The sequence below is a fragment of the Winogradskyella sp. ABM4_392 genome, from assembly GCF_056160445.1.
This window is the reverse complement of sequence record NZ_JBSWXE010000006.1, coordinates 1-57,671: the sequence shown is the minus strand read 5'-3', so window position 1 is coordinate 57,671 and position 57,671 is coordinate 1. Positions and strand designations below refer to the sequence as shown.

Annotated in this window: 48 protein-coding genes and 2 tRNA genes (1 of these 50 running past the window's edge); 17 read left to right on the top strand and 33 right to left on the bottom strand. The window is 33.6% G+C overall.

The features are described from left to right. Positions 1–1,006, bottom strand: partial view of a T9SS type A sorting domain-containing protein gene (locus tag ACXAFS_RS12730; RefSeq protein ID WP_475307386.1) — the 5' portion only. The gene continues 950 nt to the left of window position 1, outside the view; only the first 1,006 of its 1,956 coding nucleotides appear in the window; it begins with the start codon at positions 1,004–1,006; its stop codon lies beyond the left edge, outside the window. 622 nt (positions 1,007–1,628) lie between these two features. On the opposite strand from ACXAFS_RS12730, the gene ACXAFS_RS12725 reads away from it, so the two are divergent. Further along, positions 1,629–1,781, top strand: coding sequence for an SsrA-binding protein (locus ACXAFS_RS12725; RefSeq protein ID WP_475307385.1), 153 nt, complete (start codon positions 1,629–1,631; stop codon positions 1,779–1,781). 77 nt (positions 1,782–1,858) lie between these two features. Here ACXAFS_RS12725 and ACXAFS_RS12720 read toward each other — a convergent pair whose 3' ends face one another. Further along, on the bottom strand, positions 1,859–2,761 hold the full coding sequence (locus ACXAFS_RS12720; RefSeq protein WP_475307383.1) for an anti-sigma factor: 903 nt from the start codon (positions 2,759–2,761) through the stop codon (positions 1,859–1,861). 160 nt (positions 2,762–2,921) lie between these two features. Here ACXAFS_RS12720 and ACXAFS_RS12715 point away from each other — a divergent pair, with 160 nt between their 5' ends. After that, on the top strand, positions 2,922–3,374 hold the full coding sequence (locus ACXAFS_RS12715) for a pyridoxamine 5'-phosphate oxidase family protein (RefSeq protein ID WP_475307381.1): 453 nt from the start codon (positions 2,922–2,924) through the stop codon (positions 3,372–3,374). A gap of 137 nt (positions 3,375–3,511) precedes the next feature. Here ACXAFS_RS12715 and ACXAFS_RS12710 read toward each other — a convergent pair whose 3' ends face one another. From ACXAFS_RS12710 to ACXAFS_RS12640, 15 genes are all read right to left on the bottom strand, one after another. Continuing rightward, entirely contained in the window at positions 3,512–4,888 is a 1,377-nt protein-coding gene (locus ACXAFS_RS12710) for a sugar porter family MFS transporter (RefSeq protein WP_475307379.1), read from the bottom strand. Positions 4,889–4,898: 10 nt separating this feature from the next. After that, complete coding sequence (locus ACXAFS_RS12705) at positions 4,899–5,729, bottom strand: endonuclease/exonuclease/phosphatase family protein (protein ID WP_475307377.1); 831 nt, start codon at positions 5,727–5,729, stop codon at positions 4,899–4,901. A gap of 2 nt (positions 5,730–5,731) precedes the next feature. Then, complete coding sequence (locus ACXAFS_RS12700) at positions 5,732–7,585, bottom strand: family 43 glycosylhydrolase (protein ID WP_475307376.1); 1,854 nt, start codon at positions 7,583–7,585, stop codon at positions 5,732–5,734. 1 nt (position 7,586) lies between these two features. Beyond that, complete coding sequence (locus ACXAFS_RS12695) at positions 7,587–9,311, bottom strand: sulfatase family protein (protein WP_475307375.1); 1,725 nt, start codon at positions 9,309–9,311, stop codon at positions 7,587–7,589. Further along, a complete protein-coding gene (locus tag ACXAFS_RS12690; protein ID WP_475307373.1) occupies positions 9,311–10,198 on the bottom strand; it encodes an alpha/beta hydrolase in 888 nt (295 codons plus the stop codon). Before ACXAFS_RS12690 ends, ACXAFS_RS12695 begins: the two co-directional genes overlap by 1 nt. A 74-nt stretch (positions 10,199–10,272) precedes the next feature. Then, positions 10,273–12,873 carry a glycoside hydrolase family 2 TIM barrel-domain containing protein gene (locus tag ACXAFS_RS12685; protein ID WP_475307371.1) on the bottom strand — a complete coding sequence of 867 codons (2,601 nt, stop codon included), beginning with the start codon at positions 12,871–12,873 and terminating at the stop codon, positions 10,273–10,275. A 9-nt stretch (positions 12,874–12,882) separates the two neighbouring features. Beyond that, positions 12,883–15,234 (bottom strand): beta-glucosidase BglX, encoded by a 2,352-nt coding sequence (gene bglX, locus ACXAFS_RS12680; protein ID WP_475307370.1) that lies wholly within the window; start codon positions 15,232–15,234, stop codon positions 12,883–12,885. A gap of 1 nt (position 15,235) precedes the next feature. Beyond that, complete coding sequence (locus tag ACXAFS_RS12675) at positions 15,236–16,021, bottom strand: carboxylesterase family protein (protein WP_475307368.1); 786 nt, start codon at positions 16,019–16,021, stop codon at positions 15,236–15,238. A 9-nt stretch (positions 16,022–16,030) separates the two neighbouring features. Next, complete coding sequence (locus ACXAFS_RS12670) at positions 16,031–17,377, bottom strand: glucoamylase family protein (protein ID WP_475307367.1); 1,347 nt, start codon at positions 17,375–17,377, stop codon at positions 16,031–16,033. 11 nt (positions 17,378–17,388) lie between these two features. Continuing rightward, complete coding sequence (locus tag ACXAFS_RS12665) at positions 17,389–18,762, bottom strand: glucoamylase family protein (RefSeq protein ID WP_475307366.1); 1,374 nt, start codon at positions 18,760–18,762, stop codon at positions 17,389–17,391. A gap of 108 nt (positions 18,763–18,870) precedes the next feature. After that, positions 18,871–20,580: a LamG-like jellyroll fold domain-containing protein gene (locus tag ACXAFS_RS12660; RefSeq protein WP_475307364.1), complete on the bottom strand. Its 1,710-nt coding sequence runs from the start codon at positions 20,578–20,580 to the stop codon at positions 18,871–18,873. Positions 20,581–20,589: 9 nt separating this feature from the next. Then, complete coding sequence (locus tag ACXAFS_RS12655; protein ID WP_475307363.1) at positions 20,590–22,122, bottom strand: RagB/SusD family nutrient uptake outer membrane protein; 1,533 nt, start codon at positions 22,120–22,122, stop codon at positions 20,590–20,592. A gap of 11 nt (positions 22,123–22,133) precedes the next feature. Next, positions 22,134–25,160 carry a SusC/RagA family TonB-linked outer membrane protein gene (locus ACXAFS_RS12650; RefSeq protein ID WP_475307362.1) on the bottom strand — a complete coding sequence of 1,009 codons (3,027 nt, stop codon included), beginning with the start codon at positions 25,158–25,160 and terminating at the stop codon, positions 22,134–22,136. A 249-nt stretch (positions 25,161–25,409) separates the two neighbouring features. Beyond that, on the bottom strand, positions 25,410–28,205 hold the full coding sequence (locus ACXAFS_RS12645) for a helix-turn-helix and ligand-binding sensor domain-containing protein (protein WP_475307360.1): 2,796 nt from the start codon (positions 28,203–28,205) through the stop codon (positions 25,410–25,412). Positions 28,206–28,407: 202 nt separating this feature from the next. Further along, positions 28,408–28,481 (bottom strand) — tRNA-Arg (locus ACXAFS_RS12640). A gap of 84 nt (positions 28,482–28,565) precedes the next feature. Between ACXAFS_RS12640 and ACXAFS_RS12635 the strand changes: the two genes are divergently transcribed. From ACXAFS_RS12635 to ACXAFS_RS12610, 6 genes are all read left to right on the top strand, one after another. Next, positions 28,566–29,201 (top strand): Crp/Fnr family transcriptional regulator, encoded by a 636-nt coding sequence (locus ACXAFS_RS12635; protein ID WP_475307359.1) that lies wholly within the window; start codon positions 28,566–28,568, stop codon positions 29,199–29,201. Positions 29,202–29,250: 49 nt separating this feature from the next. Further along, a complete protein-coding gene (locus ACXAFS_RS12630; protein ID WP_475307358.1) occupies positions 29,251–29,808 on the top strand; it encodes a YeeE/YedE family protein in 558 nt (185 codons plus the stop codon). Between the two features lies 1 nt (position 29,809). Next, complete coding sequence (locus ACXAFS_RS12625) at positions 29,810–30,226, top strand: DUF6691 family protein (protein WP_475307356.1); 417 nt, start codon at positions 29,810–29,812, stop codon at positions 30,224–30,226. A gap of 121 nt (positions 30,227–30,347) precedes the next feature. Then, positions 30,348–31,754, top strand: a complete 1,407-nt coding sequence (locus ACXAFS_RS12620; RefSeq protein ID WP_475307355.1) for an MBL fold metallo-hydrolase — start codon at positions 30,348–30,350, stop codon at positions 31,752–31,754. 12 nt (positions 31,755–31,766) lie between these two features. Beyond that, entirely contained in the window at positions 31,767–31,970 is a 204-nt protein-coding gene (locus ACXAFS_RS12615) for a YgaP family membrane protein (RefSeq protein WP_243471187.1), read from the top strand. Positions 31,971–31,977: 7 nt separating this feature from the next. Beyond that, complete coding sequence (locus tag ACXAFS_RS12610; protein WP_475307354.1) at positions 31,978–32,250, top strand: heavy-metal-associated domain-containing protein; 273 nt, start codon at positions 31,978–31,980, stop codon at positions 32,248–32,250. Between the two features lie 27 nt (positions 32,251–32,277). Here the strand turns inward: ACXAFS_RS12610 and ACXAFS_RS12605 are convergent, their stop codons facing one another. From ACXAFS_RS12605 to ACXAFS_RS12560, 10 genes are all read right to left on the bottom strand, one after another. Further along, positions 32,278–32,550, bottom strand: a complete 273-nt coding sequence (locus ACXAFS_RS12605) for an ATP-dependent Clp protease adaptor ClpS (RefSeq protein ID WP_475307352.1) — start codon at positions 32,548–32,550, stop codon at positions 32,278–32,280. 37 nt (positions 32,551–32,587) lie between these two features. Beyond that, complete coding sequence (gene prmA, locus ACXAFS_RS12600) at positions 32,588–33,424, bottom strand: 50S ribosomal protein L11 methyltransferase (RefSeq protein WP_475307351.1); 837 nt, start codon at positions 33,422–33,424, stop codon at positions 32,588–32,590. Positions 33,425–33,461: 37 nt separating this feature from the next. Continuing rightward, positions 33,462–34,097 (bottom strand): response regulator, encoded by a 636-nt coding sequence (locus ACXAFS_RS12595; protein ID WP_475307349.1) that lies wholly within the window; start codon positions 34,095–34,097, stop codon positions 33,462–33,464. Next, positions 34,087–35,994 (bottom strand): tetratricopeptide repeat-containing sensor histidine kinase, encoded by a 1,908-nt coding sequence (locus ACXAFS_RS12590; RefSeq protein ID WP_475307347.1) that lies wholly within the window; start codon positions 35,992–35,994, stop codon positions 34,087–34,089. The genes ACXAFS_RS12595 and ACXAFS_RS12590 overlap by 11 nt, the downstream gene beginning before the upstream one ends. A gap of 30 nt (positions 35,995–36,024) precedes the next feature. Beyond that, positions 36,025–38,433, bottom strand: a complete 2,409-nt coding sequence (locus ACXAFS_RS12585; RefSeq protein ID WP_475307345.1) for a tail fiber domain-containing protein — start codon at positions 38,431–38,433, stop codon at positions 36,025–36,027. Between the two features lie 179 nt (positions 38,434–38,612). After that, positions 38,613–39,074 (bottom strand): hypothetical protein, encoded by a 462-nt coding sequence (locus ACXAFS_RS12580; protein ID WP_475307344.1) that lies wholly within the window; start codon positions 39,072–39,074, stop codon positions 38,613–38,615. A gap of 100 nt (positions 39,075–39,174) precedes the next feature. Continuing rightward, a complete protein-coding gene (gene tpiA / locus ACXAFS_RS12575) occupies positions 39,175–39,924 on the bottom strand; it encodes a triose-phosphate isomerase (RefSeq protein ID WP_475307343.1) in 750 nt (249 codons plus the stop codon). 88 nt (positions 39,925–40,012) lie between these two features. Beyond that, positions 40,013–41,089, bottom strand: coding sequence for an ABC transporter permease (locus ACXAFS_RS12570; protein ID WP_475307341.1), 1,077 nt, complete (start codon positions 41,087–41,089; stop codon positions 40,013–40,015). 1 nt (position 41,090) lies between these two features. After that, on the bottom strand, positions 41,091–42,251 hold the full coding sequence (locus tag ACXAFS_RS12565; protein WP_475307340.1) for a BT_3928 family protein: 1,161 nt from the start codon (positions 42,249–42,251) through the stop codon (positions 41,091–41,093). 82 nt (positions 42,252–42,333) lie between these two features. After that, a complete protein-coding gene (locus ACXAFS_RS12560; protein ID WP_475307338.1) occupies positions 42,334–42,876 on the bottom strand; it encodes a DUF1599 domain-containing protein in 543 nt (180 codons plus the stop codon). Between the two features lie 96 nt (positions 42,877–42,972). Here ACXAFS_RS12560 and folP point away from each other — a divergent pair, with 96 nt between their 5' ends. Genes folP through ACXAFS_RS12535 form a run of 5 tightly spaced genes read left to right on the top strand, consistent with a single transcriptional unit; the run spans position 42,973 to position 46,937 of the window. After that, entirely contained in the window at positions 42,973–43,800 is an 828-nt protein-coding gene (gene folP / locus ACXAFS_RS12555) for a dihydropteroate synthase (protein WP_475307337.1), read from the top strand. Next, on the top strand, positions 43,797–44,492 hold the full coding sequence (locus ACXAFS_RS12550) for a hypothetical protein (protein WP_475307336.1): 696 nt from the start codon (positions 43,797–43,799) through the stop codon (positions 44,490–44,492). The genes folP and ACXAFS_RS12550 overlap by 4 nt, the downstream gene beginning before the upstream one ends. Before the next feature lie 33 nt (positions 44,493–44,525). Next, positions 44,526–45,308: a diadenylate cyclase CdaA gene (cdaA, locus tag ACXAFS_RS12545; protein WP_475307334.1), complete on the top strand. Its 783-nt coding sequence runs from the start codon at positions 44,526–44,528 to the stop codon at positions 45,306–45,308. Between the two features lie 2 nt (positions 45,309–45,310). Beyond that, positions 45,311–46,108 carry a DUF3667 domain-containing protein gene (locus tag ACXAFS_RS12540; protein WP_475307333.1) on the top strand — a complete coding sequence of 266 codons (798 nt, stop codon included), beginning with the start codon at positions 45,311–45,313 and terminating at the stop codon, positions 46,106–46,108. A gap of 1 nt (position 46,109) precedes the next feature. Then, complete coding sequence (locus tag ACXAFS_RS12535) at positions 46,110–46,937, top strand: DUF3667 domain-containing protein (protein WP_475307331.1); 828 nt, start codon at positions 46,110–46,112, stop codon at positions 46,935–46,937. Here the strand turns inward: ACXAFS_RS12535 and ACXAFS_RS12530 are convergent. Beyond that, entirely contained in the window at positions 46,934–48,706 is a 1,773-nt protein-coding gene (locus tag ACXAFS_RS12530) for an ABC transporter ATP-binding protein (protein WP_475307330.1), read from the bottom strand. The two genes, ACXAFS_RS12535 and ACXAFS_RS12530, sit on opposite strands and share 4 nt — an antisense overlap. 31 nt (positions 48,707–48,737) lie before the next feature. After that, the gene (gene truA, locus ACXAFS_RS12525) at positions 48,738–49,481 is read right to left on the bottom strand and encodes a tRNA pseudouridine(38-40) synthase TruA (protein ID WP_475307328.1); all 744 of its coding nucleotides are present in this window, start codon (positions 49,479–49,481) and stop codon (positions 48,738–48,740) included. Between the two features lie 74 nt (positions 49,482–49,555). Between truA and ACXAFS_RS12520 the strand changes: the two genes are divergently transcribed. Beyond that, positions 49,556–50,047, top strand: a complete 492-nt coding sequence (locus ACXAFS_RS12520) for a metallophosphoesterase family protein (RefSeq protein ID WP_475307327.1) — start codon at positions 49,556–49,558, stop codon at positions 50,045–50,047. 63 nt (positions 50,048–50,110) lie between these two features. On the opposite strand, the gene ACXAFS_RS12515 is transcribed toward ACXAFS_RS12520, so the two are convergent. Continuing rightward, positions 50,111–50,521, bottom strand: coding sequence for a DUF4293 domain-containing protein (locus tag ACXAFS_RS12515; protein WP_243471174.1), 411 nt, complete (start codon positions 50,519–50,521; stop codon positions 50,111–50,113). Positions 50,522–50,737: 216 nt separating this feature from the next. On the opposite strand from ACXAFS_RS12515, the gene rho reads away from it, so the two are divergent. Next, positions 50,738–52,363, top strand: coding sequence for a transcription termination factor Rho (gene rho / locus ACXAFS_RS12510; protein WP_475307325.1), 1,626 nt, complete (start codon positions 50,738–50,740; stop codon positions 52,361–52,363). 154 nt (positions 52,364–52,517) lie between these two features. Here the strand turns inward: rho and rpsT are convergent, their stop codons facing one another. The 3 genes from rpsT to proS all read right to left on the bottom strand — a co-directional run bounded on the left by rpsT (position 52,518) and on the right by proS (position 54,453). Continuing rightward, complete coding sequence (rpsT, locus tag ACXAFS_RS12505) at positions 52,518–52,769, bottom strand: 30S ribosomal protein S20 (RefSeq protein WP_475307323.1); 252 nt, start codon at positions 52,767–52,769, stop codon at positions 52,518–52,520. A gap of 24 nt (positions 52,770–52,793) precedes the next feature. Then, positions 52,794–52,865, bottom strand: a tRNA-Glu gene (locus tag ACXAFS_RS12500). A gap of 109 nt (positions 52,866–52,974) precedes the next feature. Then, on the bottom strand, positions 52,975–54,453 hold the full coding sequence (gene proS, locus ACXAFS_RS12495) for a proline--tRNA ligase (RefSeq protein ID WP_475307322.1): 1,479 nt from the start codon (positions 54,451–54,453) through the stop codon (positions 52,975–52,977). 100 nt (positions 54,454–54,553) lie between these two features. Between proS and ACXAFS_RS12490 the strand changes: the two genes are divergently transcribed. Then, positions 54,554–55,636, top strand: a complete 1,083-nt coding sequence (locus tag ACXAFS_RS12490) for a hypothetical protein (protein WP_475307321.1) — start codon at positions 54,554–54,556, stop codon at positions 55,634–55,636. A 27-nt stretch (positions 55,637–55,663) separates the two neighbouring features. Further along, positions 55,664–57,199, top strand: coding sequence for an OmpP1/FadL family transporter (locus tag ACXAFS_RS12485; protein ID WP_475307319.1), 1,536 nt, complete (start codon positions 55,664–55,666; stop codon positions 57,197–57,199). Positions 57,200–57,671 lie beyond the last annotated feature (472 nt).

Below are 57,671 nucleotides of genomic sequence, written 5' to 3'. Positions count from 1 at the left end.
TATCATAGTAACCATTTGGTTGTGTACTCTGTACTATTCCCGTTGTTGGGTTTGTAGGTGTTCCCCAAGCCGCAACCGTAAAGTCGTTATCCACTACTCTAACTTCTACAAAGTTATTACCAGGAACTATTGGCTCTTCTAAATCTAAAAACCGAATTCTCATAACCTCGTCACCTTCATCATCAGAGTCATCTGTTAATGTTATAGTTGTGGATGTTGAATTGGTTCCACTTAAAATTGTCAGGTTTGTATTACCCGAAAAATCTGAAGTATTAAAACCAAAATTATTAAGGCTAATTGTAAAGTTTAAATCTGAAGTAACGATTACTTCCGAAGTAAATGTGATATCAAAAGATGAACCTTCATCATATTGTGTTTCAGTAACAGAAATCTGAATAGGATTTATAGCTGTACCAGAACCATCATTTTCGCGTCTTGGTGTTGGCGTTGCAGCCGAATAGGATTCTACTCCCACACCATCCACAAAGCGCTGTATAGATCTTTCTGTTGCATTAGTACCATTATCATTATACTGAACAGTTTCACCCAACAAACCCATAAGCACTGTATCATCCGCATCGTTTGTACCATATACCATAGCATCTATAAGATTCGTTTGAGTGGCTAAAGTACCTTCTGGAAAATCATTAACAGAAGCCTGATAAATTCCAACAGCATCAGCTCCATTCTGGATAACATTTTCTGATATTAATAACTGAGGAAATGGGTATACACCTGCACTCCCAATTACTAATAATCCATTATTATCAGTTTGATAACCATTTAAATCAATTACCATATAACTAGAATCTGCACCACTGGAGGATCCATTAAAAAACACCAAAATATATCCATCGGTAGAAAAATTTGGTGTCTGTGACTTTACCTCAATAAATTCTGCTGTATCTGTACTCGGTGAATCTGGGTCAAGCTCATTGATAACTAAAACCTGACTCCATGTGTTTAAACAAATAAACAATACGAAAATTGTTATTAACTGTTTCATCTATAATTTTTTTCAAAGATAAGAGTAAAAAAGACTATAGATGTTAATTAAAAATTATTTACAAAAACCAACTGAAGAATACTATGATAATTATCAGTAATGAAGAACACTAAAAAGATGAAAACTTAAAAATTGAGCGTTTTTAAGATGAAATGCCTCTACGATTTATAAAACGGATTCAAAAACCCTCTACAAACATGTAATTTTGAAAGGTTAATTAGCGCTTATAGTTTCATTTAATAACTCAATTGAAGATAAGTCACATTTTTTAGTAATATATTTCATTTTTTTAGTTATAAATTTAAATGCAAATTCGTCGATTTTTATAAAAACATTTGGAAGAATATTTGTTGCCGATATATATTGAAAACTCAATCAAGAATTTAAAACAAATAATTAACCTCTAAACCAAAAAATTATGATGACTTTAGCAAAACTGATTATCGATATAATATTTTCGATATTCTAAACCCAACCAATCTATACATCACTGCATTAGCTATGGTGTTCTAAGACAACCAATCTAAAAACATGTAAAACTTAGTTCTAGAATAAGTTTTACTATTTTTATCACTCATTTAACATACAAAAGAGATTTTCACCCTTTTGTAAATCAATAAAAATGAGGACAAATATCTTTAAGGTAATTGCAAAAATTAATAAAGCGATATTTCCAAGTTACTCTAAGAAACAATTAGACCTAAGTAGAGCGAGTAAATTACAACTTGCTATTATAGGTTGGCGTGCATATGTTACCAAAAACGCATTAGACTAAAAAAGACTGCCAATAGGCAGCCTTTTAAAAAACTCAATATAATCTATCGCTCTAGCGGTAAATTCTCTTTTTCAATTTTAGTTTCTTGTTACGGAACCCATAAGGGATTCTACAGGGCCATCTCCCATGTCAATAACGGTATGATCCATTGCGTTTGCTGGCACCATATGAGCCAATGGTTTTAAAGTAAATGGTGCAACACTATTATCTGGGAAAGGTTCTACGGAAATAACTACAGTTCTCCCTTTTAAATCTGTTGGAAATGTTAATCCAACTGGTGCATTTTGTAAATAATCCTCACCTGGATAACCTGGACCATTTCCTGCATCTCCTTTAAATAAAGATGTTGCTGCATTATCATCAGCTGCTTCTGCACTCGTAAAAGTCCCTGTACTTATTGGTGTACCATCAAAAACAACCCAACCTTCATATTTCCAGCCATCAGCCAAAGTTGGTAAACTTAAACCAGCTTCAAGATTTGGCGCATTAGTATTATCCAAAAACCAAACACCACTAGATTCGTTAGTATCATCCATATCTGTAGGAGTTGCAAGAATATACTTTCCGGTTGAAGCTCCTAACGAAGATATAGTACTTCCTGAACCTACAACTATATTGTCAGAGTTTACATTTGCAACATTACCAGAAAAATCTCCAGCTAACAACTTAGTGGCTGCTGGTGCAGGATCTGGGTCCACTGCTGGTTCAATAGACAATACAAATGTTGTTGCATTATCTAATTGTTCAGTATTTACAGGAAATGTTTGTGGGAAAGTAACACTAGTAAAAGTACCTGTACTTACTGGTTGTCCGTTTACAATTATCCAGCCTTCGTAAACATAATCACTTCCTAAAGCTTCTAATCCTTGTAAATTTAGAGTTAAATCTGATGTTGTAGACGTATTATTATCGTCGTCACTACTGCAGGATACTGCAAAAAAACTCAATGCCAGTAATCCTAAAAATGTTTTTTTAATCATCGCTTATTGTTTTTTAAAATATTACAAAGCAAAACTAGAACTCATCTAGGAACTAAAATGTTAGGTAGCTAACAGTTATATTATTTTTATTCATAAACCTGACTAAAGTCATTAAAAGGCAACAACTTAGTTAGTAACTTATAAGGCAAATATTAAAGTCATGATTAAAAGTTTAGAACAAAAACGTTGCTCCGAGATTTTGAGCAATAATTACATAGGCTATTTATCCTACATTAGTGGCAATAGGCCTTATACCGTTCCTATTACTTATTATTACAACGAAGAAGAAGACTATATTATCTGTTATTCTGGTAATGGACATAAAGTAAAGTCCATGCGCAAGCATACACCCATCTCTTTAACTGTTGCGGAAATTTATGGCAACAACAAATGGCAATCTGTAATGGCACATGGTCAATATGCGGAAATTGACGGTGGTACGGCTAAACTTTACCTTCATGAATTTTCTCTTGGCATTAAAAATCTTGTTCTAAAAAAAGAACACAAAGATTTAGATTATATAAGTCAGTTTTCAAGTAAAATTTACAATATGGAAACACCTATTGTATTTCTAATTAAAATTGATGATATGACTGGCAAGATGAAATCTTAATTGTATTAGTAGATACATGACATCACTACCGTATTCTATACTTAAACGTTTTAAAATGAGAAAAAACAAACCTACTGAATAACGTCATTTATTTAAGTATTAAAGTTAATACTATTAACTATTACAGCTTTCTTAATTTACTCCCAAAAAGCCTCAATCTCTTCTAGAGATTTTCCTTTTGTTTCTGGAATAAACTTGTATGTCAAAAAGATGATTACTAAAATGAATGCTATGAATATAAAATATGGCATTGAGCCATTCCAAGGTGCACTGTTGTTGGCTTCACTTTCCATAACCATTGGGAATGTTTGCGACACCAAATAGTTGGCTGCCCATTGTGCTGCAACGGCTACTGACATTGCTACACTTCGTATTTTATTAGGAAACATTTCTGATAATATAACCCAAACTACTGGTCCCATTGACAAGGCAAACGAACCAATAAATATTAAAACACCAATTAAGGACACTAAGCCGACTGCATCTTGTTGTAACGAAACACCTAGTAACAAGAACCCTAATATCATACCAACAGAACCAACATACAATAGTGGTTTTCTTCCATATTTATCGACAGTGTACATGGCTACGAATGTAAATACAAGATTTACAAACGCTAATAGAATTTGTTGAGCCAATACATCTTCTTTACCAAAACCTAAGGCTTTTTCAAAAATATCTGCTCCGTAGTATAATACTGCGTTAATACCTGTAAACTGCTGTAACACTGATAAGGCTGTCCCAATGATAATAATAGCCAAAATAGCTTTTGAGAAATAATTGACCTTTACTTTAGGTTCATCTGATTTAAGTGAAGACTTAATTTCTACTAATTCTTTTTGAGCTTTTTCTTCACCATGTACTTTGCTTAATATATCTAATGCTTGGCTATCTTCGCCTTTAATCGCCAACCATCTTGGGCTTTTTGGAACAAAGAATAACAATGCCAAAAACAATAAACTTGGTACGAGTTCTGACCAAAACATTCGCCTCCATCCAAATTGTAAGTTCTCTGCTTCGGTTAGGCTATTTCCAATAAAATAGGTTGCCAAAAACACCACAAAGAATCCAACTACAATAGCCAATTGATAATAGGTAACCATTTTACCTCTAATGTTGTTTGGTGCAATTTCGGCAATGTACATTGGAGCGTTCATTGAAGCGATTCCGATACCTAAACCTCCAATAATTCTGAATACCACAAGCATTGTTACGGTTTCCGGAAGCATTTCTGGTAATCCTGAACCCCAAGCAGACACAGAAAACAGAACTGCTGAAATAATTAACGACCATTTTCTACCTAATTTTATGCTTAAAGGTCCAGCAATAATTGCACCAACAAAACAACCCAACAAAGCACTCCCAACGACCCAACCCTTTAAAGTTGCATCGAGTTCAAAATACTTACTTAGGTAAAATTGTGCTCCATTAATTACACCTGTATCGTAACCAAATAGCAAACCACCAAGGGCAGAAATTGCGGTAATTAGCAGTAAAAAAGTCTTTTTATTCATTGTTATATAATTAGTTAGTTAGTTTAGCTTCTATTAAAACAGGTAAATGATCTGATGGATATTGCTTATTCCAATTATCACTTAACACTGCATATTTTTTGACTTCAACGTCTTCAGAAACGAAAATATAATCGATTCTTCGTGTTACAGGCTGGTCAAAATGAAACCCATTATATGTGCCTTTAGGACCAAAGTCCAATTCTGAAATTTCTTTGGAATCTTTTAATGTTTTGGTGATTAAGGCAATACTTTCATGATTAGGCTCCATATTAAAATCACCTGTTAAAAACACCGGATAATCTTCTGTATTTAAATGTTTGATTTTACCAAGAATCAATACAGCACTTTTTGAACGCGCCTCTTTACCAACGTGATCAAAATGTGTATTAAACACCCAGAATTTCTCTTTAGTAGTTTTATGCAGAAATAAGGCATAGGTACACACACGATTACAAACTGCATCCCAACCCATACTCACCTTATCAGGTGTTTGCGACAACCAAAATGTCGAAGATTCTACAACTTCTAATTCATCTTTTTTATAAAATATTGCAGAATATTCACCTTCATCTTTACCATCATCTCTACCAACACCAATAAAACTGTAGTCCGTCAATAAACTATCTAAATCTTTCATTTGATTTGGCATAGCTTCTTGTACACCTAAAACATCTGGCTCGTAAAACTTGATTTGATTAATAAAGAAAGGCTTGCGGTTTGTCCAACTGTTTTTACCTTCTATTGGGTAATCTAATTTTATGTTGTAGCTCATTATTTTCAGGTCTTGAGATGAGACCGACAATGAGATTAAAACAACTAAAAGTGTTATAAAATTTTTCATCTTTACTCTACAAAAATAGTTTCAGTTTGTTTAGAAATACCATTTTCATTAAAAGCTTCAATGGTAAAATAATACGGTGTATCTCTATCTAAGCAGCGCATAAAATGCGAATTAGTATCATAAACTTGCCAAGATTGGTACAATTTTTCTGGCGCAATTCCCCAACGGATGTTATACCCTTGTGCGCCTTCAACTTTATCCCAAGAAAATGAAATATCTCTACGGTCTTTTTCACGATTAATGTTGAAGTTAGACACCTTGTTTGGTGCTTCACCTAAACCTAATCCAAAGACTCTAACCTCTGACATCGCGAAGTTATTTCCAGGTACTTTGATGTTATTATATCTAACGTATTTTGCTTTTACAGGTTTATCTAAAACAAGATAGGCATTTGGCACATCAATATCACTTTTACTTCTATCTACAACGGTTTTCCAATTTTTACCATCTTGTGAAGTTTCAATAGTAAATTGATGTTTTAATCCTTCAACACGTGTGTAAATTCCTGATTCGTGATCGTGATAATTTAGTTGAATAGCGTGTACGGTTCCTTCATTTAACAATTCGATTGTAATCCATTGTTTATCGTCATTAGCTTCGGCAACCCAAAATGTTTTTGGGTTTTCGTCGGTTAAGACTTTTGAAGTTATTTGTCCTTCAGCATTGGTTTCTGTTGGTATTTCTTTGACTTCAACTTCATCATCATTAGACGTAAATTTCATTATTTGTTGAAGTGAAGACGAAACAGTTACATTGCCTTTATAGGATAATAACATCCAACCGTTATGTTGTCCAGCTTTTGTTGGATGATTTGGTCCAAAACGTGGATAATCGCCGTACGATGTGTTGCTGTACATTAAACCATCTTCGTCAAAATAGGTCGGAAACATACATAAACGACGTTCCCATTGCGCGTTAGATGCCAACGCCATCGTTGCAAAATGCCAGTATTGACCGTTGGTTTGCTTTACTGTAATACCGTGTCCTGCACCATTGGTAAATCCACCAGGTTTAAAACTCATCGGGTTATTTTTCATATACGTGAAAGCTCCAAGTGGTGAATCGCCAACATACACACCATCTGCATAGACATTAAATTGTGTACCAGGTGCAGCGTATTGCAAGTAATATTTCCCGTTGTGCTTGGTCATTGAAGCACCTTCCATATAACCTTCTTTTAAAGTTGGATGAAAGTTATTTTCGCCAAAACGTTCCCAACCGTGCTTTTCTTCATCTAAATTTATTAATTCTTCTCTAACACCAGTTTCCAGAAAACGGTCGTCTTTATTCAGCATTTTCACACGAATAGGATGCACGTTAGAACTTCCCCAATATAAATACGATTTGCCGTCATCATCAATAAATAACTCAGAATCTTGTATGTTATTTGAAATAGATGCTGTTGGTGTCCATAACCCTTTTTTAGGATCGTTGGTATATAAAATACTTCCGTAACCAGCAGGATCGCCAGCAAAATAAACTAAAGAATCTTTGTAGTTGAACGCTGTTGGCGCATTGCTACCTTCAAAAAACCATTGTTGCGGTTTAATGAATTTCCAATTGACTAAATCTTTAGAATGCCAATATCCAAACGATCGCGTGACGAACATATAATATTCGCCTTTAAACTCAATAACCGCTGGATCTGCACCAGAGCGATATGATATGTTTCTACTAGAATTATAAACCATATAAGTGTAGTCTATATCTAGCGGATTGATGTAGGTTTGTGTGGTATCTATTGGTATTGTTTCAGTTTTATTATCTTCTGAAACAATAGTATTTTCTTTCTTTTGCTTACAAGATACCATTGTTATAATTACGAATGCGAGTTGTATGCTGTGTTTTAATTTCATTTCAGTGATGATGATATTTTGAACCTGTATTACCTCTTAGTTTTTCGAATTGTTTGTAAGCATTGTCTACACGTTGCTTTGGTGCTTTTTCAAATTCTTTCTCGGTAACCTTATATTGTTGTTGTAATTCGGCTAAACGTATTCTTAGTTTGGCTTCAATCTCGACGTAATTTTCGTCATCGATAAGATTAGTTAACTCTTTTGGGTCGGTTTGTAAATCGTATAATTCCCACTCATCTATATCGTCGTACACGTGAATTAATTTATAACGATTGGTACGTACACCATACATCTTTTTAACCATATGGAATGCTGGATAATCGTAATAATGGTAGTAAACAGCATCTCTAAAATCTTTGTCGTTTTCAGTGCCATCTAATAAACCTGCAAAGGATTTTCCTTGCATATCACTAGGAATATCAACATCTGCAAAATCTAAAAATGTTTCGGCAAAGTCGAGGTTTTGGGTTAAGCCTTCAACAACAGTTCCTGATTTAATTTTTTCTGGATATTGGATTAATAATGGCATTTTTAAAGATTCTTCATACATAAAACGCTTATCAAACCATCCTTTTTCACCTAGATAAAATCCTTGGTCTGATGTGTACACAACAATGGTGTTTTCGGTTAAACCGTTAGTATCTAAATAATCTAAAATCTTTCCAATACCTTCGTCTACCGAAGCTATCGTTGATAAATATTCTTGCAGATAGCGTTGTCCTTTCCATTCGGCTAGTGCTTTACCTGATAAATCAGCATCGTGAAATGCATCATTTTTTGGTTGGTAGGCTTTATCCCAAGCAGCTCGTTGCTCTGGTGTCATACGTTCAAAATCTGTTTTCCAAGGATTCCAAGCTAATTCTGGACTACCTTTTTCCTTGGTCATTTTAAGGTCGTGACCTTCGTACATATCACGATAAATGGTTTGCAATTGCTCTTTTGAAGCTGTAGAATTTTCGTGCTTTATAAAATACGTATCAGGTAACGGAAATTGCACCGAATCATACTTATTAACGTGACGTAATGCTGGCATCCAATTACGATGTGGCGCTTTGTGATGCACCATTAAAAAGAAAGGCTGGTCACTGTTTTTCTTTTCATCTATGTAATCAATTGCGTAATCTGTAATTAAGTCAGTTGCATAACCCTTAACCACAGTAGTATCTGGTAACTTGGTCGTCCAATGCGCAGTGGTATCAATATGTTTTTTGTTGATGTGAACCGTATCTTGAATCTTAATAAACTGCGGATTGTAATAGTTACCTTGGTCGTTTAAAATATTCCAGTGGTCAAAGCCTTCAGGATAACCGTGTAGGTGCCATTTTCCTACAATCGCTGTGTTGTAACCTGCTTCCTTAAGCAATTTTGGAAGCGTTTGTTGAGAGCCATCAAAACGCTCACCATTCATTCTAAATCCATTAATATGACTATGTTTTCCTGTTAAAACTACAGCACGACTTGGTCCGCAAATAGAATTGGTACAAAAATTATTTTTGAAAATCGCACCATTTTTTGCCAATCTATCAATGTTTGGTGTTGGTGCCAATTGCCCAATAGGATGACCATACGCGCTAATGGCTTGCGCTGCGTGGTCGTCTGCCATTATGTAAATGATGTTTGGTCGTTTTGAGTTTCCGGCTACATCAGTATTGACAGCTTCTGACTTGTTTTCTTTGCAAGACTGAAGCATCAATAATGAGGCTAATATGAGAGAAATGTATCGCATTACTTTTTCGTTTTTATAATTTTTGTTTGAACGATTTCATCATTAAGCACTGTACGTTCAAAAAAGTTGAACACAATATCTAATTCTTCATAAGGAATTCTAGAAATTTCGTGACGCGCTTCTTTGACAATATTGAAATAGAAAGACGTGTCAAATTCCTCTAATTTATCGGCAATAATTTTAGAACCATCTAGCATTATATAACCATCTTTTGTTGGTGCACAATAATGGTGTGGTGCATTTCCATAAGGTACCAGTTGGTCTTTTGTTCCGTGGTATAACACAGTTGGCACAGCATTTTCTGGCGTCATATAACTTGCGTCAACAATAGCACCAGCGCACGAAAAAGCACCTGCGAATTTTACATTGCTGTAATCTTCGGCATCATCCAAAAAATACTCGCGCATAAAAACCGCATTTAGAATACCCTCAGCACCAGCACTACTACCACCAGCAATGATTTTTGTGGTATCGATTTGAAGCTCATTAGCGTGCTCTACAACATATTTTGCAGCGTCCATATAATCAATAGCAGCTTGTTTAAATGTTTCTAGCTTTTCGTCTTTACTACAATCGCAACCAAAACCTGTTGTTGTGCCTTTTCTTAGCAAACGGTACGAAATAGAAATACCAATGTAATTCTGCTCTTTGGCAGCATATTTTACTAGATTTTCGTCATCTATGTAATCTCTCCTTCCTATTGCAAATCCACCACCGTGCATCCAAAGCAACACAGGTAAGGTATCTGTTTTTTTGATGTTTTCTGGTGTGTAAACATCTAGTTTTAATGTGTCTGTTCCTTTTATGGAATAAGTGTAAGTGGCTTTGCTTTGTGCCGAAATAAAAAAGCCTATCAGTAAGATTAATGATGTTAGTATGTTTTTCATATTAAATTATGTTTGTCAGGTTGAGCGCAGTCGAAATCTCTTAAAACACTTCGACTGCGCTCAGTGTGACAGTATCAGTCTAGTTTTTCTATTAAAATACCGCTAATAACTGGCAAACCTTCAATAGCGTTGAGTTTTAAAGTTAATCCTTTTTTTGTTTGAATACTTGCCTGAATAATTACACCATATTTTTCTGGATAAGCTTGGGCTAAATTCAATCGTTTTTCAATTAATGTGTCGTTAATATATACATCGAAAATGCGCTGTTTTTTAGTGCTTTCTGAAGTTTCTTCTGAAAGGTTATAAATGTTTTCAGTTGGCTTAATTTGTGGCTCTACGAAGTATAATTTTACGTTGTAATTGCCTTCAGGAACATCAAATTGGTATTCTGTACAACCTTCTAATAAGGTTTGAAATAACGGTTCTGCATCTGTGTTTTTAATATTATGTGGCAGACCTTGATTTTTATCTTTGGTCATCCCATAAGCTGAACCATCTTTATATCCAAACCAACCTTTTTTATATTCTTGGTCTGGTACAAATGTGATGTTTTGTGCTTCATCATAAAAGTTGAAATGCGCACCTAAATTAATGCCGAAACGTTTGAAGTTTTTAAAATCAAAAGCTTCAATACGATTGACTTTTATTATTTTTTCTTTGGAAATACTTTTTGTTGAAACTCTAATAGAATTATTACCATTTTTGAAAGGCATTTCTATAGATACTAAGCCATTTTCGACTTTAAAATCGCCTAAGCTTTTACCATTCAAACTGATATTGACTTCATTTTGATTGGAATAGATTTGAATAGGAAAAATTTGCTCTTTAAACAAAGTCAATTCCTTTAAATAATCTGTTGCGATATGTATGAATGGTTTTTTATCATCTAAAACCGATTTGTACCAATAGTAAATGTCTTTTGGTGTTCGGTCGTATTGCACCAGTCCTTTTTGGTTAATGTGCGGAATGGCATCTCCACGAAATTCTGAGCCAAAATCGGCAAAATTCCAAGCTGTCATTCCTGTCATAAATGGTCTTTCAGTAATCTGTTTGTAATACGATTCATGTAGTTTTGCTTGATAATTGGTAGAGAAATCGAATTTTTTAGGTCTTTTGGTAAAAATCCTAACGTCTGCACCAGGACCATATTCTGACAACAATAATGAGCGTTTTGGATAACGTTGATGCTGCTTGTCTAAGAATTTGCCTAAATCTTCAATCTGAGCATCGTACCAACCAAAGTATAGATTCCAACCAAATAACATTGGTAAATCTGCGATACCAGTGTCGTTATAGACTTCGTTTAAATGACCAGCCATAACTGTAATATGATTTGATGCCAGTTTTCGGGTTAAATCTTCTAGCTGATTGGCAAGTTTTAAAGTTGTTGTTTTTAGCGCTTCCTTTTCCTCTTCAGTAGATTTTCTATCGAATGCTAAACGCAGGAAAATTTCATTCATATAACCAAACATTACTACACTTGGATAGTTGTAATATTGCTTGATGTGCTCGTTTTGCATTGTATTTGAGACCTCAAAAAATGCTTCGGAATCTGTGACTTTATTCACTATAGGAATTTCCGTCCAAACTAAAATTCCGAGTTCGTCACAAAGTTTGTATAGTTCTCTAGAATGTGGATAATGTGCAAACCGTATCACATTTGCACCCATATTTTTAATGAGATGAATATCTTGTTTTTGCAGTTCTATTGGCACTGCATTCCCGTAATCTTTAAAGTCTTGATGACGATTAACACCAACTAATTTTATTGGTTTACCATTTAGGAAAAAGCCTTTTTCAGGATCTACAGTGGTCCAACGAAAGCCTAAATTAGATTGTTTTTGGTCTAAAACCGTTCCGTTTTTATCACTTAAGGTTAGTTGTAATTTGTACAAATACGGATGGTCTGGCGACCATAAATTAGGATTCTTTATTTCTGAATAGTTTACTGTAACAGTTTTGGTTTCATCAGCTTTTAATTTTAATCCTTGATGGTCTTCTCTAATGATATTTCCTTCAGCATCAAAAATTTTCACATCTAAATGCGCAGTGGTTTTTTTATCAAAATTATCAATCAACACGTCTACTTTTACACCAGCTTTTTCGTTGGAAACATTATAGTAATTGACATAGAATCCATCAGACGCAAAATCCTTTAAACTAAAATGTTGTTTTGGGACTTTTATCAATTCCACATCACGATAAATACCACCATAAAAGGTGAAATCTGCATCTAATGGTGGAATATTTTCATTATGTGAATTATCGACTTCAACTTCAATTAAATTATAAGTATCAAGGTTTAAAATCGACGTAATTTCAACATTAAATGCTGTATAACCACCTTTGTGATTGGTTGCTTTTTTTCCGTTAATAAAAACGGTTGCTTCTTGATTTACAGCATTAAATTTTAAATAAAAAATCTGGTCTTTATCTTCAGATGATATAAAGATTTGCTTTTTGTAATAACCCAATCCACGACGGTAACCAGACTCATCATCAAACGCATCTTTATCATTCCAAGTATGTGGAATATCTACGGTTTGCCAATGCGTTTTATCTTCAGAAAACTGCCAACCAGAGTTAATGAGTTTTGATTGGGAACGACATAAAAAAGGGAAAGCCACACACAAAACTAAGCTTAGTAAAAACATCTTATGATTGATGTGCGGCATATTTAGCTATTAATCTAAAAGGTTAAATGAATTCTTAAACTCAACATCTGAATTTGTACCAATAGCTATCTGGAATTCTCCTGGCTCTGCAACAAAATCTAAATTAGAGTTGTAGAATTTTAAATCTTCAACCGAAATCGTAAAGCTTACAGTTTTTGTTTCGCCCTTCTTTATAAATACTTTTTGAAACCCTTTAAGCTCTTTTACTGGTCTTGTGACTGTACCAACAAGATCTCTTATGTACAATTGCGCTACTTCTTTTCCGTCGTAATCTCCAGTATTTGTTATATCTACAGACACATTAATTGTATCGTTATTAGTTATTGAAGTTTTATCTAGTTTTACGTCACTGTATTCAAAAGTGGTGTAGCTTAAACCATAACCAAATGGATACAATGGCTCATTACGAACATCTAGATAGTTGGTTTTGAATTTTTCAAACTTACCTTCCTTGTTTCCTAATGGACGACCAGTGTTTTTATGGTTGTAGAATAATGGCAGCTGACCAACATTTCTTGGGAATGTTGCAGTAAGCTTACCCGAAGGATTAACATCGCCAAACAATACATCTGCAATGGATAAACCAGCTTCACTTCCTAGGAACCAAACATTAAGAATGGCAGGAACTGTTTCGTTTTCTTCAACTAAGGTTAATGGCCTTCCTGTAAATAATACTAGTACTACAGGTTTGCCTGTTTTTAATAAAGCTTGAAGTAAGTCTCTTTGCACTTGCGGAATACCCAAATCTGTACGACTGCTACTTTCTCCACTGAATTCAGAAGATTCTCCAATGGTTGCCACCACAACATCAGCTTTTTTGGCAATCGCTAAAGCTTCATCTAACATTTGTTTGTCAGTTCTGCCATCTCTCGGAATATCTTTTCCGAACATTGTAGCTCGTTTTTCTAACTCTAAATCATAATCTAGATTGCTACCTTTAGCATACAATAGATTAACATCGTTACCAACAGTTTGCTGTAACCCATCCCAAACCGAAATAGCGTTGCTATGATCTGACGATACAGACCAAGTTCCTGGCATATTGTTAGCTGCTTTTGCCAATGGTCCAATAACTGCGACTGTTCCAGATTTTTTTAAAGGCAGAACTTGGTTGTCATTTTTAAGTAGCACAGTAGATTCTGCACCAACTAGACGAGCGTAATCTCTATTTTCTTGAGTTAGTGTCTCCTTTTTTGCCCTTTCTTCACTGCAATATTTGTAAGGATCTTCAAATAAACCTAATTGATATTTTGCTGTAAGTATCCTACCTACTGCTCTATCAATATCTTCCATTGATATTTTTCCTTGGTCTAAAGCACCTTTTAAATGTTTTATATAAGCTGCATCTATATGAGGTGAATCACCAGCCATATCCATATCTAAACCTGCAATTAAAGCTAATGACGTTACGTCAAATTCACCACCCATTCCATGCTCCATCATTTCGTAAATACCTGTGTAATCAGAAACCACAAAACCGTTGAAACCCCAATCATCGCGTAACAAATCGGTTAATAACCACTTGTTTCCTGTTGCAGGAACACCATCAATTTCGTTAAATGAAGCCATTACAGATCCAACTCCTTCATCAACAGCAGCTTTGTAAGGTGGTAGATACTCGTTGTACATACGAATACGGCTCATATCAACAGTATTATAATCTCTACCTGCTTCTGCGGCTCCATATAGCGCAAAATGCTTAACACAAGACATTAATGTATTGTTTGCAGACAGATCATCTTGTTGGTAACCACGAACCATTGCACGAGCAACTTCACTACCTAAGTAAGGGTCTTCACCGCTTCCTTCAGAAATTCTTCCCCAACGAGGATCGCGAGAGATATCTACCATTGGCGAAAACGTCCAGTTAATACCATTAGCACTAGCTTCTGTTGCAGCTATTTGAGCTGTTTTTTCTATCATTTCCATATCCCAAGACGCTGATAAACCTAATGGTATTGGAAACGTGGTTTTAAAACCGTGAATAACATCCATTCCGAAAATAAGGGGAATACCTAATCGGCTTTTTTCTACTGCTATTTTCTGAACTTCATATATGTTTTTTGAATCTTTAATATTGAAAAGTCCACCAATTCTTCCGTCTTCAATCTTTTTTACAACATCAGTACTTTTTGAAGCACCTGTTGTGATTGGACCTGTGGCAGGAAGATTTAACTGACCTAATTTTTCATCTAAAGTCATTAAACCTATGATTGAATCTACCTTTTCTTGATATGGGTTATCTCCTTTTGAACTTGAAGCAGATTTATTCTCTGTATTGGTACTACAAGAGAACGCGGTAATAACTCCAAGTACAATTGCTACGGATTTTATTTTTTTAGTTAGTTTAAGTTTTGTCATTTTATTTTTTTGATTTAGAGAAAAGCCATTTTAATAATTCCGGTTCTGCAAACGTAGAATCCCAACTATTGTGATTATCGTCTGCATATAATGTAAAGTTTGGTTTTCCACCATATTTTAAAATAGCACTAACCATTTCTAAAGAAAGTTGCGGATCTACCACATCATCTTTAGCTCCGTGAAATACCCAAACATCAATTTTATCAGCATATTCTTTAGCAGACTCTGGATCGCCTCCACCACATATAGCAAAAGCTGCCGCAAACATTTCTGGTCGCCTATAAAGAATTTCAAAAGTTCCCATTCCACCCATAGATAAACCTCCTACATATATTTTTTCTTTCTTTACAAATGGTTTTTCAGAAAATTCATCCATTAAATCCAATACTAATCCCATTGATGTAGTTGGGCCAGTTTCATATTTAAAATTCAGTCCTATTGGGTTTGTTGATCTATCTACGTCCACTTTAGACCAATAATCACTTTTGGGACATTGTGGAAAGATTACAATAGCAGGAAATGCTCCTCTATTGGTTTGGTCTGCGAACATTTTACTACCGTGAACAAGTTGCTTTTTATTATCCTCTCCACGCTCTCCCGCTCCGTGAAGAAACAAAACAACAGGATATTGTTCATCTTCAGAAAAATTTTCTGGATACATTATACGATATTGTAACGTATCGTTTTCTTTAATGTGAATTTTTTCTTTGTACAAATCCTCTTGAGCATTAGCCAAAGTAATGAAAGCTAATAAGCAAAGGGTTAGTGTGTTTTTAAATAGTTTCATCTTAATATTTTAATACGTAAATCCTAAGGCGTCCAAACCATTTTGAACATCTTCATTTTGCATAAATAAATTCCATAACAATCCTGTACGATAGTTTTCTATCATAATAATTTGTGGGCCTTGGTCTATTGCCAAATAACGTTCGGTCACCCAATCGTACTGTGGACTAAACGCATCATAAAAACCTGCAGGACCCATTAAATCATTTTCATAGAAAAAGTGCATTGCTGCCAATGATTTTTCTGGTGTATATGGTATTGAGCTTACTGCTGCTGTTGGTGAAATTACTCCAGTATCATTTTCTGGGTCGTGGGCAGAATAACCTACAGAACCATCAGAATTTCTGGTATAACTCGCTGTTAATCCCCAACAATCTGGTCCATAACTCACATAATTCTCTGGATTGCTTACGCAATATTGATAATTAATATTAGTATGATTAGTATTTAAATCCCAATAATTAGCATATTGATCTGAAAGGTTTGAAGGGTCTAAACCTAAATACGAATAATGTGCCCAAAATAAAGGTCCAGTGCCTGTACCTGCGTGATCTAAAATTAAAGGAATATTATATTGAGTGGCTGTTGATACTATATTTCCATTGCTAGCCCAACCTTGTTGATACGCTTCTGTAGGTATTGCATAATCTGGCGACGCAGCACCCAGAATAAATGCAATTAGAGTTTCATTATAACCTTTTAACTCTAGGTTAATCGCAAAACCATTACTTGGACTCCAATGCCATAGTAATTTGTTTTGTCCATTAGTATACCAATTCCATTCTACTCCTTTCCAAAGCATATCTGCTTGGGCTGCCAAGGCATCTTCATCGGTTGATCCTCCTTCAAAATATTCTTTTACACAAATGAGTCCTTGTACCAAAAATGCTGTTTCAACCAAATCACCACCATTATCTAAAGTACTGAAAGGTATTACTGCTCCTGTGCCACCATTTAACCAATGCGGCCAAGCTCCGTGAAAACGATCTGCTCCTTCAAAGAAATTTAATATTTGTGTTAACCTTGCCACACCTTCTGCTCTGGTGATATATCCACGCTCAATACCAACTAAAATTGCCATTAATCCGAATCCGCTTCCACCAGCCGTTACGACATTTTGGCTATTTGACGGATCGTTTGGATGATATCTTTCTCTTGCTGCACCTGAATTAGTTTCGGCATAATCCCAGAAGTATTTGAAAGTTTCTTGTTGTGTTAAGTCCATCATCTCAGTATCTGATAACGGGATAAAAGGATCATCATCACCAGGACTATACGGTTCTTGATAACCTGGACCATTATCTTTTCCACAACTCAAGATTAATAACAATAATATGGCGAAACTAAGTTTCTTCATTTTTAATTCTTTTAATAATTGAATCCAAGCTTATCTAAGCCTGCTTGAACATCTTTGTTTTGCATAAATAATTTCCAAAACAAACCTGTTCTGTAATTTTCTATCATAACTGGTATTGGTCCTTGGTCTATAGCCAAGTATCTTGGTAAATACCAATTATATTCTAAGCTAAAAGCATCATAAGGTCCGTACTTACCTACCAAGCTATCGTGATTTCTGTATATATTTTCTAAAACATTCATACTAGCTTTTGGTGTGTAAGGAAATGATGATAATGCAGCTGTAGGCGAAACAACACTTAGGTCGTCGCCTGGTCTGTGACCAGCGTAACCTTTCATAGAATAACTTGAGGTAAAGCCCCAAAGACTATCTCCATAGCCTTTAAAATTTTTAGGGTTATCAATTGCATATTTATAATGAATCTTAGCATGATTTTGAGTTAATTTCCAATAATCCGCATATTGGTCTGATAAGCCTTTTGGGTTTAGACCTAGGTACGAATAATGTGCCCAAAATAGAGGACCAATTGGCGCATCACCATGTTCGTAATAATCTAAAACCAGCTCTTCATCATAATAAGATTTATCTGAGACAATTTCACCATCTCTTGCCCAACCTTTTTCATAAACTTCTTTTGATATTGAATGTGTAGGTGATGCAGCTGCTAACACATACATTATTAAGCATTCATTATAACCACCAACTGGAAAATTCATTTCCCATTGGTATTCTGGCGACCAGTGCCAATACAATACATCTTCACCTCCCTTAGTGTACCAATCCCATTCTACTTCTCTCCATAATTGGTCTATTTTGGCAACTAATTCTTTTTCTTGTGCGTTTCCTTCTTTAAAATACTCAGCAACGGTTAGTAGACCTTGAATCAAAAACGCTGTTTCTACTAAATCTCCTCCATTATCTTTTTTACCAAAGGGATACATTTTACCTGTTTCTCCATCTATCCAATGGGACCAAGCACCGTGAAAACGATCTGCTTTTTCAAGAAAGTTTACAATTCTCTCATATCTTTTAAAAGCTTGCTCTCTTGTAATCCAATCATGCTCTACACCAACTAAAATGGCCATTAGTCCAAAACCACTTCCACCTGTTGTTACTGTATTTTTTGGCGAAGTTGGATACACATCATCCATATGTAAACGCTCTCTTGCCAAACCTGAGTTAGGTTCTGCTCCTTCCCAAAAGTAATTGAAGGTTTGATACTGAATTGTATCTAACAATTCTTTATTAGTAAGATTGGTATAATCATTACTTTTTGTTTTAGAATTATATGCTAAATCTTGCTCTCCTTTTTGGTCATTAGATTTACAGCATACAAAAGTGCAAAGAGTGACTATCAGAAAAAGGCTTTTTTGTAAATTTTTCATTCAAACACAGTATAAGAATTAGCGGCATTTTAGAAAAATGCCGCTAAAAGATTGAAATAAGGATATTTTTAAAATTTAGACTTAAACCAATTAATTAAAATATGAAATTTAAAGCATATCCTGTATTTCTGCTTCTGTTAAAGCAACATTGTATAATCTTAATTCATCAAAAGCACTTAAATCCGATAAATGATTCCAGTAGCTAAATGTTGGTCCACCAGCACCAATCACAATTTCGTTACACCCTGTCCAATCTACACTAGTTGCAAATGTTGAAGATAATTGCTCTACTCCATTAAAATATATTTTACTCTCTGCTGCTGAAACAGTAAGTGCAATATGCACCCATTCTCCTGCAGTTACATCAATTACACCACCATCATTCCAGCTTTCACCACCACCAATTCCAACATTAACCTTTATCCGTTGTTCAGTAGCACTACCTTCCCTGAATAATCTAAATCCCTGAAACCTATCGTCTTCATCATCACCAACTGTTAAAATACCCGATCTATCTGGTGTAGAATTTACTTTATACCAAAAAGTAGCACTAAAAGAATCTGCACCGAATAATCCATCTATTGGGAATGTTAAATAAGCATCTGTTGCTCCCATATACGCATCTGAGCCTTCATAACTTTCGCCTGCAAAACTTGGCGTACCAACTTCAGTTGCCATAGATAAACTCACTAATTCAGTATAAGAACCATCAAAAGGCATATAGAAAGTCTCGCCATTATAAATAGGCTCATATGGATTAGTTACGTTAATCATATTTTGTACTTCAGCTTGAGAAAGTGTTGTGTTAAATAAACGTAATTCATCCAAGGCACTATCATCAGATAAATGGTTCCAATAATCAAATGTTGGACCACCAGAGCCTATATGGATTTCTGTACAACCTGTCCAATCGATAGCATTAGAAGGTGTGGCCATATTTACAGCAACACCATTAAGATAAATTACTGTTTGAGTTGGAGAAATCGTAAACGCTACGTGTACCCACTCGCCTGCAGCTACATCAATTAATCCGCCATCGTTCCAACTTTCTCCATCACCAGTACCTACGTTTAGTTTTATTCTCTGTTCAGCAGAATTTCCTTCTCTGAATAATCTAAATCCTTGAAATCTATCATCTGCATCATCACCAACCGTTAAAATACCTGATCTATCTGGTGATGCATTAACTTTATACCAAAATGCACCACTCATATTTGAACCAAACATTAAATCGTTGATTGGGAATGTTAAATAAGAATCTTCAGTTGCTTTAAAGGCGTTAGAACCAGCAAATGCCTCACCTGCAAAATCTGGTGTTCCAACCTCACCAGCATCTGCTATAGATAATAATTCTGTATATGTACCATCAAATGGCATATAAAAAACCTCTCCTGGAAAAATTGCTTCATAAGGTGGCGCTTTAGAGAAATTAACTGTGGCACTTGTAGAATTACCCACTAAATCTGTACCAGTGACTGTTAAAACATGATCTCCACTTGTTAAACTATCATAGGTAAACTCTTCGTCAACTATTCTGTAGTCCAAAAAAGAGTCATAAGAGGCTATTTGTACTCCATCTAGTGTTACAGTAACAGAACCAACTTCTATATCGTCTTCAACTCTAAATGAAATATCTACTGGTACTATTAGCTCAAGACCAGTAATTTCAGTTCCTTCTGTAGGATAAATAATATCTACAGTTGGAGCACCTGCATCTGGTCCTGGATCTACTTCTGTAATAGGGTCTATGCCTTCATCACATGATACTGCAAACAGTACCATGAAAATTCCTAAAATTTTTATTATTGTTTTTTTCATAACTTCATTTTATTGTTGTGATTGATAGTAATCATTAAGAATATAACTTTGGTCTAACTGAGCTTGTGGGTAAGGTAAAAAGGCTTTATCCATACTAAATGTTCTACCATCATAGCTAAGTTCACCCATTTCTCCTAGTCTAACCATATCGTAGTATCTAATTCCCCATTCCATGGCTAATTCAGCATATTTCTCATCCATAACTTGCTCGCTTGTCACTCCAGAAAGTGTTCCTAAACCTGCTCTTAATCTCACAGCATTTACAGCATTGTCTGCAGTACCTGCGGTACCAGACGCACCTCTAGTCAATGCTTCTGCATACATCAACAATACTTCTGCATATCTAATAACAGTGTAATTCTTATTTGTACCATAAGATGTTCTACCTGGGGTTAGTTGATTTGAAGGTAAATAATGCTTACCACTAGCAAAATAAGCTCTCGAGTAATCGTTAATTACATCACCATCTCTTGTAGTGTTAGAAATCCAAGCTGGTAAAGTTGCATAATCAGGATCTGTTTGTAATTCAGTTATTCCTCTGTCCGTAAACAATACACTTGTTTCTAGCCTTACAGTTTCTCCTCTATCTATCATGAATTTGATAAACTTAAAACTTGGCTCATAAAATCCCCATCCACTAGTAGCTTCAGGAACTGATGCAGACCAATTTTGAGGTCCATAAAATGCATATAAGTGGCTTACATTTTCACCTGATGACTGCCCGAAATCAGAATACTGTATTTCCCAAATATTTTCATTTGCTAACTTACCTGGAATTTTAAATAACTCGTAATAATCGTCATATAATTGAAACTTACTAGAACTAATTATTTCACCTGTAGCATCTGCTACATTTTGGTAATTTTCAACCTCTAAATTTGCAATAGCTTTTACAGCTAATGCTGTATATTTAGTTATACCACCTGGCAAATCAGATCTTAAGTTTGGCGCCTGGTCTAGTAAATTTGGGATGGCTTCATCCATTTGATCAGAGATCCACATCATGAGTTCATCTTTTGGAAGTACTTCGATTTGTGTTTGATCGGTTGTTTGAATTCTATAAACATCACCAAAAACTCTAGATAACTGCAGTGTTATAAAGCCTCTTAGCACTTTACACTCTGCTTGATACTGATCTATTAGGTCAGAATCTACACCTCCAGCTCTAAATCTTTCTAATGATTCTATCTGAGATGTTATTTGCAATATATCTTGTGCCCAATTTTCAAAAAACACATTATACATCCAATAACTATTGTCATAAATAAAGTTATCTGTATCTGCAAAACCCTGTTGATCTCCAAGTCCACCTGCATTAACATCGTCGCCTCTTACAGAAATAAGTGGAATTTGTTCCCAACCTACATTTTGAAATTTCTGATAAGCACCGACAAGCGCTCCAAATGCTTGTTCTTCACTGCTGTAATCTATCTCATCTTGTAATACTACAAGTTCTTGCTCTTCGTCTAATTTATCATTGCAATTGAATAGCAAAACTGGTAAAATTAGAACAATCAATTTTAAATTAAATATATATCTCATAGCTTATAATTTTATAATTTAACTGAAACACCTAGGCTATACACTGAAGGTATAGGATAAGTTTGCGTATCTCTTCCATCAAAACCAACTTCTGGGTTAAAACCATTGTAACTTTTAGTCCACAAAAATGGCCTATCAGCAGTAAGTGTAAAACGCATTTCTGGGAGTTTATCTTCTTTTAGGGTATAGGCTAACTGAATATTTTGAATTCTGAAAAAATCACCATCTTGTAAAAAGAATTTAGACAATCTCTGATTCCAAAGGTTTCTATAACCTTCAGATGATGGAAACTCATTGGTTGTACCCTCTCCACGCCATCTATTAATTGCTAACTCAGCATCAATATTACGACCTTGGGTTCTAATAACTTCCATCCTATTAGTATTTAATATTTTGTTTCCTCCCTGACCATAGAAAGACACATTTAGCTCTAAATTTTTATAATTAATACCAAGGCTACCGCCATAATAGTGGTTAGGTACCGGTGATCCCAAATATGTTCTATCATCAGCATCCAAAATACCGTCATTATTAAGATCTCTATATCTAAAATATCCTGGTTCTACATTTATACCTTCATTAATAGCAGATTGAGCGACAGGGTCAGCTGCAATTTCTGCATCGTTTTGATATACACCATCTATTTGATACCCATAAAATACGTTGATTGGCTGGCCTACTACTAATCTTTGACGAGCTTCGGCAGTACCAGTATTTATGTATGGTTGACCTTCTAAATCTGTTATTTCATTATCAATGGTACTAAAGTTCCCTGAAATACTGTAGCCCCAATTTTCAGAAATACTGCCTCTCCAAGTCGCTGCAAGTTCTATACCTCTATTCCTTACAGCCCCTACATTTTGAAGGCTAATCTCTGTACCTACAAGTGGCAATACAGGAATTACCAAATTATCTGTGTTCTTAACAAAATAATCTGCCTCCAAAGACAATTTGTTATCAAACATATATGCAGATAAACCAATGTTTGTTTCTTCTGTGAACTCCCAATCTATATCATCAGCAACAGTAGAGAATTGAAATCCGTTATAGAAAGTATCGTTAAATACTGTTGAAACTGTTGATGCAGAAATTGGTATACTAGGCGCCACTGCATTATTACCTAATCTTCCCCAGCCAGCTCTTAACTTAAGATAATTTATAAAATTTACGTTCTCCATAAAAGGCTCTTTAGAAACCTCCCAACCTAGACCGAAAGCTGGTAAATACACGTATTTCTGGTCATATCTATTACTACCTTCTGCCCTAAATGTAGCATATGCTAAATACTTGTCCTTGAATTTATATTGTGCTCTTCCAAAATAAGAAAAACCGTAAAATCTACTTCCACCATCATAAGAAGTTCTACTATCTTCAGCTGTATTAGATATATACCATGTTTTTTCGTTATTTCTCACAAATGCACCACTAGGATCAAAATTGCCTCGAGCACCAAAACTTCTAAAATAATCATCTCTAAACGACATACCTGCAAGAAGTGTTAGATCGTGTTCCCCAAAGACATTTGAATACGTTAAGGTATTATCCCAAATATAATTTTCAGTAACAGCATTATTTCTTGTAATAGATGACTGATCTACAGACCTCTGATAATCATCAGTAACAAAGTAAGGTAGCAATACAATACGCTCATTAGTTCCAAGATAATTGTAAGACAGACTTGATCTTAAATTTAGATGTTCTGGAATAATTTTAAAATCTGCATAAAAATTAGCTGTAGTTCTTCTACGCTCACCTCTTCTATCAGAATTATCCATTAAAGGGAATGGATTTTGCGCATCTCTATATCCAATCTCTCTAGCATCAGAATATGGTAACGGGTCTGCCATTGTAAAGTTATTATCAAAAACCGGCAAAATAGGCACCGCAAAATACGTTAATTGCCAAGCAGAACCTTCATCATCATACTTAACTGCATTACTAAATAGAACATTTCCGCCAACATTAAGCCAATCATTGGCTTTAGCATCAACTCTGGCCCTAAGGTTAAAACGCTCATAGCTGTTTTTCATATCTAAAACACCTTCTTGAAAAAAGAAATTACCACCTAGTGAATAGGAAATATTCTCAGATCCACCATTGATTTGCAAATCATAATTTTCAATTTCTGCATCTCTTAAAACCTCATCGTACCAATCTGTATTAACATCAGGTATATTTGGATTTACTCTACTCCTACCAAATCTCTGTATAGCTTGCTCAACACTTGCTATTTCAGAATCTGATCCAGATTCTAAAGCAAATGTTACAAACTGTTCGGCATTTGCCATTTTTAAAATATTTTGAGCACGCTGTATACCATAATAAGTTGAAAAGGTAATCTCAGCTTTCTTATTAAATTTCCCTCCTTTTGTTGTTATTAAAACAACACCATTAGCGGCTTTGACACCATATATGGCTGAAGCCGAGGCATCCTTTAAGATTGAAACAGATTCAATTTCACTAGAATTTAAAAAATCGATATTGTCGAAGAACATACCATCTACAACAAATAAAGGTGAAGAATCACCACTTAAAGAATTTGTACCTCGAATTAAAATCTGTGGAGTTTCACCAGGCGAACCTAAACTACTTATTTGTACACCTGCAACTTTACCTTGAAAGCCCTGAACAACTTGAGCAGCAGGTGTTTTAGCCAATTCTTGTGGCTTAATAGTTGCAATAGCACTGGTTAAATCTGCTTTTTTCTGTGTACCGTAACCTACAACCACAACTTCATTTAAAGATTCTACATCATCTTCTAAAGTTACATTAAGAACAGTCTGATTAGTTATAACAATGCTTTGGGTTTTGAAACCCACATAGCTAAAACTTAACTTTTGACCACTCTCTACACTAATGGAATATTTTCCATCAAAATCTGTAGATACTCCTCTGGAAGTACCCTCTACAATTACACTTACACCAGGTAATGGCATACCATCACTTGCTGAAGTTACAACACCACTTACCTCTATTTGCTGACTCCAAGAGATTAAGGAGAAAAATAAAAGTAATATTAAACTGAATTTAGTTTTCATACATTAACATTTAGATTGAAATAGTTAGTTTTTTCTAATCCTAAAGTTAAGGTGTTAACTTAAATTTAATATATGTACTATTTACATTTTAATTACGCCATGAAATACCAAAAGCTCTAAAAAGCCCTTGAATTCATAATTTGACGTAGTTTAAATATAAACGAAAACGTTGTAAAATCTTAAAATTTTAACTAAGTGACGTAGTAATGACGTAATTAAAAATATTAAATTAACAACTTAATGTGGCTGTTATTTAATATTTAATAAATAATCTGTCAAAGAAATGTCATTTTCTAAATTCAATTTCTTTTTCAGTCTGTATCTATGAGTCTCTACACCTCTAACAGAGATATTCATTAAAGGTGCTATTTCTTTATTTGCTAGATTCATTTTGATGTATGCACATATCTTTAAATCTTTTGGAGTTAAAATTGGGTGACGTGATTTTAGCTTGAAAAAAAACTCATCATGAACTTGATTGAAATTCTCCTCAAAAACCTCCCATTCATCTTTATGTTCTATTGAATTATTCAATTTCTTAACAAGTTTCTTATATGAATAATAATCATTAAAACTATCCTTGTTTATAGCTAATTCGCGCTTAATATCTTGGAGAACTTCATTCTTTTTAACTAATGCCATTGCATTGTTAGCTAATTGCTTGCTTTTTATTTTTAATTCATTCTGTAATGATTGGTTCTTTAGCTGCACTATATTTTTTTCATTTTCTAGGGTTTTTTCTCGCAAAAGCTTATGCTGCTCCCTTTCGTACTTTACTCTAATTAACCGTTGTTCTTTTTGAATTTTTCTATGATGTAAGTAATAGAATAAACCTATAATACCAAACAATAACACAACATATAATATTAAACCGAGCGTTCCTTTATACCAAGGTGGACTAACATCTAATTTTAGATTTTGGGTTTTTGACGTATTTCCAGAATCGTCTCTTGTTCTTAATAATATATTATATATACCGTGGTTAATATTATTTAGTTCTAAATTTCTATTATCTACTTTGAACCAATCTTTACTCAAAGAGGGTATGCTATATTCAAAATAGTGATTATTAGATTTAGAAGAAGAAAGTTCTAAATTCACACTTTCGTTATACTTCAATGTTACAACCTTATCTCCACTATCAATTGAAGATAAACTTACACCCTTACCATTAACTTGAATTGACTCTATTTTAGGTTTAAAAAGGACTGTAGAATCCATATAGGTTTCATCAATGAACATGAAACCATTATCTAAATTTAAAGCAAAAAGTGAGTTATCTATTTTAGAGACATGCTCATACCCAACTATATATCTATTTTTTATTAACTTGTTGTTTATTTTTCTCTCAACACTATCATTATTAATATACTTAAATCTTATTACACCATTCTTATCCTTAAGAACTATTGGACTCATATCTTTCTCGGATATAATATAGGAATCCGTTCCAAATTTTTCATTCAATAAATCAAAAGGTACAATAGAATCTAGTATTGGCTCATATTTTTGCCAGCCATGATTAGTTTTAAAAACTATGTCGTTTTTTAGATTATATACTCTAGGATTATACTCAGAATCTAAACCTTTTAGTCCATAATTTGTCACTTTAGTTATGGTATCGTAAGACTTACTGAAGTTTATTTTATAAACACCTTTATAGGCATGAGCTACCCAAGCAGTATGAGGGTTTTCAAACACTAAAAACCTTGAAGGAATAGTAGTTTTACCCATATGCTTAGTATTCCATTTTCCGCTTTTTTGTTCAAATTTCACTAAACCAGCATAGGTACCTTGTATATACAAATCATCATGCTCAGGCACTTTTTGAATAGTCCATCCTCCGGTAAAATCTGATATTTTTTTTATTTGGTTTTTATCAACTAAAAAAGTTCCCTCATTGTGTCCACAGAACAGGTTACCGTCTATAATCTTTAAATCCCAAACTTGCCCCTGAGAACCATTAATAAAACTTAAAGCTTTATCCTTATCCAAACAAAATAGTCCTGTATTAGTACCTATATAAAGTAAATCTTGGTACTTAACAATATCATACACAGCACCCAATTTCCCTGATATATCGTTAAAAAAATAGTTAGTGTTCTTTAAGTCAATAGTCGCTATTCCGTTATCCAGACCAAGCCATAATTTGCTATTTTCATCAATAAACTGACCGAGAACTGTATTATTTATGAGTCCATTTTCTTTGCTAATATGAAATTTTATCTCACCATCACTATCTGCCACGTAAACACCATCTTTTATGGTACCAAAGACCATATATCCATTTTCTAATTGAGAAAACTTATTCAGCTGATGTTGTTTTATCTGATTATTAAAAGCATATGTTGTCGGTAGTAGCTTATTAGAACTTAAATAAAAACTTCCTTTAAGAGAAGTCATTATTAAGAATTGGTCTTGTTTTTTTACTATTGAAATTATCTTGGTATCCTTAAACCTTTCATCAGAAAAAAAAGGAATTAAAGTTTTTTCTTGAAGCCTATATATTCCATTATTTAAAGTAGAAACAAATAAATCTTCACCTACCAAGCTCAATGATATTACAGCCGAACTTGGATGAATACGTTCCACGGTTTTAAAATCATATATATAAATACTAGAAAATGATCTAAAAACTACGTTACCCTTATAGCTTAATATTTGCCATACTTCCTCATTTGGAGAAATATCATGTTTAATTAAATCACTTAAAGATTTGTAAATTAAGTCTCCGTAATTATCCCTCTCCCAATAACCAAACTCTTCAAACGAACCAGTAAAAACCAAGTTATTTAATTCTAAAACTGATCTTACAGTGGTTTTGTTAGGCAATTGAAACAATTTCCAATCTAAACCATCATATTCTAATAATCCATTGTTATTGGCTACATATATCTTACCATTTTTAGCTCTGTGTAAATCCCAATTTTGGTTACTAGCTTTATATTCAGCAATAGAATAGTTATGAATATTTGGTGAAAATTGACAATAAGAGAAAAATGAGAAAAAAAATTGAAATAATAATAAAGCTAATACTTTTTTCATTCTGATGATTATAATAAATGCTTTTAACGAAGCATTTAAAATTAAAAAATTAATTAACTCTATTGTTAAAATTTTAATCAATGTGAAAATTGAATAGACTAATACACTGAATAATGAATTAACTTATATGTTATATATAAAACAAATCATCACAAATGAAAAACGGAGAACTTATCGAAAATAGATAAATTCTCCGTTGATGTGACCACGGCAGGATTCAAACCTGCAACCTTCTGAGCCGTAATCAGATGCGCTATTCAGTTGCGCCACGTGGCCTAATAAAGGGCTGCAAATATATAACTTTTATTAAAAAACAACCAAACTATTTATTTCAAAATTCTAAATGTTTATTTTTGATACATGATTTCAAAAGATATTTTAGAACCGTTTTCATATTTGTTCGACGATGAAATCCTCGACAATATTTCCAAAGTTGCAGATACTAAAACCTTCAAGAAAAACGATATCATTATAGATATTGGGCAAGAACTAAAATATGTACCTCTATTAATTAGAGGAAATATTAAAGTTCTAAGGGAAGATAATGAAGGTAGTGAGTTATTGCTTTATGTACTAGAGTCTGGTGATACTTGCGCTATGTCTCTGACGTGTTGCATGGCAAAGTCTGTTAGTAAAATAAGAGCTATTGCAGATGAAGATACTACTGTTATTATGATACCAATAGACGAAATGAGAAATTGGTTTGACACTAATGATAGTTGGAGAAGTTTTATTCTGCAAAGTTACCAGATACGCTTTGACGAAATGCTAGAAACTATTGACACTTTAGCATTTATGAAAATGGATGAAAGACTATTTAAATATCTTACAGATAAAGTAAAGCTTTCTGCTTCTACAGATTTAGAAATTACGCATCAAGAAATTGCAGAAGATTTACACACCTCTAGAGTAGTCGTTTCAAGATTATTAAAACAACTAGAAAAGCAAGAAAGAATAGCTCTTGGAAGAAATAAAATCCATGTTGTAGATTTTTAATCTTTTATAAAAAATCCTTATTCCTCAACCCTAAAACCTTATTATTTATATGGAACTAATTAAAGAACCATGGCCTTGGTATGTATCTGGCCCTTGTATTGCTGTTACTATGTTTTTGTTACTTTATTTCGGAAGAACATTTGGTATGTCTTCTAATTTAAGAACAATGTGTGCTATTGGTGGAGCAGGTAAATACTCTGAGTTTTTTAAATTCGATTGGAAAAGTCAAAAATGGAACCTAACCGTAATGACTGGAGCTATCGTTGGTGGATTTATTGCACACTTTTTTCTATCAAACCCAACTGATATTAACCTAAGCACTGAAACCATTAAAGACCTAAACGAACTCGGTTTTAAAAATGCCGGAAATAGCCTTTTACCACCAGAATTATTTTCTTGGGAAAATGTGTTAACTCTTAAAGGTATTGCCATTCTACTTATTGGTGGCTTCTTAGTTGGTTTTGGAACACGCTATGCTGGCGGTTGCACATCTGGCCATGCCATAACTGGTTTAAGCAGCTTGCAATTACCATCTTTAATTGCCGTTATCGGTTTTTTTATTGGTGGTTTAATTATGATTCATTTAATCTTTCCAATACTATTTTAAGATGAAGAATTTTTTAAAGTTTTTTTTAGTTGGTGTATTCTTCGGAATTGTATTGGTAAAATCTGAAGCCGTTTCTTGGTATCGCATATTTGAAATGTTTAAGTTTCAATCCTTCCATATGTATGGTATTATTGGTACTGCTGTTTTTACAGGTATTATTTTATTGTTAATTGCAAAAAAGAAACACCTTAAAACTACGCAAGGCACCTACTTACGTGTTCCTCTAAAAGACAGAGGACTCATCAGATACATAGCTGGTGGAAGTATTTTTGGACTCGGCTGGGCACTTTGTGGTGCTTGTCCTGGACCAATGTACATCTTAGTGGGTACTGGTGTTTTTTCCATGCTAATAGTAATAGCTGCTGCTTTGGCAGGTACATTTGTATACGGAATTTTAAAACGTAAGCTTCCGCACTAGTTTACGACCTATGTAACAAATAGTACATTAAGATTTTTTTGCTTTTATAATTTAGCGTAAATTTATTAAAAGAGATGACGGTTTTTATTGACTTCAACTCAAATTAAACAAAAAATTACTGATGAAAATTGAACAATTATACACTGGATGTTTAGCTCAAGGAGCTTATTATATTGAATCTAAAGGTGAGGTTGCCATAATAGATCCTTTAAGAGAAACTCAACAATATATAGATATAGCAAAAGCTAATAACTCCAAAATTAAATATGTTTTAGAAACACATTTCCATGCAGATTTTGTTTCAGGACATGTAGATTTAGCTAAAAAAACTGGGGCTACTATTGTCTTCGGTCCTGGCGCAAAAACAGAATATAATATTCACTCAGCAACTGATGGTGAGGAATTAAAACTTGGTGATATTACTATAAAAGTATTGCACACTCCAGGTCATACATTAGAGTCTGTAACTTACTTACTAAAAGATAAAAATGGTAAGGATTACGCCATATTTTCTGGGGACACACTCTTTTTAGGTGATGTTGGCAGACCAGATTTGGCCATAAAATCAGATTTAACAGAGCGTGACTTAGCTGGTATGTTATATGATTCATTAAGAGAAAAAATTATGCCTTTGGCTGATGATGTTATCGTGTATCCTGCACATGGTGCTGGTTCTGCTTGCGGTAAAAATTTAAGTAAAGAAACAGTTGGTATTTTAGGTGAACAAAAGAAAACAAACTATGCTTTACGTGCAGACATGACCAGAGAAGAGTTTATTGAAGAAGTACTTGATGGTATTGCACCACCTCCACAATATTTTGCTAAGAATGCCATGATGAATAAAATGGGTTATAATGCTTTTGATGACATTCTTAAAACTGGGAACAATCCTTTAACACCAGAAGAATTTGAAGCATTGGCAAATCATGAATCTGCGTTGGTTTTAGATGTAAGAACACAATCTGATTTTATAAAATCTCATATACCAAACTCAATATTTATTGGATTAAACGGACAGTTTGCTCCTTGGGTTGGTGCTTTAATCACAGACATAAAACAGCCTATTTTACTAGTTGTACCTGAAGGGAAATCTGAAGAAGCTGTTACCCGATTATCTCGTGTTGGTTACGATAACACCTTAGGTTATCTTGAAGGTGGTATAGACGCTTGGAAAGCCTCAGGAAAAGAAATTGATTCCTTAGAGTCTATCTCTGCTGAAGAATTTGAAAAGCGAGCAAACGCATCTGAATTAAACGTTTTAGATGTGCGTAAAGATGGAGAATATAAAAGTATGCATTTAGAAAATGTTCAGCATTTTGCACTAGATTATATTAACAATCAAATGGATCAAATAGATAAGGATAAAACCTATTATATACATTGTGCAGGTGGTTATCGTTCTGTTATCGCAGCTTCCATACTAAAAGCAAGAGGTTACCATAATTTGGTAGATATTGCTGGCGGATTTGGTGCTATTAAGAAAACAAACTTACCTACTACCGATTTTGTTTGTCCATCAACACTTTAAAACTCTTTTATTATGAAAAAGAACATGGGAAGTTTAGACAAAGGCATTAGAATTGTAATTGCAATTGCCATAGCCTTATTGTATTATTTTAATGTTATTGAAGGTACATTGGCTTATGTTTTAATGGCATTAGCTATTGTTTTCTTACTAACTAGTTTTATTAGTTTCTGTCCGCTTTATTTACCTTTTGGATGGAATACCTGTAAACGCAAATAATTAAAAAATGAAGAATACGACTATACAAGTACAAAATCTAAAATGTGGAGGTTGTGCTAATACTATACTAACGCAATTATCTAAACTCGACGGCATAACTGATGTTTCAGTTAAAAATGACACTGATGAAGTAAGCTTTAATTATAATAATGATGAAGCGGTTGAAGCTGTAAAAACAAAACTTTCAGATTTAGGATACCCAATGGTAGGTGAACAAAACTCTTTACCTAAAAAGGCTAAATCTTTTGTTAGTTGCGCTGTCGGAAGAATGACAAAATAAAAAATCCCTCGTTTGAGGGATTTCTTTTTATACTATTTCAGCACTTAAACCTGCTTGGAGTAATTTAGAACAACGTGGTTTTAAATCATCGTAAGGACCTGTTTTAACTGTACATTTTCCTTTGTAATGCACTATAATCGAACATTGTTCAGCTTGCTCTGGCGTGTGATCACAAGCATAAATCAGTGTATCAATAACATGGTCAAAAGTATTAACATCGTCATTAAACAATACAATTTCATTTTGTTTTAAAACTTCTTCTTCTAACAGTAATTCTTCTGAAAGTTTTTCTTTTGTCATAGTGTAAATGAATTTGAGGATAACTTAATTTACCACACTAATTTATAAATTTTAGAGACACCCACTGCCCTCTTTCTATAATTTCGTTGAATTTTAACATGTGCTTTTCACATTCGGCTTCAATCATTGGTATGTCTTCTTTATAAAACCCACTTAAAAATAACATGCCATTTGCATTTAAACATCTTGCATAAGATGCCATATCCGCAAGTAAAATATTTCTATTTATGTTTGCTATGATAGTATCGTAATGTCTATCTTTTAACAATTTAGAGTCTCCTTCAAATACTGAAATATTACTGCAATCATTTCGCTCAACATTTTCCAAACTATTAAGATAGCACCAGTTATCAATATCTATAGCATCAATTTTTGAGGCACCGACCTTCTCGGCTAAAATGGCCAAAACACCAGTGCCACAGCCCATATCTAATACTGTTTTGTCATCAAAATCATTTTTTAGAATATGCTGAATCATCATATGAGTGGTTTCATGATGGCCTGTACCAAAACTCATTTTAGGCTCTATAACCAAATCGAACTTTGTATTTGGCTTGTCATGAAATGGCGCTCTTACAGTTACCAAACCATCTACTTCAATAGGTTTAAAATTCTTTTCCCATTCTGCATTCCAGTTGGTTTGCTCTATCTCATTAAACTCATAAGTAATTTTAAATTCCTCAGAGTTTAAAATATGAATATCTTCTAATATAAAAGCATTCCAATCGTCTTTTTGAATATATGCAGTAACACCTTCTGAGTGTTCTACAAAACTTTCAAAACCTGCATATCCAAGCTCTGCTATTAAAATTTCTGTTGCTGGTTGAAGAGGTTCTACTTTAAACTCGTAGCCTATATAAATTGTATTAGTCATGTTGATTTTTAAAACTAACACAAAGATAACTTAATTGTTAGAGCAATTGTTTTTCTATGGCAATTCTTACAATACCGACACTATTTTTTGCGCCTAACTTTGACATGAGACTCATCCTGTGACTCTCTACTGTTTTGGGACTTATAAAGAGTAATTCTGATATTTCCTTTGTAGTCAACTCATCTGCAATACCTTTTAAAACCTCTTTTTCGCGCTTTGTAAGTTTTGGTTTTAATGCTGAATTTTCGAATTGTCCCAAGGATTGATTCAGCAACTTTTTTTGAAGTTTGGATTGAAAATATTTTTCACCTTTACTTACCGCTTTAATAGCTTCTAATATTTCTTCTTTATGAGCATTTTTTAAGATATAACCAGATGCACCATTAGATATAATACGCTTCACAAAAGATAAATCTTCATGATTGGTTAAGGCAATTATTTTGAGGTCTGGATAAACTGCAATTAACTTTTTAGTAAGCTCTATGCCATTAATATCTGGTAAATTAATATCTAACAATAAGACATCTGGCACATTACTAGTGAAGTTTTTTAATGTTGAATTGGCATCTTCTTGAATAGATATAATATCTAACCAATCTTCATCTTGCAATAAAGATTCAATACCTTTAAGTACTACCAGATGATCATCTGTTATGGAAATCTTAACCTTCATTTAAATTTTGTTTATTAAAGGTAATATTAAAATACGTACCATCTTTACCAGATTGCACATCTAGTTCGCCATTGAGATATTCTACCCTAGATTTTACATTTGCCAACCCAAGTCCTAAGGTTTTTATTTCATCTTTATCAAACCCTTTTCCATCATCTTCAATAGTAAGTTGAATAGTATCTTCAAAGCTTGTTAGCTGTACCAAAATATCGCTTGCTTCTGCATGTTTTAAACTATTAGTTACCAATTCTTGTACAATACGAAAAATAGTAACCTCGGCTGTTTTTGAAAACTTAAAATCGTCACCAACATACTGAAAACTCAGCTGTTCTTTTCGGATTTCATTTAAATTCATAAAGTAATCTGCAAGACTTTCACGAAGTGAATATTTTTCTAAAGCTGGTGGCAATAAATTATGTGATATAGCCCTAACCTCATCGCAAGATTCGTCAACCATACCGATGGCTTCAGACAAGTCAATTCCTGTTTGGTTTTGGTATTTAGAAAGTCTGTGTTTTATTGCAGACAGGTCTCCATTTACACCATCGTGAAGATCCTTTGCAATACGCGAACGTTCTTTTTCTTCACCTCGTATTAAAGCCTCTAAAGATTTTATTTGCTGCTCTTTCTTAAGGGTTAAAATTTCTTGATTTTTTCGTTTTTGACGTTGCTGAAAAATGAACCAAGTACTGATAGCACCTAATAAAAAAACACCAGCTAAAGCCCAAAGAAATTTATTTTCATTTTCTTGTTCTTTTAGCAATAGTTGTTGTTCTAAAATTTCCTTGTCTTTCTTCTCAACTTTATATTTTCTGTCAGCCTGTGTTAATAATGTCCTATTTTTTGACAAATGAATTGAATCAGCAAACTGTACGTATGTTTTTAAAAGTTCATTTGCTTTTTTGTGATTTCCTAATCTTTCTTCTGTTATAGAATGGTTTTTGTATACAATATTGGCAAACCACAGATTTTCAACCTTAAAAATGTCTGAATTTAAAGAATTATAAATTTTAGCTGCCTCTTCAAAATTCCCTTTCTGATACTCTAAATTTGCTAATAAGATTTCACTTGCGACAACATCATTTTCAAAATTTCTTTCTAATGCAAAATCTTTAGCCTTTAAAAGTGCATCTTCAGCTTCAGAATACAATCCTTGCTCTGTCTGAAGTTTACCTAATGTAAAGTACATATGGTGGCAAATTTCTAAAGAGTTTGTCTCTTTACATATGGCTATTCCTTGTTTTATGTATTTTTCTGCCAAACTTAGATTACCATCCTCTATTGCAAACAATGCCAATGATTTTAGAGCATATGATTCTATTCTATATTCTTTAGATCTATTAGATATATCTTTAGCTAAGTTCAAATAATGTAACGCTTCTTCATGAAAACCTGCATCCTCATAAATTACTGCGTGGTTGTAATATAAAAAACAAAGCTCTGAATCAATATCCTTGTTTAATTCTATAGCTTTTAAGCTATATTCTAACTCTTTTTCAAAATTATTGGAATTGTCATATGTAGTTGAATAATTTCCGTAGACTATTCCTCGAAGTGTTTTATCTTCATTATCATCTAAGGCTTTTAATGCTTTATCAAAATACAATCTTGCGGAATCCTCTCGGTTATTTTCTGATTCTATTACACCTAAGGTATTATATATTGCAGCTAATCTGTGGTTTCCAGATTTTAAAGCATAAAACAACGAACTGTCTGCGTATAATTTAGATTCCCTTAAATCTATATCATAGTATACTTGGCTTAATTCATAATAAAGATTAACTTTAGAAGTATCTGCTTGGTTTTTAGCGAGTTCTAACTTTAAACTATCTATTTGGAAATTTTGACCGATTAGACCAGAAAAAGCAAACAAAAAGAAGTATTTTATATATCTCAAAATAATGTCTTTGACCGTAAGTTAATAATCTTATTGCTTCTGTAAAAGTGTTTTAATGGCTTCAACCTCTTTTCTTAAAGCAGTTAGCTCTTCTTGTTGTGCTTCAATAATATCTTGTTGCTCTTGCATAGCTTTCACTAATGGTACAACAAACTCAGCGTAACGCAGTGCATAAGTACCTTTTGCATCATAAGGTTTTACAATGCCATGAAAATTAAATCCAACCTCATTAGCAGCAGCTTCAACTTCTTGCGCGATGAATCCTGTTTGAACTTCTTGTGCTTTTAATCGTTCAGCAACTTTAAGACGTAAACTATCTGGTGTTTTTTCAAAACGCGCAATGGCATCCATATCGTAATTGTAACTTACAGGACGCAACTTTTTTATAAACTCTAAACCAACTACATTCTCTTGAATATTTGTCTTTAAACGACCATCTGAAAAGTTTGACCAATTGGAATACCCTCCAATTACGGAAACGCTCGCATTTCCTAAGCGTACTTGATTAGGTGAATTTGGCGCAGCACCTGCACCTAAAGCCGTAGTATTGTAAAATATGGCACTAGCAGCACCAGCATTACTACCTACTGCAGTATTAGAATAGCCTGTAGTATTTGTAGTTAATGTATTAACTCCTATAGCGACATTGCCACTCGCTGTGGTATTGTTTTGTAAGGCATGATAGCCAACTGCAACATTACTACTACCAGTACTGTTATCTAACATGGATCTATAACCCATTGATGTATTGTTGCTTCCCGTTCTATTTGTGGACAAGGCCTGATTACCAAATGCAGAATTACCATTAGCACTGGTATTGCTATCTAATGCTACATAACCTACAGCCGTATTATAACTGCCTGTATTCACCTCTAAAGCCTCAAATCCTACAGCAGTATTTTGGTCGCCAATAGTTACAGAACGTAAGGTTCTGTTTCCTACTGCAACATTATAATCGCCTGTTATATTATTAACCAAGCTGAAATAACCTATTGCAGAATTATTAGTACCATTAGTAGTATTATTCATTGCAAAATAACCAATACCTATATTTCTATTATCTGTGGCATCATCATCAGCACCTGCACTATCACCTAAAAAAATTGAAGAACCATTGTTAGATCCATCATTATCAGATTTTCCGTCTGCTAAATCATTAATACGTTCTACAGTACTTAATTTTTCCCAAGTAGTGGTACTGTTTTTCCAATAGTAAAATGAATTATCCGAAGTGCGAAATACTAACATTCCATTTTGATTTGCACCAGGATTTGTTGCTGGAAATGTATCTACTCTTGGTATTAAAATACCATCGGTATTGGTAGGTGTAGCTTGATTAATAGCTTCAATATCTAATCTGGCATCTGGCGAGGTATCGTTCATACCTACTCTACCATCTTTTAGCCATGTCATTCGTATGCCTTCATTGCCTGCAAAAGTCCTTGACCACAAGTATAACTTATCTGGTGAACCGTCATATTCAAATTCAAATCCATAATCGCCACCTGTTCCTCTTTCAAATAGTTTTAAAGAGGATTGATAGCCAAAAGGTGTGACAACTGTTGCGCTTGCGCTTGTGGTTTTTTCAACTTCAAAATCTCCATTCACTCTCAGAAAATTATTATCAAACTCACCATAAATCAGCGGACTAGAACTTGTTGAATTTTCTATGTATAAACGATTATTATTTGTTTCCGCATAACCTGCAAGAGCTCCTAAAAACACATTATTGTCACCTGTAGAATTATAGCCAGCATAGTAACCCAATATAACATTGCTGCTACCAACTAAGTTCTCTCCTGCACTAACACCTAAGACAGTATTATTGGCACCAGTTGTATTATCTCTAAGGGCTTTATGTCCTACGGCAGTATTATTGACGCCAGAAGTATTAAAATTCATCGCTTTTTGACCTATAGCTGTATTTTGAAATCCAGTACTATTGAAAATCATGGCTTCATTTCCAATTGCAGTATTATTACTTCCAGTGCTATTTTGTCTTAAGGCATTAGGACCAATACCAACATTATGGTTGTTGGATTCATCATCATTAGCACCTGCGTTTATCCCTAAAAAAATTGAAGAACCATTATCAGTTCCATCGTTATCCGATTTTCCATCTAATAAATCGTCAATTTTTTCAATAGTTGCTCCTGTAAAAGAAATCCAAGAGGCAGTATTATTATCCCAATAATAAAATCCTTTAGCTACACTTCCATTTCCTGTGGCATATACCAACATACCATCTTGAGCTGCAGTTGGATTAGTTGCTGGATATTCGTCAATTTTGGGAATTAAAATTCCATCTGTATTTGAAGGATTTGCCACATTAGATGACTGAATATCTAACTGTGCATTTGGAGTAGTGGTATTAATACCAACTTGAGCAAAAACGGTGATTGAAAACAAGCAAATAAAAAAAGAAATATATACTTTCATTACTTTAACTATTTAAATGAAACTAGAAAGACAAGGTACTTTTACCAGTTAAAATTTCCTTGAGGGCATTTTAGGGATTTTAAAATTCAGGGAAAACCCTTAAAAAAGACATCCACAAAATTGTGGATGCCAACTTCAGTTCCCTACAACTAAAGCTTTTTAAATAAGGATTATAGATTTTAATTATCTGATTCTTCTGGTTCTGAATATTCACAGCTAACATTTCTTGTAAGCGTTGCGCTATTGCCTAAAGCATCTTCAAATTCAAAAACAATTGTGTAGTCTCCTGGTTCAAATGTTCTAAAAGAGGTATATATTGTAGTGATAGAAGCACCATTCTGAGAACTTGAAGTTTCATCATAATAATAAACTTGTTGCCCAGAATTGTTATAAACTGTTGCCGAACCAATGCTTATGGTAGAATCGTCTGTAGCATTAGCTTCTATAATAACATAGTCTGGTGTGTCTATGCCTCCATCAGTATAAAAAAGATCATTGTCGTCTGGGTTAACAATAGATATTACAGGTCCATCTTCATCACCTTCGGTAAGTGTTGGTCCATCATCCGAGCTACATTGAAAACTAAATAAGGTAAGACCTAACAATACAACTGACAGCTTTAATAAGGTTTGAAATCTCATAACTAATTATTTAAATATTAACTAGTTGCAAGCTAAATCAAACCCTAAAAAAAATCATCAGGGCATTTTAGGGATTTTAAAATTCAGGGAAAACCCTTAATTAAAACGCATTTACAATAGCAAAGAAATCTTCTGCCTTAAGTGAAGCACCACCAATAAGTCCACCATCTACATCTGGTTTAGAGAAAATTTCCTTAGCATTGTTTGGCTTTACACTTCCTCCATATAAGATAGATACAGAATCAGCAACATCATTACCGTATTTAGCTGCCAATGTCTTTCTTATAAATGCGTGCATATCTTGTGCTTGATCTGGCGTAGCCGTTTCACCTGTACCAATTGCCCAAACAGGCTCATAAGCTAATACAATATTTTTAAATGCATCTACTCCTAAGTGAAACAAAGCATTTTTTATTTGGTTTTCTACTACAGTTTCCTCATTACCTGCTTTGCGATCAGATAATTCTTCACCAAAACAAAAAATTACTTGCATATCATTTACCAATGCTGCATCAATCTTTTTCGCTAAAGCTTCATCAGTTTCATTAAAATAAGCGCGACGCTCACTATGTCCAAGAATAACTGTTTTAATGCCAATACTTTTTAGCATACCTGCACTAATCTCACCAGTATAAGCTCCATTTTCTGCAAAGTGCATATTCTGGGCAATCACTTCAATATCATATTTTCTAGTAGCCTCAAATGCGTGCCACAAGTTGGTAAACGTTGGTGCAATCATTACCTCAGCGTTTGAAGTTTTTTCTTGCTTCTTTAACTCTGCAATTAAGGTTTCTGTTTGAATTAAACCGTTATTCATTTTCCAGTTACCAGCAACAATATGTTTTCTCATGATATTATAAATTGATTTTACTATAGTTTGAAGTATACAAAAATAAGATTTTAAAGCACAATGCTTGTTGATAATTGTCAGTTAATTATCAAGATAGCTTAACGCGAGGATCTAACCACGCATAGACTAAATCTACAAGAATATTAATAGTTATAAAGACAATAGCAATGACTAAAACAGAACCCATTATTACTGGTAAATCTAGAGTATTTAAAGCATTAACTATTTCTTTCCCTAAACCATTCCAACCAAAAATATACTCTACAAAAACAGCACCTGCCAGCATCGATGCAAACCATCCTGAAATTGCCGTAACTACTGGATTTAAAGCATTTTTAACGGCATGATTTTTTATTACGTTAAATTCGCTCAATCCTTTTGCTCTTGCTGTTCTTATGTAATCTTGACTCATAACATCTAGAAGTGAATTTCGCATTAGCTGAATCACGACTGCCAACGGACGAATACCTAAAACAATGGCAGGAAGTATTAAATTCTTCCATTTTATAGTCATTTGTTCACCAAAATCATCTAATTCATACAGGCTTCCTGTCATTTCTAAATTGGTGTATTTGTGAAACACAAAACCAAACAACCACGCAAAAAGAATAGCACTAAAAAAAGAAGGTACACTCATACCAAACGTACTTAAAACTTGTATGGTTTTATCTATCCAAGTGTCTCTATACAATGCTGAAATTATTCCGAAGATAATTCCAAGAATTATAGCAATTATAATAGCTGAAATTGCCAAAACAAAGGTGTTTGGAATAGTTTCACCAATAACATCTGTTACTTTTTTCCCTTGTTTGGTGAAGGATTCTCTTAAGTAAGGTGTTTTTACAACCGTTATTGTATTACCGATACTAAATAACTTTGCAGCATTATACTTATTAGTACTTAAATATGTGTAATCTTCTGAGTTATTAGAGTGAAATGAAATAGGCGATAAGTCATTTAGATAATACAAAAACTGCGTACCGATTGGTTTATCGAAACCATACTTTTTCTTAACAGCTTCAACTTGCTCTGCAGATTGATTTTGCCCAAGCATCATCTTTGCAGGATCGCCAGGAAGAATTGTAAATAAAAAGAAAATAACTGTAACGACACCTAATAAGGTGATAAATGCATAGAACAGTTTATTTACAAAGTATCTTATCAAATTACAGCTCTATATCTTCAATATCATTCCAATGTGCTTTATTAACTACAGTACCCTTTTCTAAAAGAACAACACCAGGATTTGCACGCACTATGGTCTTTATCACTTTTTCATCACATAAGTAGAAATCAAAATTAAGGTCAAAATCTTGTTTCACCTTTTCTTTTTCATACTCACCAGAAGAGGTTAGTCCTATTACCGTGTAGCCCTTTTTAATAGCTTCATCTGTAAAATCCTTTAATTTTGAAACACCATCGTTTTCAGATGTTGTGATATTATACATTGCAATTATTACCAACTTATCCTTTTCCATGAAATAAGTTGTTAGGTCTTCATCTTCAGACTCAATAGAAAAATCCTGAATTGGCGGCACATAACCTTCATCAATGGTCTTAGTTTCAACACCAACATAATCCCCTTCTACTTCTGGATAACTGCCGTTAGTCACAAACTCTTTTTCTTCACCGTTAACATTGAACGTCCAAGTATATTCTAAAACTGGTTTTGCAGCATTTTCTGGAATTTCCATTTGTTTTGGCAAATTTTTACCAATAGCATAAGCTCTAAAATCGATAGCTGGTAAGTGCATTAATACATGGTACCCAAACCATAAAGACACAATAAAACTGAGTAAGGCAATAACAGTAGTTGGCAATTTGGTAAATAGTGGTTTTATATATTTAACACCAACAAATAATATGATTATAAGAACTAATAAAATCAAGTCTTTTATAAAACTTTCGAAAGGAGTTAGTTTTAAAGCGTCACCAAAACATCCACAATCTTGAACCTTCATTTGAGCTGAATTAAATTCTGACCACGATGAAAACTCCAAAAAGCCTACACCTTCAGGAACATAACCTGTTAAAAATGTATAACCTGTTAAAAATGTAAAAAAGATTATCATTAAGAGTAGACTCCAAACGGTAAATTTTGGCTTATACCCAATTAATAAAAACACACCAATAATTACCTCAAAAACTACTACAAATACTGAGAGTAATAATGCATAAGGGACTAAAAATTCCAGACCTAGAACTTCAGCACTAAAATATTCTTGCAGTTTATAAGAAAATCCTAATGGATCGTTCAGTTTAATAAATCCAGAGATTATAAATAAAACTCCAACAAATATTCGACTTATGTGTGTGATGTATTTCATATGTTTTGTGGTTCCTGCGTTAGCAGGAATTTATTTTAAATTATTAATGCTTCGACAGTACTCAACCTCATGCTCATTTATTTTATTCTCCCTCACCCAAATGAATCATGGCGAAAATGGCGTAATTTATCATGTCTTGATAGTTAGCATCTATACCTTCACTTACTATTGTTTTGCCTGCGTTATCTTCAATTTGTTTCACACGCAATAGCTTTTGTAATATTAAATCGGTTAATGAACTCACTCGCATATCTCTCCAAGCTTCACCATAGTCGTGATTTTTATTCATCATTAATTCCTTGGTCAGTGCAACCTTTTCATCATAAAGTTTTGTAGCTTCTTCCGTCTCCATATCTGGTTGTTCTACAACACCTTTTTCTAACTGAATTAATGCCATAACACAATAGTTAATAATACCTATAAACTCACTTACTTCACCTTCATCCACCTTTCTAACATCATTTTCTTGTAAGCTTCTTATACGTTGTGCTTTTATAAAAATCTGATCCGTTAGTGATGGTAATCTTAATATCCTCCAAGCACTTCCGTAATCACTCATTTTATTGACAAAAAGCGCTCTGCATTTAGTAATTACTGCATCGTATTGTTTAGATGTATTTTGCATATAATTCCGTAAAAATTTGTGTAAATTTCGCATAAATAAGTTAGAAGTTCAAAGTTTGAGGTTTAAAGTTTTAAGCAGCCTCTTTTAATAAGTTTTATGACCATAAATTGCAAAGGCAAACTCATTGATTTATCCACACCCAAAGTGATGGGAATTCTTAACGTTACACCAGATTCTTTCTACGATGGTGGACAATATAAAGATGAACAATCTATTTTGAATCAGGTTCAAACCATGCTAAACGAAGGTGCTACTTTTATAGATATTGGTGGCTACAGTTCGCGTCCTGGTGCAGATTTTATTAATAAAACTGAAGAATTGAACCGAGTGATTCCTGTGGTAGAACTGATTCTAAAACATTATCCTGAAACCTTAATTTCTATTGATACTTTTAGAAGTAACGTGGCTAAAAAAAGTATTGAAGCAGGAGCTGCAATGATAAATGATATTTCGGCTGGTCATTTAGACGAAAACATGATTGTAACTGTTGGGCAACTCGGTGTACCTTATATTATGATGCACATGAAAGGGAATCCTAAAACTATGCAACAGCAAACCGATTACGATGATTTGGTAAAAGAAATCATAAGCTATTTTGCAGAACGTATTGCGAAAGCGCATGCTGCAAAAATCAATGATATTATTATAGACCCAGGTTTTGGCTTCGCTAAAACTACGGAACAAAATTACGAGCTACTCAACAACATTGAGTTATTGCAAATAGTAGACAAACCTATCCTTGCAGGTGTATCTAGGAAATCTATGATTTATAAAACATTAAATACAACTTCTGAAAACGCACTTAATGGCACAACAGCCTTGCACATGGTTGCGTTGCAAAAAGGTGCAAAAATCTTACGAGTGCACGATGTAAAAGAGGCCGTGGAGTGTGTAACTTTATTTAATCAATTAAAGAATAAATGAAAAAGATTTTATATCTCTTACTGATAACTGCATTTTTAAGCTGTAACAACGAACGCGTACTGCAGTTGCCAGAAATTGAAAATGCAGAAGTCACTGAAGTTTTAGATGTTTCACCTGCTTACATTTTTTATGATGAAACGCAACCAGACTCTACCCTTTTTAATAGAAAAAATCTTATTGGTACAACAAACTGGTTGGTTAATGTAGACAAGCGTTTAACATTAAGACAAGCTATTCCTCATATTCAGTATCTGCAAAACAAACGCAAAAAAGCCTCTATGCATAAAAATGAGGCTGCTAAAAACTATTTTACTTGTAATGATACAAGCATTAAAAATTTGGGGTTTTTGGAGTTTACTGATGTGGAATATGTTATTGATATAGAAAGTTATGAGCCCAAAAACGAGACATCAATTGGCAATAATAATAAATTTGTTCTCATTCATTTTTTTGACAATGGCTATTTAAATATTACTGAATTTTTTGATGGTAAACAGACCATGGATAAAACCCTTGAGATTGACAGGTATTTTAATTCTGATTTATTCAAAGAATATCAAGAAAATAAAAATCTAATCAATATTTCATTTGACATTAGGATGAATTTTCAATTATACATAGCATTAAAATATCAGCTAATAAACTATTTGAGTGATATGTCTGAAATAAGTAATGTTGAATTCATTTATTAACATAAATTATTAAATTAGCAAAAAGCACTAACCTTGGAAAACTTACAACTTTGGGAATTTAGATTTATAGACTTTGTAGATGTTTTCTTGGTGGCTATTCTACTCTATTATATCTACAAACTTGTAAAAGGTACTGTGGCTATCAATATTTTTATTGGTATTCTTATCATATATTTTGCTTGGAGACTTACAGACTACTTAAAAATGCAGATGCTCTACAGTATTTTTGATGGCTTTATGAAGGTTGGTATTATTGCTCTTATTGTGGTTTTTCAGCCAGAAATCCGGAAGTTTTTATTACTCGTTGGTTCCACCAATATTGGAGGTAAAAAAGGGATTTTTAAGAATTTTAAATTCTTAAAAAATGATGACCAGACTTCTACAGATGTTGAAGCAATTATCAATGCATGCAACAAAATGGGAACCACAAATACTGGTGCATTGATTGTTATTGAACGTAACAACAATCTAGATTTTTTGACCAATACTGGTGATGACACCAATATTTTAGTGTCTCAACCTATTATAGAAAGTATCTTCTTTAAAAATAGTCCGTTGCATGATGGTGCCATAATTATAGATAAGAATGTAGTAAAGGCAACACGCGTTATTTTACCTGTTAATAACGAAAAAAATATACCAGAACGTTTTGGACTGCGTCACAGAGCAGCTATTGGTATTACAGAAAAAACAGATGCACTTGCCATTGCTGTAAGTGAAGAAACAGGCCAAATATCATACATTAAGAACGGAGAATTTGTAATGTTTAAAGACACTGATGATCTTGTAAAAAAGATTAAAGAAGACTTAAACTAAATATGAATTGTAAAAATTGCCATAAAGTCCTAAAAGATACACAAAAGTATTGTGATGAGTGTGGTGCAAAAGTGATTCAAAATCGTTTAACGCCAAAGGTTCTGATCAAACAAGTTAACGATCAATTCTTGTCTATTGATAACAAGTTTTTGCAAACATTCATAAGCTTATTTACAAAACCAGATGATGTTATTGATGGCTACATAGAAGGTACACGAAAGAAGTATGTTGGTGTAATTACTTACTATGCAATTTCATTGACTGTTTTAGGTTTTCAGATGTTTATCCTTAAGAATTTATTTCCAGAATTTTTAGAAGCCCAAGGTGGACTTTTTATGGATGGTTTTGATTTGGGTAGTCAAGGAAGTGAAAAACCACCATTTGATTTTCCTAGTTTTTTTAACAACTATCAAGGTGTGTTTTTTTCAATCTTAATGCCATTTATAGCTATAGGTACGTGGCTGGTTTATTTGGACAAAAGAAGGCACAACTATACTGAGCATTTGGTTATAAATCTTTATGTTACCTCTCAGACGATTTATGTTAGTTTTATAATTTATTTGCTGCTAGCTGCTTTTAATATTCAAAATTATCTAGTTGCTTCAATTTTAGTAACACCTCCTTTAATAATCTATGGAGCTTATGTATTTAAAAAACTTTATGGATTAAAATTCATCTATTCCATTTTAAGATACATTGTTGCTTATATCTTGTATACCATTGTATTTAGCATAATAATGCTGATATTCTTAGTTATTTTATTTATTTACCTATTTGCTACAGGAAAATTTAACCCTTAATATGAACTGCAAAAATTGTCATACCGAATTACAAGAGCAAGACGACTATTGCAGAAATTGTGGTGGCAAAGTCATTAGAAATAGGTTAACACTAAGAAATCTATTTGAACACCTTAGCGAAACATTTTTCAATTATGACAATAAATTACTAAGAACTTTTACTCAGCTTTTTAAGAAACCTGAAGATGTTATTGTTGGTTATATTAATGGTACCCGAAAAAAATATGTTAACGTTATAAGCTATTTTGCTTTAGCCATTACTTTGTCTGGTTTACAAATTTATATTTTACAAAAATTTCAAACGGACTTAACACTATATGATACATCAACGGAAATAGGGAAAAGTCAGCAAGAAGTATTTGAAAAAACGTACAAATTTACAAGCGATTATCAATCGCTTGTGATGATGCTTTACATACCAATTTATGCGATTATTGCAAGATTAACTTTTTTGGGAATAAAAAAATTTAACTATACTGAGTTAATTGTGATATTTCTTTACTCACAAGCACAGGTTTCTATATGTATGGCTGCATTAACCCTTATAGTGGTCCCGTTTAACATCATCTCTATTCAATTATTGGGTTTAATCACAATGCCAATAATGTTTTTCTATTATGCTTATTGCTTAAAAAGGGTTTTTGGTCTTAACCTATCACAAATGCTTTTGCGGACTCTGATATTCCTGGGAATTATGGTTGTGCTTATTGTATTATTGGGTATAGTTTCAGCGATATACATGTATAGTTCTGGTACCTTAGATACTATGATTGAAGCTAAAAAAGCTGAAATCGAAGCTAGCAAAGCGATAAAAGACACAATCAATTAAACTGTCTCAGCTTTTAAAAACTGGACTTCATAAAGGTTTTTGTAATAACCATCTTTCTTCTTAAGTAAAGATTTGTGTGTTCCCATTTCAACAATCTGTCCTGCATCCATAACAATAATTTTATCTGCTTGCTGAATAGTTGCTAATCTATGCGCAATAACAATTGATGTTCTCCCTTTGGTGATTGTATCTGTAGCATCTTGTATTAATTGCTCAGAATAAGAATCTACTGAGGATGTAGCTTCGTCTAAAATTAAAATACTTGGATTGGTTACATAAGCCCTTAAAAACGAAATCAATTGACGCTGACCAGAAGAGAGCATAACACCGCGTTCTTTAACGTTATAGTGATAACCACCAGGAAGACTTGTTATAAAATCATGTATACCAATAGCTTTTGCCGCAGTAACGACATCATCTTCTGTGATATATTCATTATTTAGTGTAATATTGTTTAGAATAGTATCTGCAAACAAAAATACATCTTGTAACACTACTGCTATTTGATTTCTCAACGAGCTTAGAGTCATATCTTTTATGTCTGTGCCATCCACTCTAATATGACCCGAATTTATTTCATAAAAACGATTCAATAAGTTGATGATTGTAGATTTTCCAGCTCCTGTAGCACCTACTATAGCCACCGTTTCTCCAGCCTCTACATTAAAAGAAATGCCTTTTAAAACTTCTTCATCTTTTACGTATGAAAATCTTACATTATCAAACGCTATCTCACCTTTAAAATGATTGGCTTCAATAGTACCATGATCATTAATATTAGAAGTCGTATCTAAAACTCTAAAAACACGATCAGCAGCTACCATTCCCATTTGTAATGTATTGAATTTGTTAGCTATTTGATACAACGGCCTAAAAAGCATTGGTATAAACATTGTAAAAGAAATCAAATCACCCAAGGTTGTAGTTGCTCCTTGGTTTATGGCTGTAAACCCACCAACTAAAATCACCAAGGCCATAGTAAGCGAAGACACAAACTCAGCTACTGGAAAGAAAATAGAATTATACCAAACAGTTTTTAACCAGCCTTTTTTATGACGTTCGTTTATTTCTTTAAACTTTTTATATTCGGTTGCTTCTCTTGTGAACAATTGCAAGATTTTCATTCCAGTAACACGCTCTTGCACAAAAGAATTAAGATTAGATACCTCTGTTCGTACATCTTCAAAAGCTCTCTTCATATACTTCTGAAAAATCTTAGTAGCGACTATAATAATTGGCATCGTTGCAAAAACAATCAAACTCAGTTTTAAGTTAATAAATGCCATAAAAACTGCAACAACTAACATCTTTAGTATATCACTAAATATCATGAACAAACCTTGCCCAAAAATGTCAGCAATACGCTCCATGTCTGTTACAGCTCTGGTAATAAGGACACCTACAGAAGATTTATCAAAATACGTCATTTTAAACTTTAGAATATGCTTAAAAAGTTTAACACGAATATCTTTCACCACTGACTGCCCCAACCAACTTGCATAATATATAAATAGTAGCTGAGACACAACCTCCAAAACAAGAAGCACAAGCATAATGCCCATGTAAAACACAAAACCTCCATACTCTTTATTAGCTATTTTTATGTCTATGGCATCCTTTAAAATCCTTGGTCTTAACGCACCAAAAACAGCCAAACCAATAACACAAATTAAGGAGATTACAAATACTGTTTTGTAAGGCTTTATATAATGTAGTAATCGCTTAAAAAGCGATGTATCGAATATTTTCTTTTTATTTTTTTCTGCCATCGTAAGCCAAAATTAGCTCTATAAATGCTTATTAAATTTTAATCGTTTCTGGATATTCAATATTTACCAAATATAGTCCATGTGCAGGAACTGAAAATCCTGCCTTACCTCTATCCTTTGATACAATTATTTGGTGTAAATCTTCAGGTTTTAATTTTCCTAAACCAATGTTTATCATGGTACCAACAACAGCTCTAACCATATTTCGTAAAAACCGATTGGCTTTTATGGTGAACAAAAGTTCCTCACCATTTTGAGTCCAAAACGCTTCCATAATATTACAATTATAAGTTTTTACATCTGTATTACTCTTAGAAAAGCATTGAAAGTCTTTATACTCAAATAAAATTTTACAAGCTTGGTTCATTGCATCAACATCTAAAGGTAAGTGCATTTGATATGAATAGTTGTAATCAAATACATTTTTTAATGTTGAAACTCTGTAATGATATGTTCTGCTCAAAGCATCAAACCTAGCATGCGCCTCATCTGTAACTTTATAAATTGTTTGTATTGCAATGTCTTTTGGCAAAAAGGAATTTAACTTATAGGTTAAATCTTCCGATTTTAACTCTCCTTCAAAATCAAAATGAGCATACATCTGCGATGCATGCACACCTGCATCAGTTCTTCCTGCACCAACGATATTGATAGTTTCTTTTAAAATGGTACTCAATGCTTTTTCTATAACTTCTTGTACCGAAATAGCGTTTGGCTGATTTTGCCAACCATGATAGGCTTTACCATTATATGATAACTCTAAAAAATATCTCAAAAGATTGGCTATTTTTGCTTTTTAAAGTCACAAAGATACATAGAATCGGTAGTTAAAATCACAATATTATCTTAATGCAAAAGATACTCCTCTTATCAGACACACACAGTTACATTGATAACACTATTATTAAATATGTGAAGCAAGCCGATGAAGTTTGGCATGCTGGTGATATTGGAGATTTAAAAGTAACCGATGAAATAAAAAAACATAAGCCATTAAAAGCTGTTTATGGTAATATTGATGATACAAGAGCAAGAGCCGAATTTCCTTTAAATCTACGTTTCAAATGTGAAGAAATTGATGTTTGGATAACACATATTGGTGGATATCCTCCAAAATATAACGGTCGTGTTAGAGAAGCACTTCAAAATAATCCACCAGATTTATTTATTTGCGGCCACTCTCATATTTTAAAAGTAATTCCAGATAAAAAATTAAACCTACTACACATGAATCCAGGTGCTGTTGGCAAACATGGATTTCATCATAAAAGAACAATGTTGCGCTTTAATATTGATGGTAAACAAATAAAAGATCTCGAAGTTATAGAATTTGAAAGATAAAAATGAAAAACCCAGACGGCAGCGTCTGGGTTTTTCGCACTAATACTACTAAGATTTTAGGTTCTATCGTAATCTATCTACAGATTTTACAAGATCTTCATCCTTTTTAATAGCCTTGTTTGCCAAGACTAAACACACAATAGAAAAAATAGGAAGAAGAATCCCAATACCTTTCTCAGAAACATTCGTTTCTCCAGATATATTTAGAGATTGATATACAAAGATTCCTAGTAAAATAAAGTTTAATATTATATTAACTCGTCCCATTACAAATTGAGACTTTCTATTTTTAAAACTAAAAATCGAGATTAAAGATAATAAAGCAGATGCTAAAAACAAGCCCAAATACAAATAATTATCTGTTGCAAAAACTTTCACATCTTCAGTGTTAGTCCACAGATGAAACACAAATATTAGTCCTGCAGAAATAACTACAGACAAAAATAAATAAAGTGTTTGTATGCGCTGAATCATATCTTCAATTAAAAATTGCTCGGCAAAATTAGTAGTTTATTTTTTAAAAAGATAGAAATTGTTTTAAAATAAAATTGTATTATTGCAATAGAATGTGGCAACATACTGAGTTGCATCATTCTATCTTCCAAATTAATTTCACTTTTTTTCTTTTTATTTCATTTAGAAAATATTGAATTAATAATATCAAATTGTAATACATTATATAACATACGAATGTTTGAAATTTCACAGTTAAAAGCTAAAAAGCTTCCTGAACTACAGGATATAGCTAAACAACTAAATGTACCTAAGTATCGCTCACTAAAAAAGCTAGACTTGGTATATCAAATCTTAGATTATCAAGCTGCAAACCCAGAAGCAGTAAAAGCAAAGGTTGAAACGGACTCTAACCAAAAACCAGAGCAAAAACAAAATAAGCCTCAACAAAAAAGAGCTAGAGTACAGAGAAAACCAAAAGAAACTAACGATCAAAAATCTTTGGAGTTTTCAGATAAAAAAGAGGACGCTAAGCCAAAAGAACAAAAATCGAATAAGTCTAACAACGATAAGCAAAATCAGCAACGTCAAGACAATAAGTCTAACGATCGTAAAGAAGACAATAGACGTTCTAACAACAATAATCAGAAAAACGATAATAGACAAAACCGAAATAACAATAATAACAATCAGAAAAACAATGGTAACAAGGATAACAGAAACCGTTATCGTGAGCCAGATTTTGAGTTTGATGCTATTATTGAAAGTGAAGGAGTCTTAGATATAATGCAAGATGGTTATGGATTCTTGAGATCTTCTGACTATAACTACTTAACTTCACCTGATGATATTTATGTATCGCAATCTCAAATACGTTTATTTGGTTTAAAGAAAGGTGATACTGTTCTTGGTCATGTAAGACCACCTAAAGAAGGTGAAAAATATTTCCCTCTTATTAAGGTGAGTAAAATCAATGGTCAGGATCCTAATGTAGTAAGAGATCGTGTTGCTTTTGAACATTTAACTCCTCTTTTCCCTAAAGAAAAATTCAATATTGCAGAAAAACAAAGCACTATTTCTACGAGAATAATGGATTTGTTTTCCCCAATAGGAAAAGGGCAACGCGGTATGATTGTATCACAACCAAAAACTGGTAAAACCATGTTGCTTAAGGATGTCGCTAATGCAATAGCTGCTAATCATCCTGAAGTATATCAAATGATATTACTTATTGATGAAAGACCTGAGGAAGTAACAGACATGCAACGTAATGTACGAGGTGAAGTTATTGCTTCTACGTTTGATAAAGAAGCTCACGAGCACGTAAAAATTGCAGATATTGTTTTAGAAAAAGCAAAACGATTAGTAGAGTGTGGACATGATGTTGTCATCTTATTAGATTCTATTACACGTTTAGCAAGAGCATACAATACAGTTCAACCTGCTTCTGGTAAAATCTTATCTGGTGGTGTTGATGCAAACGCTTTACACAGACCAAAACGTTTCTTTGGTGCAGCTCGTAATATCGAAAATGGTGGTTCTTTAACAATCATAGCTACAGCATTAACAGAAACAGGATCCAAGATGGACGAAGTCATCTTTGAAGAATTTAAAGGTACTGGTAATATGGAATTACAGTTAGATCGTAAGATTTCTAACCGTCGTATTTTCCCTGCTATAGATCTTACTTCTTCTAGTACAAGACGAGATGATTTATTATTGGACGATAATACGATTCAAAGAATGTGGGTAATGCGTAAATATCTTGCAGACATGAATCCGGTTGAGGCGATGGAATTTATAAATGATCGTTTTAAACAAACTAGAAATAACGAAGAGTTCCTAATCTCTATGAACGGATAAACACATCTTCAAAAACTATAATAATGTAAAAAAGCCTTGAATTAATTTTCAAGGCTTTTTTTATTTTTTGATTAAAAATGACTGATAAAAATTTAACATAAAAAAAGGCTTTCGAAATCGAAAGCCTTTTGAATATTCTTAGTAGTTTCTACGTTTACAACGTAGCAACATGTTTAGTTAATTGAGACTTTAAGTTACCAGCTTTGTTAGAATGGATAATATTCTTCTTAGCTAACTTATCAATCATGCTAATAACAGATGGCAACATTGACTTTGCCTCTTTAGCGTCAGTTAACTCACGTAACTTTTTAATAGCGTTACGAGTCGTCTTGTGCTGATATCTGTTAAGCACTCTCTTCTTTTCGTTACTTCTAATTCTTTTTAAAGCTGACTTATGATTTGCCATTTTATTTTTTCTTATTAAAAATTGTAGCCCGTAGGGGAATCGAACCCCTCTTACCAGGATGAAAACCTGGCGTCCTAGCCGATAGACGAACGGGCCATTTGGTTATTTACTTATTTAAATGAACCTACAATGTTTCCATTGCGGATGCAAAAATACAACTATTTTTAAATGTTGCAACTACTAACTTATTTTTTTTGAAAAAAAATTAATAAGCCTTTGCAAAAAGTACACGCTGATTAGATGGATTACCAGTAAACACACACTTTCCGTCTTCTTTTTTATTATCTAAAGGTACACATCTAATAGTTGCTTTTGTTAGTTCTTTTATTTTTTGTTCTGTTTCTGCTGTTCCATCCCAATGTGCAGAAATAAATCCTGTTTTGGTTTCTAACACTTTTTTAAACTCTTCAAAATCATCAACCTCTGTAATATGAGAATCTCTAAAGTTTAAAGCTTTATTGAATAAACTCTCTTGAATTTCCTCGAGTAAATCTTCAACAACCACATTAATTCTATCTAAAATTACCGTCTCTTTAGTAAAAGTATCTCTTCGAGCTAACTCAACAGTTTCATTTTCTAGATCTTTAGGACCTATTGCTATTCTTAATGGCACACCTTGCAATTCGTGTTGTGCGAATTTAGCACCTGGTCGCAAAGTATCTCTACCATCAAACTTTACTCTAATATTTAATTCTCTTAAATCATCTGTTATTTGATCTGCTACTTTTTTTATAGCGTTAAACTGTTCATCATTCTTATAAATAGGAACAATCACAACTTGGTAAGGTGCTAGATTTGGTGGTAAAACTAAACCTTTATCATCACTATGTGTCATAATTAACGCTCCCATTAATCTTGTTGACACTCCCCAAGATGTTGCCCAAACATAATCTTGTTTTCCTTCCTTGTTGGTAAACTTAACATCAAAGGCTTCAGCAAAATTTTGCCCTAAAAAATGGGATGTTCCAGCTTGTAAAGCTTTTCCATCTTGCATTAAGGCCTCTATACAATACGTGTCTTCGGCACCAGCAAAGCGTTCACTTTCTGTTTTTACACCTTGAATAACAGGAATAGCCATAAAATTTTCTGCAAATTGCGCATAAACATTATTCATCTGTACGGTCTCCGCAATTGCTTCATCTTTTGTTGCGTGTGCTGTATGACCTTCTTGCCATAAAAATTCTGCTGTTCTTAGAAATAATCTGGTTCTCATTTCCCAGCGCACAACATTAGCCCATTGGTTTACTAAAATTGGTAAATCTCTATAACTTTGAATCCATCCTTTATATGTATTCCAGATTATTGCTTCACTAGTTGGTCTAACAACAAGTTCTTCTTCTAGTTTTGCATTAGGATCTACTCTAAGCTTACCTTCATTATCAGGATCAGATTGTAATCTATAATGAGTTACTACAGCACATTCTTTTGCAAAACCCTCTGCATTTTTCTCTTCAGCTTCAAATAAACTTTTTGGAACAAATAAAGGGAAGTAAGCATTTTGATGTCCAGTTTCTTTAAACATTATATCTAATTCTGCCTGCATCCTTTCCCAAATTGCATAACCATAAGGTTTGATAACCATACATCCACGTACGGCAGAATTTTCAGCTAAATCGGCTTTTACAACCAATTCATTATACCATTTTGAATAATCTTCAGCTCTAGTAGTAAGATTTTTACTCATTTTCAATGTTTTGGCACAAATATTGTGACTATGTTAAATAAAAAAATAGTTGCGCAAAACTAACTATTTTTGCTATGTTCAACAATAAAATATAAGAGATATGCAATTTAAAACCATTACTAAACACAAATTGCCATTTTTTGTTGCACTCGGTTTAATGGCCGTGTTAACTTCATGTGGTTCTTTTCAATATGTAGGTTACGATGACGACGGCATTTATTCATCTGAAGATTATGATACTGCCAATGTTGAACAACCTGTTGTTACTACATCTACAGATGATTCTGATTATTATAAAAATTACTTTGCTGAAAATGCAGCGCAAATAGATGCTGCTATGGAAAATAGCGAAATATTTACAGACATAGACTCTTATGAAGGTAATTACCTTGAAAGAGCTCAAGACACTATTGAAGAAAGACCAGTTTATGGTGGCTGGGGTCAAAATAATGAAAGTATCACCATTAACATTATAGACAATGGCTGGTATGGCTGGAATGACCCATGGCTTTGGAACGCTGGCTGGGGCTATGGCTGGAATAACTGGGGTTGGGGACGACCTTGGGGCTGGGGATGGAACAACTGGGGTTGGAATGCTGGTTGGGGCTGGAATGCTGGTTGGGGTTACGGCTGGAACAACTGGGGTTGGAACGCTGGCTGGGGTTACGGCTGGAATAATTGGGGCTGGGGTCCTGGATGGGGCTACGGTTGGAACAATTGGGGCTGGAATGGTTACTACAGAGGTAATCGTTATGCTTACAATGCAGGAAGAAGAGGCTCAATGCTTAGCAACAATTACCTAAACCGTGCTGGCAGAAGTAATTCTGCATTATCTAGAAGAAACTATTCTACAAATAGATTATCACGCGGTGCTACAAGATCAAGTAGATTAAACTCTACAACACGTTCATCTAGAAATAGTACTATAAGAAATTCTTCTACTAGACCTAGCACTAGGGTTACAAGACCAGGTACGAGCAGATCTTCTGGGTCGATTAGGTCCACGAGAAGTACACGATCATCTGGTTCAGTTAGATCTACAAGAAGTACACGATCTTCAGGGTCTGTTAGATCTTCGAGAGGCTCATCATCTAGATCATCAGGAAGTATGCGTTCTAGTGGTGGATCAAGGTCATCTGGCAGCATGCGTTCTAGTGGTGGCAGTAGACGAGGCAGAGGATAATAGATAAATTCCTTAAAAAATTAACTTATGAAAAAATTACTTATGTTATGCATAGGCATAGCGAGCACATCTTATATTCTAGCACAAGATATATCTGACGCTGTTCGCTATTCAATGGATGAAATTCAAGGTACAGCTCGTTTTAGAGCTATGAGCGGAGCTTTTGGTGCACTTGGTGGTGACATGTCAGCCGTTAATATTAACCCTGCAGGCTCAGCAATATTTAACAATAGTCACACCTCAGTTTCTATTGGTGTTTTTAACAAAAATGATGACATTAATTACTTTAACGGATTCACAAGCTCTTCAAACTCTAATTTCGATTTAAATCAGTTTGGAGCAACGTTTGTCTTTATTAACAGGAATGAAAGTTCACCATGGAAAAAATTTACTCTAGGTGCTGCCTACGATAGATCAGCAGATTTTGATGACGACTGGGTAGCAAGAGGTGTTAATCCTAATAACTCAATTGGTAGTTATTTTTTGGACTATGCCAATAATGGTAATAACGGCGAAGGTTTAAGGTTAGATGAAATATCAGCTTTTCCTGATGAGACAATCTCTCAGGCTTACTCTGAAATTGGATCATTATATGGCTTTGAGAATCAACAAGCATTTTTAGGATATGAAGGATTTATTATTGACCCAATAGAAAATACAGATGAAAATACTGCTTATACTTCTAATATAGATCTTAATGGAACTGATTATAACCAAGAGTATTACTATGCTAGTAGAGGTTACAATGGTAAACTAGCTTTTAATCTTGCTACAAGTTATGAAGACAAGATATTCTTAGGAATTAATCTAAACGCACATTTTATCAATTATGAGAGAAGTACGTTTTTAAACGAAACCAACTCAAATACAAATTCGACTATAACTAATGTTGATTTTGAGAACAATCTTTTAACAACAGGAAGCGGATTTTCTTTTCAATTAGGAGGTATTGCAAAAGTTACGGAAGAATTCAGAGTTGGATTGTCCTTTAACTCACCTACTTGGTTTAGAATATCAGAAGAAACATCCCAATATTTGGCAACTACAAGTACAACCGAAGGTAACATAATCCTAAACCCAAATGTGGTTAATATTTTCCCTGAATATAGGTTACAGACACCTTCTAAACTTACAGGAAGTTTAGCATATGTTTTTGGAAAACAAGGGTTACTCAGTTTTGATTATTCTATCAAAGATTATAGTAACACGAAGTTTAGACCAACTTCTGACACTTATTTTTCAGCTTTAAACAATAGTATTAGTAATTCATTAGATACAGCAAATTCCTATAGAATTGGTGGTGAGTATAGATACAAACAACTAAGCTTTAGAGGTGGTTACCGTTTTGAAGAAAGTCCTTACAAAGATGACACTTTCTTTGGAGATCTAACTGGGTACTCATTAGGTCTTGGCTATAACTTTGGCAACATTAATCTCGATTTAGCTTTTAGTCAAGCTGAACGTGATACAAATTACCAGCTTTATAATATTGGACTTACTGATTCGGCAGAGTTTGAGTCAAAATTTACTGATGTTATTTTAACTCTAGGGTTTAAGATTTAGTCGCACTCCTTAAACGACTAACACTCTTTTAGAATAAGATAAACACTCAATAGCTATTAGTTATTGAGTGTTTTTGTTTATAACAATCTTCTTTATTAAATCTATTCGACTGAACACAAAACAAAGTGTATTCGGTTTTAATCTATCTGATAACTCCAAGCTATGCTTTATAATCTGAATGCAATCCATTTAAACCCCTAAATCTATATCTAAAACGAATCAATACAACCACAAAAAATCAAAAACCATAATAATCAACATTAGTAATAACTAAACATCCACAAACAGATAATTACAACAAAACTGATAAATAAAAAAGCCTGAACATAATATTCAGGCTTTTCTCTATAATTATTTTAACTACTTATCGTCGTAGCGTAAAATGGGCTTTAAACTCTTTTGTTTGGTTGGTAAGGGGCTCCAGGTACTCTACGGTGAACCAATAGTCGCTCGATGGCATGTTGTTGCCGTT

Coding starts and splice junctions, on each gene's coding strand:
- ACXAFS_RS12725 (WP_475307385.1), top strand. CDS start 1,629: ATGAGGACAAATATCTTTAAGGTAATTGCAAAAATTAATAAAGCGATA.
- ACXAFS_RS12720 (WP_475307383.1), bottom strand. CDS start 2,761: ATGATTAAAAAAACATTTTTAGGATTACTGGCATTGAGTTTTTTTGCA.
- ACXAFS_RS12715 (WP_475307381.1), top strand. CDS start 2,922: ATGATTAAAAGTTTAGAACAAAAACGTTGCTCCGAGATTTTGAGCAAT.
- ACXAFS_RS12710 (WP_475307379.1), bottom strand. CDS start 4,888: ATGAATAAAAAGACTTTTTTACTGCTAATTACCGCAATTTCTGCCCTT.
- ACXAFS_RS12705 (WP_475307377.1), bottom strand. CDS start 5,729: ATGAAAAATTTTATAACACTTTTAGTTGTTTTAATCTCATTGTCGGTC.
- ACXAFS_RS12700 (WP_475307376.1), bottom strand. CDS start 7,585: ATGAAATTAAAACACAGCATACAACTCGCATTCGTAATTATAACAATG.
- ACXAFS_RS12695 (WP_475307375.1), bottom strand. CDS start 9,311: ATGCGATACATTTCTCTCATATTAGCCTCATTATTGATGCTTCAGTCT.
- ACXAFS_RS12690 (WP_475307373.1), bottom strand. CDS start 10,198: ATGAAAAACATACTAACATCATTAATCTTACTGATAGGCTTTTTTATT.
- ACXAFS_RS12685 (WP_475307371.1), bottom strand. CDS start 12,873: ATGCCGCACATCAATCATAAGATGTTTTTACTAAGCTTAGTTTTGTGT.
- bglX (WP_475307370.1), bottom strand. CDS start 15,234: ATGACAAAACTTAAACTAACTAAAAAAATAAAATCCGTAGCAATTGTA.
- ACXAFS_RS12675 (WP_475307368.1), bottom strand. CDS start 16,021: ATGAAACTATTTAAAAACACACTAACCCTTTGCTTATTAGCTTTCATT.
- ACXAFS_RS12670 (WP_475307367.1), bottom strand. CDS start 17,377: ATGAAGAAACTTAGTTTCGCCATATTATTGTTATTAATCTTGAGTTGT.
- ACXAFS_RS12665 (WP_475307366.1), bottom strand. CDS start 18,762: ATGAAAAATTTACAAAAAAGCCTTTTTCTGATAGTCACTCTTTGCACT.
- ACXAFS_RS12660 (WP_475307364.1), bottom strand. CDS start 20,580: ATGAAAAAAACAATAATAAAAATTTTAGGAATTTTCATGGTACTGTTT.
- ACXAFS_RS12655 (WP_475307363.1), bottom strand. CDS start 22,122: ATGAGATATATATTTAATTTAAAATTGATTGTTCTAATTTTACCAGTT.
- ACXAFS_RS12650 (WP_475307362.1), bottom strand. CDS start 25,160: ATGAAAACTAAATTCAGTTTAATATTACTTTTATTTTTCTCCTTAATC.
- ACXAFS_RS12645 (WP_475307360.1), bottom strand. CDS start 28,205: ATGAAAAAAGTATTAGCTTTATTATTATTTCAATTTTTTTTCTCATTT.
- ACXAFS_RS12635 (WP_475307359.1), top strand. CDS start 28,566: ATGATTTCAAAAGATATTTTAGAACCGTTTTCATATTTGTTCGACGAT.
- ACXAFS_RS12630 (WP_475307358.1), top strand. CDS start 29,251: ATGGAACTAATTAAAGAACCATGGCCTTGGTATGTATCTGGCCCTTGT.
- ACXAFS_RS12625 (WP_475307356.1), top strand. CDS start 29,810: ATGAAGAATTTTTTAAAGTTTTTTTTAGTTGGTGTATTCTTCGGAATT.
- ACXAFS_RS12620 (WP_475307355.1), top strand. CDS start 30,348: ATGAAAATTGAACAATTATACACTGGATGTTTAGCTCAAGGAGCTTAT.
- ACXAFS_RS12615 (WP_243471187.1), top strand. CDS start 31,767: ATGAAAAAGAACATGGGAAGTTTAGACAAAGGCATTAGAATTGTAATT.
- ACXAFS_RS12610 (WP_475307354.1), top strand. CDS start 31,978: ATGAAGAATACGACTATACAAGTACAAAATCTAAAATGTGGAGGTTGT.
- ACXAFS_RS12605 (WP_475307352.1), bottom strand. CDS start 32,550: ATGACAAAAGAAAAACTTTCAGAAGAATTACTGTTAGAAGAAGAAGTT.
- prmA (WP_475307351.1), bottom strand. CDS start 33,424: ATGACTAATACAATTTATATAGGCTACGAGTTTAAAGTAGAACCTCTT.
- ACXAFS_RS12595 (WP_475307349.1), bottom strand. CDS start 34,097: ATGAAGGTTAAGATTTCCATAACAGATGATCATCTGGTAGTACTTAAA.
- ACXAFS_RS12585 (WP_475307345.1), bottom strand. CDS start 38,433: ATGAAAGTATATATTTCTTTTTTTATTTGCTTGTTTTCAATCACCGTT.
- ACXAFS_RS12580 (WP_475307344.1), bottom strand. CDS start 39,074: ATGAGATTTCAAACCTTATTAAAGCTGTCAGTTGTATTGTTAGGTCTT.
- tpiA (WP_475307343.1), bottom strand. CDS start 39,924: ATGAGAAAACATATTGTTGCTGGTAACTGGAAAATGAATAACGGTTTA.
- ACXAFS_RS12565 (WP_475307340.1), bottom strand. CDS start 42,251: ATGAAATACATCACACACATAAGTCGAATATTTGTTGGAGTTTTATTT.
- ACXAFS_RS12560 (WP_475307338.1), bottom strand. CDS start 42,876: ATGCAAAATACATCTAAACAATACGATGCAGTAATTACTAAATGCAGA.
- folP (WP_475307337.1), top strand. CDS start 42,973: ATGACCATAAATTGCAAAGGCAAACTCATTGATTTATCCACACCCAAA.
- ACXAFS_RS12550 (WP_475307336.1), top strand. CDS start 43,797: ATGAAAAAGATTTTATATCTCTTACTGATAACTGCATTTTTAAGCTGT.
- ACXAFS_RS12540 (WP_475307333.1), top strand. CDS start 45,311: ATGAATTGTAAAAATTGCCATAAAGTCCTAAAAGATACACAAAAGTAT.
- ACXAFS_RS12535 (WP_475307331.1), top strand. CDS start 46,110: ATGAACTGCAAAAATTGTCATACCGAATTACAAGAGCAAGACGACTAT.
- ACXAFS_RS12530 (WP_475307330.1), bottom strand. CDS start 48,706: ATGGCAGAAAAAAATAAAAAGAAAATATTCGATACATCGCTTTTTAAG.
- ACXAFS_RS12520 (WP_475307327.1), top strand. CDS start 49,556: ATGCAAAAGATACTCCTCTTATCAGACACACACAGTTACATTGATAAC.
- ACXAFS_RS12515 (WP_243471174.1), bottom strand. CDS start 50,521: ATGATTCAGCGCATACAAACACTTTATTTATTTTTGTCTGTAGTTATT.
- rho (WP_475307325.1), top strand. CDS start 50,738: ATGTTTGAAATTTCACAGTTAAAAGCTAAAAAGCTTCCTGAACTACAG.
- rpsT (WP_475307323.1), bottom strand. CDS start 52,769: ATGGCAAATCATAAGTCAGCTTTAAAAAGAATTAGAAGTAACGAAAAG.
- proS (WP_475307322.1), bottom strand. CDS start 54,453: ATGAGTAAAAATCTTACTACTAGAGCTGAAGATTATTCAAAATGGTAT.
- ACXAFS_RS12490 (WP_475307321.1), top strand. CDS start 54,554: ATGCAATTTAAAACCATTACTAAACACAAATTGCCATTTTTTGTTGCA.
- ACXAFS_RS12485 (WP_475307319.1), top strand. CDS start 55,664: ATGAAAAAATTACTTATGTTATGCATAGGCATAGCGAGCACATCTTAT.